This is a genomic window from Rheinheimera nanhaiensis E407-8 (assembly GCF_000296695.1).
GTDB lineage: Bacteria > Pseudomonadota > Gammaproteobacteria > Enterobacterales > Alteromonadaceae > Alishewanella > Alishewanella nanhaiensis.
Window position 1 is genome coordinate 1 of the sequence record NZ_BAFK01000001.1, and the last position, 57,671, is coordinate 57,671.

53 protein-coding genes (1 of these 53 running past the window's edge) are annotated in these 57,671 nt (G+C 50.8%); 27 read left to right on the forward strand and 26 right to left on the reverse strand.

The annotated features are described in order from the left end of the window. On the forward strand, window positions 1-589 hold a 589-nt coding region (locus tag RNAN_RS19195; protein WP_040551332.1), incomplete at its 5' end, for a hypothetical protein. Window positions 590-908: 319 nt separating this feature from the next. Here the strand turns inward: RNAN_RS19195 and RNAN_RS00015 are convergent. Beyond that, a complete protein-coding gene (locus RNAN_RS00015; RefSeq protein ID WP_008217443.1) occupies window positions 909-1,487 on the reverse strand; it encodes a DNA-3-methyladenine glycosylase I in 579 nt (192 codons plus the stop codon). Next, complete coding sequence (locus tag RNAN_RS00020) at window positions 1,487-2,812, reverse strand: amidohydrolase (RefSeq protein ID WP_008217445.1); 1,326 nt, start codon at window positions 2,810-2,812, stop codon at window positions 1,487-1,489. The genes RNAN_RS00015 and RNAN_RS00020 overlap by 1 nt, the downstream gene beginning before the upstream one ends. Before the next feature lie 132 nt (window positions 2,813-2,944). On the opposite strand from RNAN_RS00020, the gene RNAN_RS00025 reads away from it, so the two are divergent. Beyond that, entirely contained in the window at window positions 2,945-3,706 is a 762-nt protein-coding gene (locus RNAN_RS00025; RefSeq protein WP_008217448.1) for an MBL fold metallo-hydrolase, read from the forward strand. Between the two features lie 90 nt (window positions 3,707-3,796). Continuing rightward, the gene (locus RNAN_RS00030; protein WP_008217451.1) at window positions 3,797-5,167 is read left to right on the forward strand and encodes a family 14 glycosylhydrolase; all 1,371 of its coding nucleotides are present in this window, start codon (window positions 3,797-3,799) and stop codon (window positions 5,165-5,167) included. Between the two features lie 25 nt (window positions 5,168-5,192). On the opposite strand, the gene RNAN_RS00035 is transcribed toward RNAN_RS00030, so the two are convergent. From RNAN_RS00035 to RNAN_RS00055, 5 genes are all read right to left on the reverse strand, one after another. Then, window positions 5,193-6,047 (reverse strand): universal stress protein, encoded by an 855-nt coding sequence (locus RNAN_RS00035; RefSeq protein ID WP_008217452.1) that lies wholly within the window; start codon window positions 6,045-6,047, stop codon window positions 5,193-5,195. Between the two features lie 10 nt (window positions 6,048-6,057). Further along, entirely contained in the window at window positions 6,058-7,542 is a 1,485-nt protein-coding gene (locus RNAN_RS00040; RefSeq protein WP_008217453.1) for a SulP family inorganic anion transporter, read from the reverse strand. A 217-nt stretch (window positions 7,543-7,759) separates the two neighbouring features. Beyond that, the gene (locus RNAN_RS00045; protein ID WP_008217454.1) at window positions 7,760-9,295 is read right to left on the reverse strand and encodes a Ppx/GppA phosphatase family protein; all 1,536 of its coding nucleotides are present in this window, start codon (window positions 9,293-9,295) and stop codon (window positions 7,760-7,762) included. Beyond that, the gene (gene ppk1 / locus RNAN_RS00050) at window positions 9,292-11,418 is read right to left on the reverse strand and encodes a polyphosphate kinase 1 (RefSeq protein WP_008217455.1); all 2,127 of its coding nucleotides are present in this window, start codon (window positions 11,416-11,418) and stop codon (window positions 9,292-9,294) included. The genes RNAN_RS00045 and ppk1 overlap by 4 nt, the downstream gene beginning before the upstream one ends. 102 nt (window positions 11,419-11,520) lie before the next feature. Continuing rightward, the gene (locus RNAN_RS00055) at window positions 11,521-12,027 is read right to left on the reverse strand and encodes a glycine cleavage system transcriptional repressor (protein WP_008217456.1); all 507 of its coding nucleotides are present in this window, start codon (window positions 12,025-12,027) and stop codon (window positions 11,521-11,523) included. Between the two features lie 294 nt (window positions 12,028-12,321). Here RNAN_RS00055 and phoU point away from each other — a divergent pair, with 294 nt between their 5' ends. From phoU to RNAN_RS00070, 3 genes are all read left to right on the forward strand, one after another. Beyond that, on the forward strand, window positions 12,322-13,032 hold the full coding sequence (gene phoU / locus RNAN_RS00060) for a phosphate signaling complex protein PhoU (protein ID WP_008217457.1): 711 nt from the start codon (window positions 12,322-12,324) through the stop codon (window positions 13,030-13,032). A gap of 151 nt (window positions 13,033-13,183) precedes the next feature. Next, on the forward strand, window positions 13,184-13,861 hold the full coding sequence (locus RNAN_RS00065) for a TIGR00153 family protein (RefSeq protein ID WP_040551335.1): 678 nt from the start codon (window positions 13,184-13,186) through the stop codon (window positions 13,859-13,861). Between the two features lie 18 nt (window positions 13,862-13,879). Then, complete coding sequence (locus RNAN_RS00070; protein ID WP_008217459.1) at window positions 13,880-15,145, forward strand: inorganic phosphate transporter; 1,266 nt, start codon at window positions 13,880-13,882, stop codon at window positions 15,143-15,145. Window positions 15,146-15,343: 198 nt separating this feature from the next. On the opposite strand, the gene RNAN_RS00075 is transcribed toward RNAN_RS00070, so the two are convergent. The 5 genes from RNAN_RS00075 to RNAN_RS00095 form a co-directional block, all read right to left on the reverse strand. Continuing rightward, on the reverse strand, window positions 15,344-15,820 hold the full coding sequence (locus tag RNAN_RS00075; RefSeq protein ID WP_008217460.1) for a hypothetical protein: 477 nt from the start codon (window positions 15,818-15,820) through the stop codon (window positions 15,344-15,346). Window positions 15,821-15,823: 3 nt separating this feature from the next. After that, the gene (locus tag RNAN_RS18560) at window positions 15,824-17,152 is read right to left on the reverse strand and encodes a hypothetical protein (RefSeq protein WP_008217461.1); all 1,329 of its coding nucleotides are present in this window, start codon (window positions 17,150-17,152) and stop codon (window positions 15,824-15,826) included. Between the two features lie 26 nt (window positions 17,153-17,178). Continuing rightward, window positions 17,179-17,688, reverse strand: a complete 510-nt coding sequence (locus tag RNAN_RS00085) for a hypothetical protein (RefSeq protein ID WP_008217462.1) — start codon at window positions 17,686-17,688, stop codon at window positions 17,179-17,181. 1 nt (window position 17,689) lies between these two features. Then, window positions 17,690-18,010: a hypothetical protein gene (locus RNAN_RS00090; protein WP_008217463.1), complete on the reverse strand. Its 321-nt coding sequence runs from the start codon at window positions 18,008-18,010 to the stop codon at window positions 17,690-17,692. Between the two features lie 260 nt (window positions 18,011-18,270). Then, window positions 18,271-20,535: a S8 family serine peptidase gene (locus tag RNAN_RS00095; protein WP_040551337.1), complete on the reverse strand. Its 2,265-nt coding sequence runs from the start codon at window positions 20,533-20,535 to the stop codon at window positions 18,271-18,273. Window positions 20,536-20,876: 341 nt separating this feature from the next. On the opposite strand from RNAN_RS00095, the gene RNAN_RS00100 reads away from it, so the two are divergent. The 7 genes from RNAN_RS00100 (at window position 20,877) to RNAN_RS00130 (ending at window position 27,961) form a co-directional block, all read left to right on the forward strand. Then, on the forward strand, window positions 20,877-21,785 hold the full coding sequence (locus RNAN_RS00100) for a hydrogen peroxide-inducible genes activator (RefSeq protein WP_008217471.1): 909 nt from the start codon (window positions 20,877-20,879) through the stop codon (window positions 21,783-21,785). Between the two features lie 88 nt (window positions 21,786-21,873). Continuing rightward, window positions 21,874-22,899, forward strand: coding sequence for a tRNA preQ1(34) S-adenosylmethionine ribosyltransferase-isomerase QueA (gene queA / locus RNAN_RS00105; RefSeq protein ID WP_040551389.1), 1,026 nt, complete (start codon window positions 21,874-21,876; stop codon window positions 22,897-22,899). Between the two features lie 276 nt (window positions 22,900-23,175). After that, window positions 23,176-24,318 (forward strand): tRNA guanosine(34) transglycosylase Tgt, encoded by a 1,143-nt coding sequence (gene tgt / locus RNAN_RS00110; RefSeq protein ID WP_008217476.1) that lies wholly within the window; start codon window positions 23,176-23,178, stop codon window positions 24,316-24,318. 20 nt (window positions 24,319-24,338) lie between these two features. Beyond that, the gene (yajC, locus tag RNAN_RS00115; protein WP_008217478.1) at window positions 24,339-24,680 is read left to right on the forward strand and encodes a preprotein translocase subunit YajC; all 342 of its coding nucleotides are present in this window, start codon (window positions 24,339-24,341) and stop codon (window positions 24,678-24,680) included. A gap of 22 nt (window positions 24,681-24,702) precedes the next feature. After that, on the forward strand, window positions 24,703-26,556 hold the full coding sequence (gene secD / locus RNAN_RS00120) for a protein translocase subunit SecD (protein WP_008217480.1): 1,854 nt from the start codon (window positions 24,703-24,705) through the stop codon (window positions 26,554-26,556). Window positions 26,557-26,566: 10 nt separating this feature from the next. Then, entirely contained in the window at window positions 26,567-27,514 is a 948-nt protein-coding gene (gene secF, locus RNAN_RS00125) for a protein translocase subunit SecF (RefSeq protein WP_008217483.1), read from the forward strand. 72 nt (window positions 27,515-27,586) lie between these two features. Continuing rightward, window positions 27,587-27,961: a rhodanese-like domain-containing protein gene (locus RNAN_RS00130; RefSeq protein WP_008217486.1), complete on the forward strand. Its 375-nt coding sequence runs from the start codon at window positions 27,587-27,589 to the stop codon at window positions 27,959-27,961. Between the two features lie 159 nt (window positions 27,962-28,120). Here the strand turns inward: RNAN_RS00130 and suhB are convergent, their stop codons facing one another. Then, on the reverse strand, window positions 28,121-28,924 hold the full coding sequence (gene suhB / locus RNAN_RS00135; RefSeq protein WP_008217487.1) for an inositol-1-monophosphatase: 804 nt from the start codon (window positions 28,922-28,924) through the stop codon (window positions 28,121-28,123). 262 nt (window positions 28,925-29,186) lie between these two features. Between suhB and RNAN_RS00140 the strand changes: the two genes are divergently transcribed. Both RNAN_RS00140 and RNAN_RS00145 read left to right on the forward strand, forming a co-directional pair. Further along, a complete protein-coding gene (locus RNAN_RS00140) occupies window positions 29,187-29,921 on the forward strand; it encodes a complement resistance protein TraT (RefSeq protein WP_008217489.1) in 735 nt (244 codons plus the stop codon). After that, the gene (locus RNAN_RS00145) at window positions 29,922-30,740 is read left to right on the forward strand and encodes a complement resistance protein TraT (protein ID WP_008217491.1); all 819 of its coding nucleotides are present in this window, start codon (window positions 29,922-29,924) and stop codon (window positions 30,738-30,740) included. Between the two features lie 28 nt (window positions 30,741-30,768). Here RNAN_RS00145 and RNAN_RS00150 read toward each other — a convergent pair whose 3' ends face one another. Continuing rightward, the gene (locus RNAN_RS00150; RefSeq protein ID WP_008217493.1) at window positions 30,769-32,034 is read right to left on the reverse strand and encodes a mechanosensitive ion channel family protein; all 1,266 of its coding nucleotides are present in this window, start codon (window positions 32,032-32,034) and stop codon (window positions 30,769-30,771) included. Window positions 32,035-32,115: 81 nt separating this feature from the next. Beyond that, window positions 32,116-32,856, reverse strand: a complete 741-nt coding sequence (locus tag RNAN_RS00155; RefSeq protein WP_008217495.1) for a ferredoxin--NADP reductase — start codon at window positions 32,854-32,856, stop codon at window positions 32,116-32,118. 124 nt (window positions 32,857-32,980) lie between these two features. Between RNAN_RS00155 and RNAN_RS00160 the strand changes: the two genes are divergently transcribed. From RNAN_RS00160 to RNAN_RS19460, 3 genes are all read left to right on the forward strand, one after another. Continuing rightward, window positions 32,981-36,235, forward strand: a complete 3,255-nt coding sequence (locus tag RNAN_RS00160; RefSeq protein WP_008217497.1) for an nSTAND1 domain-containing NTPase — start codon at window positions 32,981-32,983, stop codon at window positions 36,233-36,235. Window positions 36,236-36,246: 11 nt separating this feature from the next. Continuing rightward, entirely contained in the window at window positions 36,247-36,624 is a 378-nt protein-coding gene (locus RNAN_RS00165; protein ID WP_008217499.1) for a DP-EP family protein, read from the forward strand. Between the two features lie 150 nt (window positions 36,625-36,774). Continuing rightward, on the forward strand, window positions 36,775-37,743 hold the full coding sequence (locus tag RNAN_RS19460) for a sensor domain-containing diguanylate cyclase (RefSeq protein ID WP_040551339.1): 969 nt from the start codon (window positions 36,775-36,777) through the stop codon (window positions 37,741-37,743). A gap of 49 nt (window positions 37,744-37,792) precedes the next feature. On the opposite strand, the gene zapD is transcribed toward RNAN_RS19460, so the two are convergent. The 11 genes from zapD to RNAN_RS00225 form a co-directional block, all read right to left on the reverse strand. Beyond that, window positions 37,793-38,539, reverse strand: a complete 747-nt coding sequence (gene zapD / locus RNAN_RS00175; protein WP_008217503.1) for a cell division protein ZapD — start codon at window positions 38,537-38,539, stop codon at window positions 37,793-37,795. A gap of 40 nt (window positions 38,540-38,579) precedes the next feature. Next, window positions 38,580-39,182: a dephospho-CoA kinase gene (gene coaE, locus RNAN_RS00180; RefSeq protein ID WP_040551340.1), complete on the reverse strand. Its 603-nt coding sequence runs from the start codon at window positions 39,180-39,182 to the stop codon at window positions 38,580-38,582. A 4-nt stretch (window positions 39,183-39,186) separates the two neighbouring features. Beyond that, the gene (locus RNAN_RS00185; RefSeq protein ID WP_008217507.1) at window positions 39,187-40,065 is read right to left on the reverse strand and encodes a prepilin peptidase; all 879 of its coding nucleotides are present in this window, start codon (window positions 40,063-40,065) and stop codon (window positions 39,187-39,189) included. Window positions 40,066-40,068: 3 nt separating this feature from the next. Then, a complete protein-coding gene (locus RNAN_RS00190; protein WP_008217510.1) occupies window positions 40,069-41,301 on the reverse strand; it encodes a type II secretion system F family protein in 1,233 nt (410 codons plus the stop codon). A 106-nt stretch (window positions 41,302-41,407) separates the two neighbouring features. Beyond that, window positions 41,408-43,105 (reverse strand): type IV-A pilus assembly ATPase PilB, encoded by a 1,698-nt coding sequence (gene pilB / locus RNAN_RS00195; RefSeq protein ID WP_008217512.1) that lies wholly within the window; start codon window positions 43,103-43,105, stop codon window positions 41,408-41,410. Window positions 43,106-43,387: 282 nt separating this feature from the next. Then, window positions 43,388-43,819, reverse strand: coding sequence for a pilin (locus RNAN_RS19465; protein ID WP_008217516.1), 432 nt, complete (start codon window positions 43,817-43,819; stop codon window positions 43,388-43,390). Between the two features lie 431 nt (window positions 43,820-44,250). Continuing rightward, window positions 44,251-44,724, reverse strand: coding sequence for a hypothetical protein (locus RNAN_RS00205; protein ID WP_008217519.1), 474 nt, complete (start codon window positions 44,722-44,724; stop codon window positions 44,251-44,253). Further along, on the reverse strand, window positions 44,721-45,017 hold the full coding sequence (locus tag RNAN_RS00210; RefSeq protein ID WP_008217521.1) for a hypothetical protein: 297 nt from the start codon (window positions 45,015-45,017) through the stop codon (window positions 44,721-44,723). Before RNAN_RS00210 ends, RNAN_RS00205 begins: the two co-directional genes overlap by 4 nt. Before the next feature lie 117 nt (window positions 45,018-45,134). After that, window positions 45,135-45,809, reverse strand: coding sequence for a DUF1294 domain-containing protein (locus tag RNAN_RS00215; RefSeq protein WP_008217523.1), 675 nt, complete (start codon window positions 45,807-45,809; stop codon window positions 45,135-45,137). Between the two features lie 106 nt (window positions 45,810-45,915). Beyond that, window positions 45,916-46,785, reverse strand: coding sequence for a carboxylating nicotinate-nucleotide diphosphorylase (nadC, locus tag RNAN_RS00220; RefSeq protein WP_008217525.1), 870 nt, complete (start codon window positions 46,783-46,785; stop codon window positions 45,916-45,918). 20 nt (window positions 46,786-46,805) lie between these two features. Next, window positions 46,806-47,336 carry a retropepsin-like aspartic protease family protein gene (locus RNAN_RS00225; RefSeq protein WP_008217528.1) on the reverse strand — a complete coding sequence of 177 codons (531 nt, stop codon included), beginning with the start codon at window positions 47,334-47,336 and terminating at the stop codon, window positions 46,806-46,808. A 68-nt stretch (window positions 47,337-47,404) separates the two neighbouring features. Here RNAN_RS00225 and ampD point away from each other — a divergent pair, with 68 nt between their 5' ends. The 9 genes from ampD to lpdA form a co-directional block, all read left to right on the forward strand. Continuing rightward, entirely contained in the window at window positions 47,405-47,956 is a 552-nt protein-coding gene (ampD, locus tag RNAN_RS00230) for a 1,6-anhydro-N-acetylmuramyl-L-alanine amidase AmpD (protein WP_008217529.1), read from the forward strand. A gap of 98 nt (window positions 47,957-48,054) precedes the next feature. After that, window positions 48,055-48,909 carry a regulatory signaling modulator protein AmpE gene (gene ampE / locus RNAN_RS00235; protein ID WP_008217531.1) on the forward strand — a complete coding sequence of 285 codons (855 nt, stop codon included), beginning with the start codon at window positions 48,055-48,057 and terminating at the stop codon, window positions 48,907-48,909. Window positions 48,910-49,041: 132 nt separating this feature from the next. After that, window positions 49,042-50,001 carry a dienelactone hydrolase family protein gene (locus RNAN_RS00240; protein WP_008217533.1) on the forward strand — a complete coding sequence of 320 codons (960 nt, stop codon included), beginning with the start codon at window positions 49,042-49,044 and terminating at the stop codon, window positions 49,999-50,001. After that, window positions 50,001-50,696, forward strand: a complete 696-nt coding sequence (locus RNAN_RS00245; protein WP_008217536.1) for a response regulator transcription factor — start codon at window positions 50,001-50,003, stop codon at window positions 50,694-50,696. The genes RNAN_RS00240 and RNAN_RS00245 overlap by 1 nt, the downstream gene beginning before the upstream one ends. Next, a complete protein-coding gene (locus RNAN_RS00250; RefSeq protein WP_008217538.1) occupies window positions 50,693-51,937 on the forward strand; it encodes a sensor histidine kinase in 1,245 nt (414 codons plus the stop codon). The genes RNAN_RS00245 and RNAN_RS00250 overlap by 4 nt, the downstream gene beginning before the upstream one ends. 228 nt (window positions 51,938-52,165) lie before the next feature. Then, the gene (gene pdhR / locus RNAN_RS00255; protein ID WP_008217540.1) at window positions 52,166-52,924 is read left to right on the forward strand and encodes a pyruvate dehydrogenase complex transcriptional repressor PdhR; all 759 of its coding nucleotides are present in this window, start codon (window positions 52,166-52,168) and stop codon (window positions 52,922-52,924) included. Window positions 52,925-52,987: 63 nt separating this feature from the next. After that, window positions 52,988-55,654: a pyruvate dehydrogenase (acetyl-transferring), homodimeric type gene (gene aceE, locus RNAN_RS00260; RefSeq protein ID WP_008217542.1), complete on the forward strand. Its 2,667-nt coding sequence runs from the start codon at window positions 52,988-52,990 to the stop codon at window positions 55,652-55,654. 11 nt (window positions 55,655-55,665) lie between these two features. Continuing rightward, complete coding sequence (gene aceF / locus RNAN_RS00265) at window positions 55,666-57,288, forward strand: pyruvate dehydrogenase complex dihydrolipoyllysine-residue acetyltransferase (protein WP_008217544.1); 1,623 nt, start codon at window positions 55,666-55,668, stop codon at window positions 57,286-57,288. A 159-nt stretch (window positions 57,289-57,447) separates the two neighbouring features. Next, a protein-coding gene (gene lpdA, locus RNAN_RS00270) for a dihydrolipoyl dehydrogenase (RefSeq protein ID WP_008217546.1) crosses the window boundary here: on the forward strand, window positions 57,448-57,671 show its beginning. Its footprint extends 1,189 nt past the window's final position; only the first 224 of its 1,413 coding nucleotides appear in the window; its start codon is at window positions 57,448-57,450; its stop codon lies off the right edge, out of view.

The window sequence follows — 57,671 nt, forward strand, 5'->3', positions numbered from 1 at the left end:
TGCTCAAGCCATAGAGCTTGACCCCGGTGTGCTGGCCATTCGTATTTACTGGACTGTATTTGCCAATAGACAAGCTGTTTATGAAATGTATGAGCCGCATGAATATAAAGATAAACTACCTGCACAACAAATTCAGTTATTTTTGGATGACAATATACCAGTGCAGTTGCTGCGGAATGAGGGCACTTTATATAATTATGAATCTTTTGTCCGCTCCGGTTTCCGCTATTTTCCTCATACTGCGCCTTCACAGACTGAGAGTATGTGGCAGCAAACCTATTCTGAGTTTTATAACCGGATCTTTTTAAGCAGTGATATTGAAGATAAGGCGACAACAAGTACCCTCAACCGTTACAAACGAAACATGGTTTCAGGCGTTACCGCTCTAGAACTTGCTGGTGGTTTGTTTAACGCCCCTTTTGCCATCTTCCTGTATATTGGAGATAAACCAGCCAGCGCAGAGATCATGGTTCCACAACAGGATCTGGCAGCACGTTCAACAGAAAACTACGACCCAACACTGTTTTTCCGAGTTCGTGTACCGAACGAGCTGACGCCCGTACTAAACCAACCGTATCGGCAAGAATAGACCATCAGTATGGAACCCCAACCAATACTAACAGCACGCATAACACTGCCAATAGCAGCAGAGCCCGAATTTACCCAACCGATTAGCTGGGGTTAACATTATGCGTTTTGTCTTGCTACTGTTGGTTACGTTAGCCAGCATAAGTTGCTCTAAGCCCGAACCCGCTAACCTTAGTGTCGCTAAGCAGCAAGTTAAACTTGGCGAACACGACCCTAAGCAGTACTCGCTGCTAAATGAGCAAATGGTCTACAACCACCGGATAGCAATAGTGCAAAAAAACAGCGAAAGTAAAACTGCTTACCTAAAGCTTGTTACCGCGCTATAAGGCGGCGACAGCTGGATGGCGGAAGCAATTGACGTGATGATCGTTCACCATGCCGCAGGCCTGCATATGGGCGTAAATAATGGTTGAGCCAACAAACTTAAAGCCGCGCTGTTTTAAGTCTTTGCTAAAAGCATCCGATTCCGGGCTGGTGGCGCGGTAATCTGCCGGGCTGGCAATATGGTTTTGCTGCGGCTTACCGCCAACAAACTGCCATTGGTAGTTGCTAAAGCTACCAAATGCCGCCTGCACTTCTAAAAAGCGCGCAGCATTGTTAATGGCGGCGGCAATTTTTAACCGGTTGCGGATAATGCCGGGGTTTTGCAGTAATTCTGCCGCTTTAGCCTCGTCAAAAGCCGCCACTTTCACCGGGTCAAAGTTGGCAAAAGCAGCGCGATAGCTGTCGCGTTTTTTCAGCACCGTGTACCAACTCAGCCCGGCCTGAGCGGCTTCCAGGGTTAAAAACTCAAATAGTTTATTGTCGTCATATACCGGCACGCCCCATTCGGTGTCATGGTAGGCGACATAGTCAGGTTTGCTTAAGTCGACCCAGTGGCAGCGGCACGGTGTATTCATTATTGTTTCTCTGTCGTTGGCGGATTGGCTAAGTAATCCAGTGCTAAACCGGTAAGAGCCCGCACACCGTTAACTAAGGCATCTTCGTTTACATCAAACATCGGCGAATGGTTTGGCGGTACTTCACTCAGTGGCTTGCCTTCGGGGGAGATACCTAAAAAGAAGAATACGCCTGGAATTTGCTGTTGGTAAAACGAGAAATCTTCCGCGCCGGTTATCGGTTTAATTGGCGCGACACCTTTTTCGCCGGCCGCCCACTTCAGGCTTGGCATGGCCCAGTCGGTCAGCGTCGGGTCGTTCCAGGTAACAGCGGCAAAATTATGTACATGAAAATGTGCCTCGGCGCCGCTGGCTTTGGCAATATGCTCGCTGGTGTGCGCCATGCGGGCGATTAAGTCTTCGCGCATCTCGCTGTCAAAGGTGCGGATGGTGCCCTCTAATTTCACGTCGTCGGGAATAATGTTCCAGCGAATACCGCCATGTACCTGGCCAAACGACACTACCGCCGGTGCTTTGGTAACATCAATTTGCCGCGCTGGGATCAGGTTTATGGCGTTAATCAGCTGGCCGGTAACGTTAATCGGGTCTATACCGCGCCAGGGTGACGAGCCATGTACCTGTTTGCCTTTAACCGTAATTTGAAAGCTGTCAGCCGCGGCCATAATACCTTCAGTTTTTACCTGCAACTGACCAGGTTCGCCCGGCCAAACGTGTAAGCCAAAAATGGCCGACGGGCTGGGGTTGGCAAATAAACCTTCTGCCAACATCATTTTAGCACCGCCTTCTTCGCCGGCCGGTGGGCCTTCTTCAGCCGGCTGAAACACAAACATAATAGTACCGGCAATGTCGGCGCGTTGTTTGGCCAGTACTTCGGCTGCACCCATCAGCATAGCCACATGGGCATCGTGGCCGCAGGCGTGCATTACGCCGGTTTGCTGGCCGTTAAACTCGCTCACTACCTTTGACGCAAACGGCAAGCCGGTTTGCTCGGTCACCGGCAGGGCGTCCATATCAGCGCGCAGCGCTACCACTGGGCCGGGTTTGCCACCTGTTAAAATACCGACCACACCGGTATGGGCGATGCCGGTGCGCACTTCCAGCCCGAGTTTTTCCAGGTGTGCGGCTACTTTAGCCGCGGTGCGCACTTCGCGGTTAGACAGTTCCGGGTGCTGGTGAATATCACGGCGCCAGCTAATCACTTTGGGCATCACCTGTTCAATGTGTTTGCTTAGCTCAGTGCGTGATTCCGCTAAGACGACAGGGCTATGGAATAAGGGGAGGATTGCCAAACCTGTTTTTGTCAAACTTAGTAGTGAACAGCGCATAGTAGCTCCAGATAATGTGCATTGCGTAGTACCATAAGCGCCGGCAGCGAAAATGGCAATTGTTGCTGGATAATTGCCTTAAGCTTGGGTAATGTCAGACCAGTTGCTTACGCATAGGCTTAATACACATTAATGCAGTTACATATTCTCAAAGGCTATATTCAAAACATTTATCTGGTGCAGGAAGATGCGGGTTTATTACTGCTCGATGGCTGCAGCCGGGCGGATATTGCTACCCTATGTGATTACATTGAGCAGCACTTAGCCTTGCCGTTAAGCGCGCTAAAACTGATTATGGTTACCCATATGCACCCCGATCATGCCGGTGGCGCCCATAAACTGCGGCGCTTAACCGGTGCGCAAATTGCCTGCCACCCGAAAGCGCGGCGCTGGTATGCCGGTTTACTCGGGCGCACTGCGCATTTAATTGATGTTAGCCTGACCTGGTGGGTCGCCAACCGGCTGGGTAAGGCAAAAAAACATATCTGGTATAACCCGATTTTAAAGCCTGACCTGCTACTGCTGGACGGGCAATCGCTGCCGGGCTTTGCCGACTGGCAGGTGCTGTACACGCCGGGCCATACTGATCATGACCTTTCACTGCTGCATGTGCCGACAAAGCAGCTGTATATTGCCGATCTGATTGTCTCAGTAAAAAAACGCCTGGTGCCGCCATACCCGGTGTGCCACCCGAACCAGTATAAACAGTCATTAAAGCGGGTCAGTGACCTTGCGCCCAACCAGCTGTATTTTGCCCACCTGCCGCCCCGCGCGGCGGCGAGTATAAACTTTGACGCCATTTTGGCTCAGGCACCTACTTTACCGAAAAATCACTGGCATTCGATGAAAAATCGCATTTTGCACACACTGGGCCGGCAGACCAAGCAACACTGAGGCTATTGCTGCTTTTGTCGTGTTTGAACAACACTTGGTGAAAAGAATACGGTGTAATTGCCATTTACTACTGATAACGGATGGCTAACCATGCGCCTGCTTCTACTGTTACTGCTTTTTGTTTCCTGTTGTCTTCATGCTTTTAGCGCTAATGTGATGGCACCCTTGTTAGTGCAGGACAGAGATACTTTTCGTCAGCAGTTACAGATTGCCAAGCAGATAGGAGTTGAGGGTGTCTCTGTTGATGTTTGGTGGGGGCTGGTTGAAGAGCGCGGCGATCAGCAGTTCAACTGGCAATACTACGACGAAATTTTTGCCGACATTCGCGGCGCGGGCCTCAAAATTATGCCAATTATGGCATTCCATCAATGTGGAGGTAATGTTGGCGATGACTGTGATGTGCCATTGCCTGCGTGGGTTTGGCAACACTTTAGACCACAGGGGCTAACTATAGCTGACCTGCAATACCAAAGCGAGTACGGCAACCGGTCGGCAGAGACGCTGGCGCTTTGGGCTGACCCTTGGGCAATGCCACAATATATAGAGTTTATGAAGGCATTTGTCAGCCAGTACTCCGCCTTAGCTAAAGATATCAGCGAAATTAATATCTCTATGGGGCCGGCGGGTGAGCTGCGGTATCCGTCATATAACAGTCATGATGGCGGCCGCACCGCCTACCCAAGCCGTGGTGGCTTTCAGGCGTATTCTGCTCTGGCAGTAGCGGACTTTCGTACCAGCATGCAACAGCGCTATCAGCACATTGAGCAGTTAAACCTGGCCTGGCAAACGGCTTTTCGCAGTTTTGAACAGCTGGGACCGCCGCCAGATGCCGAAGCCTTTATAAAAAGTGGTGCCCAGTTTAATAGCGTCTACGGCCGCGACTTTATCAACTGGTATCACAGCGCCTTAGTGGCGCATGGCCAGCGTATGCTAGACGCTGCAGCAGTAGCCTTTGATGGCGTTTTTAGCCAGACAGCGCTGGGCTTTAAAATTCCGGGCATTCACTGGCAAATGACGTCTACTGGCAATTTTGCCCGTAGCGCTGAACTTGCCGCAGGGCTGATTGACAGCCAGCAAGAGTACTCGGCGGAGAATGGTTATGGTTATCAGCAGATCGTGGCACTAGCCGCTGAGTTTAGCCGTCGGAAACGCCCGGTAGTATTGCATTTTACTGCGCTTGAAATGGACAATAACGCCGGCGCACCCAGTTACTCGCTGGCAAAAAGCCTGGTGCAGTGGCTGGGGGCAGAAGCTGCGCGCCAGCAGGTCACATTAAAAGGTGAAAACGCACTGGCCGCTGGTGTTACCCACAAACAGGGCTGGGACAATATTGAAGCGGTATTTACCCGTGGCCATTACAGTGGCATTACCGTGCTGCGAATACAGCAGGTTACGAGTGGCGGTGTTGGCCAGCAGCGTTTCGAACAACTGATATCAAGACAAAAAGCCTTACTCCGATAGTCAATTGCCTGCTGCCGGTTGATGACTACCTTAGGATCAGCAAACTGCATTTGGCTTTGCTAATCATCGCCGTGGTGGTGCTGCCGACAATAAACTGGCGGATGCGTGAATGACCGTAGGCGCCCATGACCAGCAGATCAATATTATGCTGCTGCTGATACTGATGCAGCACGGCTTCTGGTTCGCCGCCAACAATGGCGACGGTAGTCATAAAACCGGCATTGCGTAAAATGGCAGCGGCACTTGCAATTAGTGCTTCTGTGGCGTCGGTGGTGGCTCCGGCCATCACCAGGTGCACCGGTAAGCCTTTGCCCAACGGGCTGGCGGCTAACATTTCCAGGCCTTTTAGTGCGGTGGCACTGCCATCATAGGCCAACATAATGCTGTTAGGCTCAGTGTAGCTTTGTTGGGTGAGTAATATCGGCTTGTGCAGGCTGCGGATCACCCGCTCAACATGCAGGCCCATATGGCCATGGGCATCGGCGCTGCTAAAGCCACGTTTGCCCAGTACCAGCAAGCGCGTCTCGTCTGCCAGTTCGGTTAAAGTATCTACCAGCTCACCGTGGCGTAAGCGCTCGTCTACGGCGCTTACGCCGGCCGCCTCAGCGCGCTCTTTGGCGGCATCCAACATAATACGGCCGCGTTGTAATGCCAGTTTGGCGTGCTGGGCATCCAACTCGGCCAGCTGGGCTAATAAGGCTTCCTGGCTGCCCAGACCAATACTGCCGCTAAAGTCGGTATGTACGGTTTTATGGCTGTTATCCAGCACATGTACTACCGACATGGCGACATTAAGTTTTTTCGCTGCCCAAACCGCATAGTCACATACCGCCTGGGCATAGGGTGAGGCGTCAATACACGCCAGTACTTTTCTGCTCATGTTGGATCTCCTAGTGGCCCATCAGTTTTTCTACTGCATCAGGGCGGTTGTGCATAGCAAATTTATCAACTAAGGTGGCGCTGGCGTCATTTAAGCCCAGTAACTGCACATCGGTACCCTCGCGGCGGAATTTCAACACCACTTTATCCAGTGAGCTGATGGCGGTGATATCCCAAAAATGCGCTTTGCTTAAGTCTATCGTCACTTTCTCTACCGCGTCTTTAAAGTCAAAGGCGTTAACAAATTGCTCACTGGAGCTGAAAAACACCTGGCCGACCACGGTGTAGGTTCTTTCGTGGCCATCTTTGGATAAGCTGGAGCCAATATACAAAATTTGCCCGACTTTGTTGGCAAAAAACAACGCACTTAACAGCACGCCAACGAGTACGCCATAGGCCAGATTATGGGTAGCAACTACCACGATCACAGTGGCAATCATTACCACCGATGAGCTTGCCGGATTTTTGCGCAGGTCTTTTACTGAAGACCAGCTAAAGGTGCCAATTGACACCATGATCATCACTGCGACTAACGCTGCCATCGGGATCATGCCAACCCATTGATCTAAAAACACCACCATCAGTAGCAGTAAGCTGCCGGCCAATAGCGCCGATAAGCGGGTGCGACCACCAGATTTCACATTAATCACCGACTGGCCAATCATGGCACAACCGGCCATGCCGCCAATTAAACCCGAGCCAATGTTAGCAATGCCCTGGCCAACACATTCACGGTTTTTATCACTTGAGGTGTCGGTAAAATCATCCACAATAGTGGCGGTCATTAACGACTCTAAAATACCTACAACCGCCAACGCTAGCGCATAAGGGAAGATAATTTGCAGCGTTTCCAGGTTAAGCGGCACATCTGGCCATAAAAATACCGGCAAGCTGTCGGGCAGTTCACCCATATCAGCGACGGTGCGGATATCAAGATTAAAATACACTGCTATAGCCGTTAGCACGATGATACACACCAGCGGTGAGGGGATTTTTTTCGTCACATAAGGAAACAGGTAAATAATCGCCAACCCCAGCGCTGTCATGCCGTACACGGTAACGGTGCCGTAGGTACCGCTTAGTTCAGGCAGTTGCGCCATAAAAATCAGAATCGCCAACGCATTAACAAAGCCGGTCACCACCGAGCGCGACACAAAGCGCATTAAATCGCCCAGTTTAAACAGGCCAAAGATAATCTGGATAACACCGGTGAGTAAGGTGGCTGCCAGCAGGTATTCCAGACCATGCTGTTTTACCAGGGTGATCATTAACAGTGCCATAGCGCCGGTCGCGGCCGAGATCATACCCGGACGGGCACCGGCAAAGGCGATAATCACACAAATAGCAAAAGAGGCATACAAACCCACTTTGGGGTCAACGCCGGCGATAATCGAAAAGGCAATAGCTTCAGGAATAAGGGCTAAGGCTACGACAATAGCAGATAGAACATCGCCTCTAAGGTTAGAGAACCAGTTCTGTTGAATAGCTTTCAACATAAAATATCCAATGAGTTAAAACACAGGGTAAACATAAACAACACAGCATAAATTGCACCTAAAGTTGCGCATCTCGTCGTTCTGCGTTGCCAACTGTCAACTTTACTAGCAATTAATTAAAGTGTTGCGTTGTTACACCGGCCCATCCTCATTGAATATGTGTTGCGTTAAAAAACAGGCGCGAAGTCTACACTAAACAGGCTGCCTTTTGTAGCTTTTAACCCAGAACGCTGTCTGCTAAGCCGGGGCAATCGAGCACAAAGGCGATTTTTTTCAGTGCTTTTTGCTCCAGTTGTAAGTCGGCCGCCAGCAGGCTTTGCTGTGTCAGCCAATCGGCAGGCAGCTGCAACTGCAGGTATTGCACACCGGCGGTGGCGGTCAGTTCCGGTAAAATATCGTCACGCCGCTTTTGGTTTAACAGCACCGCCAGGCGCAGCAGCACCAACAAGCAAACTACTTGTGGCAATTGGTATAGGCTGAACGTAGGTATGTCATCGGCGCGGATTTTACGCCGGTGAAAGCGTACCAGTGTCGCAACCAGCTGTTGTTGCTCCTGGTTAAAACCGGGCAGGTTGGCGTTTTGTAAAATGTAGGCTGAATGTTTTTGTACCCCTGACGAGTTAATGTGCAGGCCCACCTCGTACAAGGTGGCCGCCCAACCCAGCAATAACGCATCTTCATCGCTTAGCTGCCAACTGTTGCGCACCTGGCTAAACAGGGTTAAGGCGGTATGGCTTACCCGCTGAGCCTGCGCCATATCGACATCGTAACGCCGTTGCAGGCTGGCCACGCTGTGCTCGCGGATATCCAGATGCTGCAGCCGGTCGCTCATCTCATACAGCACACCCTCGCGCAGCGCCGCGTCGCAATACACCAGCTGCTCAATTTGCAGCAGGTTAAAGGCGGCAATTAAAATGGCTAAGCCTGAGCAAATCAGCAGCTTTCTATCATCAGTTAAGCCGGGCAAATCCAGCTGATAGCTGTTTTCCTGCGCCACCAGATGATCTTTCAGTGCTAACAAATGCGCGCGTTCAATTGCATTGTTGCTAAAACCCAGGCCCACAATAATATCTCGAATCGTTTTTACTGTGCCCGAGGTGCCTACAGCCTGTTGCCAGCCGGCTGCTTTAAAGCTGCTGATAATAGGCTCCAGCTCTTGCTCGGCTTGCAAAATGGCGCGGTTAAAGCGTTTTTCGCTGATACGGCCCTGCGGGAAATGCTGCATGGCATAACTGACGCAGCCCATATTGCGGCTGCTGAGCCGAAGTGGCTGCACGCCTTCGCCGATGGCAAACTCGGTGCTACCGCCGCCGATGTCTATCACCAGCCGGCGGCCGGAAAAATGCTCAAAATGCGCGACACCCTGATAAATAAAACGCGCTTCTTCCTGGCCGGAAATCACCTCGATAGGAAACGGAAACACCGCTTTGGCGCGGCGTAAAAAGGTAGCGGCATTACGCGCCCGGCGCAGGGTATAGGTTGCGATAACCCGCACCGACTGGGGCGCAAAGGGCTTTAAGGTGTCGGCAAATTGCGCCAACACATTCAGGCCGCGCTCTATCGCTTCTTCGCTTAACACCAACTGATCGTTTAAGCCCTCAGCCAGCTGCACTTTTTGCTTTTCGCGGTGCAGCAGCTGAATATCGCCGGCAATCACCCGGGCAATTACCATATGAAAGGAGTTTGAGCCCAGGTCAACGGCGGCCATATAGGCCTGCGGATGCGTTAAAGGCGATTCGGTGGTGTCGGTCATTCTTCTTGGCTATCAACCTGCTGTCGGCCCTGCATGCGGGCGAAGTAATCGTAGATCTGCTGCTGCGAGCGGATGCTGCGTTTATTGCCGCGTTTTACATAGGCATTGCTTTGTCTGGCATCAATAATACGTGCCTTTACGTTATCCCGCCACTGAATATCCAGCGTGTCCAGCACTTGCTGCTTCAGACGGATATCATAAATAGGTACGCCTACTTCGACCCGCTGGTCGATATTGCGCGTCATCCAGTCAGCAGAAGAAATATACACATCGGTCTCGCCGCCGTTATGAAACACATAGACGCGGGCATGCTCTAAAAAGCGGTCTAGTACCGAAATAATCTTAATATTCTGACTTTTACCGGCAATGCCGGGCATCAGTGAGCACATGCCGCGTACAATTATGCGTATTTTTACCCCGGCCTGGCTGGCGCGGTACAGCAGCTCGACAATTTGCTGATCGACCAGGTTATTTACTTTGAGGAAAATCTCAGCCTTGCGCCCGCTCACGGCAAAGTCTATTTCCCGCTGGATCAGCGCGGTTAGCCGCGAGCGGCTCCAGGTCGGCGAGACAATCAGGTGGTTAAACTGATAAGGCCGGTAGCTGTACTCAATAAATTCAAACACCTGGCCAATTTCGCCGGTAATTTCCTGATGGCAGGTAAACAGGCTCATGTCGGTGTAAATGCGGGCGGTTTTCTCGTTAAAGTTACCGGTACCGATATGGCCATACTGCACCAGTTTGCCTTTTTCCATCCGGCTAATCAGGCACAGTTTCGAGTGAATTTTCAGTGTGGTTAAGCCAAATACCACCTGAATACCGGCCTCGGTCATTTTGCGCGCCCAGTTGATGTTGTTTTCTTCATCAAAGCGGGCTTTAAGCTCAACCACTACAGTGACTTTTTTACCGTTACGCACCGCATCCAATAAAGAGTGGATCACCCGTGAATGTTTTGCTACCCGGTACATGGTCATTTTAATATGAGTCACTTTAGGGTCAAACGACGCCTGGCGCACCCACTCGGTAAAATAGCCAAAGTTATGGTAGGGGTAATACAGCAGAATATCGCCGGCCCGGATGGCATCAAAGCTGGTGGCGTACTGCTCAAATTCCGGGCTGTTAAGCGGCGGCATCGTCGGGAATTCCAGGCTTTGATGGCCGATATTGGGAAAGCCGATAAAGTCTTTAAAGTTACGGTAGCGGCTGCCGGGAATCAGCGAGTCAACCGAACTGGTGCCCAGCTGCTTGCTCAGCACTTTTAGCATTTGCTCCGGCATCGCCGCATCGTACACCAGGCGTACCGGCTCCGATTTTAACCGTTGCCGTATACCCTTGGACATCTTATCAATTAAGCTTTGGTCCAGCGTATCGCTGATATTGTACTCGGCGTCACGGGTTAGTTTTAACGAGTAAGCCTGAATGGCGTCAAACTCGAAAAAACCGCTGAACAAGTCGGCAATACAGTGCACGATCACATCGTCCAGCAGCAAAATTTGCCGCCGGTAATGGCCGTTTTTCTTGCGCGTGTTTAAGTGCAGCGGCAGCTCAATAAAGCGCGACAGCTCATTGGTAGGCACCTGCACTATCGCATATTCGGGTTTGCCGCTGCCGGTCATCTCGACCATCAGGTAGGTGGTGTTATCTTCCAGGGCTTTAGACAGGCTGACTTCATCGCCGGATAAAATCATCGGCGAGATATGTTTTATCACTTCACTGCGAAAGTAACTGCGTACCCAGCTTGATTGCAGCTCGGTTAGCTTAAAGTTGTCGATAAGCTCGATATTGTGCTTGCGCAGCTCCAGCTGAATGTCGAGGTAAATGGCATTAAAACGTGCGCCCAGCTCCAACACCTGCTGCTGAATATCCTGCATCAGATGTTCGGCATCTTCCTGCTCGCTGCTTTGATATTTTTTCAGCAAAATGCGCCGCTTGACATCGGCTACCCGCACACGGAAAAACTCGTCCATGTTGTTGGAGTAAATACCTAAAAAGCGCAGCCGTTCAATCGGCGGGTTACGCTCGTCGGCCGCTTCCTGTAATACCCGGCCGTTAAAGGCCAGCCAGCTTAATTCACGTGGATAAGTGGGAAATTCAGTGCCAACAGTGGTGTTGGGGTGTTCCATGGTCCAGCTCCCTGACTACAACTTAGGGTTACTCTATGGCAATTTTATGACAGCAAGATGAACGCCGCCGCTTAAACCGGGCAAAGCGGCGGCAATAGCGGCTTAAACGCCGGTTTCTACGTCTACCACTATGTCAGTGGCAATGGCTTCCAGTGCTTTTACCACTTCATCCCGGCTGACACTGGCGGGTAACTCTACCGTAGCAACGGCATTAAACAGCGGTACGCCCCAGTTGGGTGCACTTTGCTTGCTGCTTTCAAAATGAATAATGTTGGTGCCTTTGTGTTTAATCACCGATGACAGCTCGCGTACTATGCCGGGCCTGTCGTTACCGGTAATAACAAATTTCAGCTGTTGCTGCTCGTTTAACGCACTGGGGATACCGTGCTGAATTTTAATATCCAGATCGGTCAGCTGCTCCAGCGCTGCAGTAAGCGCTGCTAAGTCCTGCTCGGCGACTTCAATCTGCAAAATGCCGGCAAAGTAACCGGCCAGGTGGCTGAGGTTACTGGCCATCCAGTTACCATTGTGACGGCTTACCACAGTGGCCAGTTGCTCTACCAGGCCAGCTTTATCTTTACCTATTAATGTCAGTACTAACTGCTTCATTTAATTTCTTCCTGTAAAAACCTGAAACAACATCGCGGCGGCTACCCCGGATAGCGCTGAAAAAGCGTAAAAAGCCACCTGAGTGTAGCCGCCAGCCTGCAGTTTTTAAATGTATTGCTAACAATATTTGTAAATTTAACGGCTTAGCCTGCTACGGCCTGAAGGTGTTGGCGAAAAAATCAGTGGCCACCGCTGGTGCAAGGCTGGCAGTGGCGGGCGCTTTCTGCCTATACTTAGCGCATCATCCGGGGTATCAGCATTCGCCCGGTTAACTTACCGCAAACGGAGAGCGCAGTGGATAAGCTCAATTTAAGTAAACATATTTCCAGCTCCTTTAATGATGAAATTGACGAAGTGCTTAACCATGTGATGGCGATGGGTGGCCTGATTGAACAGCAGCTAAACAACGCGCTGATGGCGATTGCCAATGCCGATGTCGAGCTGGCACAGCGGGTCATCGACACCGACTTAAAAGTGAATGACTGGGAGCTGCAAATTGATAAAGAGTGCACCAGCATTATTGTAAAGCGCCAGCCGGCAGCCAGTGATTTACGCCTTATTATGGCCATTATGAAAACCATTGCTGATTTAGAGCGCATCGGCGATGAAACCCGCCGTATTGCAAGGGTCGCGCTGGAGTCGTTTAACAGTGAGCAGCAGGATTTACTGGTTAATCTGGATAATTTAGGCCGCCATGTTGGTCAGATGCTGCACGATGTGCTGGATGCCTTTGCCCGCATGGACGTAGAAACCGCCGTGGCCGTGCATCAGGAAGATAAAAAAGTAGACCGTGAATACGAGGCCATCACCCGTCAGCTGATGACGTACATGATTGAAGATCCACGCTCTATTCCAAAAATTATGAATGTGCTGTGGTCAGCCCGCTCACTGGAGCGCATTGGTGACCGCTGTAAAAACCTGGCTGAATACATCATCTTCTTTGTTAAGGGTAAGGTGGTGCGCCACAGCAGTGCGGAAAAACTGGAGCAAGAAGCACGCAGCTGATTTTTAAGCGGTTTTATCCAAAGGTGGCGACGCCCTGACGATAACACGTGCAGGGCGTTTTCATCTGGGATTCATTTTTCGTTTTTATTGCGCTTTGAATGCCGTTACAATGCGCGCCGACTGAAGTCAAACCAACATACGGGACCAGGCTATGCCAGCAAGTACTTTTTTATCCGTGTTTGCCAAATCACCTATTAAACCGATAGAAGAACATATCCGCAAAGTACATCAGGCCAGCGAATTATTGCTGCCGTTTTTTGATGCGGTCTATCAGCAGGATTGGCAAACTGCGGCCGAGGTGCGTAAAAACATCGTCGCGTTGGAAAAGGAAGCCGACAAATTAAAACGGGAAATCCGCATTAACCTGCCACGTGGCCTGTTTTTGCCGGTAGACCGTACCGACATTCTGGAGCTGGTGTCACAGCAAGACAAAATTGCTAACAAAACCAAAGATATCACCGGCCGTGTGCTGGGCCGTGAACTGTTGATCCCGGCCAGCTTACAAACCGATTTTAAAACCTATGTGCAGCGCTGCATTGACGCTACTGCCCTGGCCAGCGAAGTGATTAACGAGCTGGATGAGTTACTGGAGACCGGCTTTCGCGGCCGCGAAGTCGATCTGGTGATCAAAATGGTCGAGCAGCTGGACGCCATTGAAGGCGACACTGACGATATGCAAATCAAACTGCGCAAGGCCCTGCGCCTGGCTGAAAAAGAGCTAAACCCGATAGACGTGATGTTTTTATACCGCACGCTGGAGTGGATTGGCGATTTGGCCGACGTAGCGCTGAAAGTTGGTTCGCGCCTCGAAATTATGTTAGCCCGCTAAAACAAAAAGGTTTTCCTGATGGATATTATTCAATCATACGGCTTAATTCTCATCGTTGTTGCCGCCGTGTTCGGCTTTCTGATGGCGTACGGTGTCGGTGCCAATGATGTGGCCAACGCTATGGGCACCTCAGTCGGCTCTAAAGCGTTAACTATTAAACAAGCCATCATCATTGCCGCAATATTTGAGTTTGCCGGTGCTTACCTGGCCGGCGGCTCGGTTACCTCGACTATCCGTGGTGGTATTACTGATGCGTCGTTCTTTGTCGATACGCCAGAACTGATGGCCTACGGCATGATAGCCGCATTGCTGGCAGCTGCTACCTGGTTAATAGTAGCGTCGTATTTTGGCTGGCCGGTATCGACTACCCACTCTATTGTCGGCGCTATCATCGGTTTTGCTGCGGTTGGTGTGGGTATGGATGCGGTGCACTGGAACAAAGTCGGCGGTATTGTCGGTAGCTGGGTAGTCACACCTATGCTGGCCGGTGTACTGGCCTATATGTTTTTTATGAGTGCGCAGCGGCTGATTTTTGATACCGATAACCCGCTGGCGAACGCCAAAAAATATGTGCCGTTTTATATGGCCTTTGCTGCCTTTGTCATGACCTTGGTTACCGTGCAAAAAGGCTTGAAACATGTTGGCTTGCATATCAGTACGGCAGAGGGCTACTACATTTCAATTGCTATTGCTGTGGTTATTGGTGTGATCGGTAAAGTGGTTATCGGTAGGTTAAAATTTGACCCGGCCGCCGATAAAAAAATGCAGTTTAATAACGTCGAGCGCATCTTTGGTGTACTGATGATTACCACCGCCTGCTGTATGGCGTTTGCCCACGGCTCTAACGATGTAGCTAATGCGATAGGCCCATTGGCCGCTGTGGTTAGCGTTGTGACCAGTGGTGGCGAGATCAGCAGCAAGGCACAGCTAGCCTGGTGGATCCTGCCATTGGGCGCCATTGGTATCGTTATCGGTTTAGCCACGTTAGGCGCGCGGGTCATTAAAACGGTCGGCACTGCCATTACCCATTTAACCCCCAGCCGTGGTTTTGCTGCCGAATTATCAGCGGCGTCCACCGTGGTTATCGCCTCTGGCGCTGGTTTACCTATCTCTACCACCCAAACGCTGGTGGGTGCGGTATTAGGGGTTGGTTTAGCCCGTGGTATTGCGGCGCTTAATTTGGGCGTAGTGCGTAATATCTTTATTTCCTGGGTTATTACGCTGCCGGTAGGTGCTGGCCTGGCTATTGTGTTCTTCTACATTATGAAGGCGATTTTTGGTTAACAACCAGCCTAATCTGGGTAAATAGCCCGAATTAAAAAGCCCTCAGTGTTGAGGGCTTTTTTGTGTCTCTCCGTTAAGTTCCAGCGTATTTAAGGCTGGTATTCGCTGAAAGTAGCTTTTCTTCTAATTCGGGTTTTATCTTACGCGCCCGGCCAGAATACTGTGGGTTAACTTCAAATGTTAGTTGAGAATAAAAAGTTAGAGCCGGCGCAGTATATCGAGTAAACCACCTTCTTTTAAAAGTCGATCCGACACATGTATTTCCTGAAAGTTTTCTTTAAATTTCAGGTTGTCGCGGCTCGCATTTATGAAAACAAAACCTTTGCTGTGGTCGTCACCAACTGCCATTACTCGGCGCACGGTCAGTTCTTCACCTGCAACTATTTCTGTTACTGAGTTTTTGCCTGACGGTTCTCCACCTTCAGCAGCAGACTTCCACAACCGATTTTCTATCGTATTAACTAACCAAGCAGCTGCAACGCGAGGGAACTCGGTTTGGTACAGCAAGATTCCCGGTTCATCCTGCCTATTTTCATACGGTGAGGGGGATTTCTTTATAAAAACTAGTTCTCCGTCTGAAGCGACAATAAACAGCTTTTCGTTATCAAACAGTAAATAATCAATATTGGCTTTAACTTGGTAGCCGGTCGGTAAATTGTCAGTATGAAGTAACATAGTTCAGCCTTTGAGGGGGGTAGCAGGTAATATGGCTATAGATGACCCTAGCTCATTCACGGTTAGTGGATCTCGTTCGAAGGTAAAAGTTTCTGCAACTCCAAATTGTTGAGGTACGTCATTACCATAGCGGTTCTCACTATTAACTTTTGTTAGACCGTTCCCTGAGAACAACGAGTTAGCACCACATTCAGATTGAATCTTATGCCGTACCATAATTTTGTTGATCTTTTCGTCGTTTGCATCTATCGCCATCAAATGCTCTTTCACTGCATCAGCATTATGCTCACTTTTTCCCGTAGTTGCATAATCAGCCATGAATGCTTCGTATTCTATAGAAAAATCATCATTTAATACTTCAGATACATCACCGAGAGCGCCTAGTTCTCTTGCTGTCAGCTCATTGTTACAGAACTCTGTCATTTTCTCGAAGGTCGGCACAAAACTTTGTCGCTCAGCTTTCGGGGGCAAGTTGTGTGTGTCAATAATGACAAGAGAGTACTCGTTAACAGGTGAATAGTCTTTTATGCCAAGTATGCATGCTAATAGCTCTGGATCAGTATCTGCTGCCTCCGCCATATCAAACGTTGTTGCCCAGTACGGAGCTCTGTCTGAAGGACGTTTGAAGCCGAGAGTGGAAGTTTTAATAACTTCTGCGCTTCTATTAATTAAGCGAACATGAAAGCGATCATTGGCAATATCACCTGCTTTCGCCATTGCTAACAGCTCGGCATCTGAGTATTTCGGCTGGTAGCCGCTTTGCTCAATTTGCTTGCGGCGCTCTGCCAAAATTTGCTGTGCGTGCTCCAGGCTTTCAGGTTCCACTTTCTTGGATGCTACAGGCTTTGCCACTGCACCCTCATGCCCCGCAGCTTTCGCTGCCACTGGAGCCTCTGAGGTTACCCATCCACCTTTGTTCTTAGCCGCTTTGGCGGCGGGTTTGCTGCTGGTATTGCCACTGCTGGCTGGCGCTAAGCCGCCATCGCCGATGCCATTGCCTTCGGGCTGCTTGCCCCAGCCATCGCTCAGTTGCCAGACGTGCATTTCGCCAGCAGCAAATATTTGCAATAAAGCATCACGCAACTGAAAATCAGTAAACTTCGATAAATCAAAAGCCCAAGGTTTGGCGTGTTGATACATTTCAGTCCAAATTTGGCGTAAGTTCCATGATGGTTCTAAGTCGTGCAAAAAATAGCGGCCATATACCTTGTCGTTAACGTCAGAAATGTAGCCTTCACCTAAATCAGCGTAGGCCAATAAGCAACTGCTGCACAGATAGGTTTTACCCCATTTATCTTCAAGAACTACGCCGTTGTATTGCCGGTCTTGCATCCTGCACCTTTGAATATTTATATAGCTTATAAGGCTGCGCCAACCACTTCATTTAGCTCGGCTTTAGATAAAAAGTCTGATTCAATTTTTATGGCGTTACCCGCGTCGTCAAATGCGAATAGGAATGACTGATCCTTACCGATACTGAAATAAATTCTTAACTTGTCACCAGCCCACCCTCCTACATCATGACCGTCTACGAACACGCCTTTGAATGCGGTCAACTCATCTGAGTTACAACTCTCATTAGTCGTAGCGGTAAATAGCACTGCAAAAAACACTTCAGCCTGACAACCAAAGTTCATGCTTTCATCTGGAGTGATATTGGAGAAAGCTAAATACTTCTTGCCTTTTTCCGCACCATAACGAAACAGCAGCAGGTGGTTTTCACCACCTATGGCTGCTACAAGCGAAGCTTTGGGAGGCACTGAAAAAATATGGTTGCTGTAGAGCAATTCTGTTTTAGCAGGACTGGTAGATGCCTGACAGCCAAGCGCGCTGAGTAAAAGCAGTATAGGTATATACGTTATTTTCATTTTACACCCCAGACAGCGCCATCATTATTTTCGTCTTGTAACGAAGCCCAACAACACCTTTGCAAGAGTTATATATTGCAGTATCGCCACTCTGAATACGCTTACCAATTCCTGCAAGTTGTTTCAGCACATACTTTATGCCAGATTTGGCGTAAGTAGGCCTTGGCACTAAATCCATAGAATTTGAACAAACATTCGCCTGCTCAAGTGCTTCATAAGCAACAAGTGCCGCAGCCTCGTTAACCCCTTCAGGCGTTGTTGTATTGCGCCCCCAAAAATAGTTAATCACTGTTGCTACATACTTCTTGTCGTTCACATCCATTGACTTAGTCCTTTTGTTTGCTAAAAAGTAAAATTTGAGTGAATTTTTTCAGCTGTGGTAAGGGTTGTCAACTAACAAAGTGCTGATATTGTTGGTCATTGCAAGGCATTAGAATGGTGCCGTCATTACTTACAGACGAACCTTGTAGGGTAACCTTATGATTAAAATAGATAAACGACACTGCAAAACTGTTGCGGCGGTAAAACTGATGAAAAAAGCCGCAAATTTTTGCGGCTTTAAGCTATTAAGCGATACACAACTTAAGGCTGATACTCACTGACCAGCGTTAAACCGGTTACCGCGCGGTAACCATACACCGACATATGCCAGGTACCGGCTTGCGGGTTTTCTATCACACAGCTTTCTTCATTACCGTTTTTATTCGGCCGGCAATCGTAACTGCCGCTGCTAGGCTGGCTGGCGTATTTTACATACAAGTCAGCATCACCACGGCCGCCGCCGATGGTCACGCTCAGCTGCGCCATGCCCTCGGGCACTTCCAGCGTGTAATGCTGCCAGCTGCGGCGCGCCACACTAATGTTGCTGATGGTCTCGCCACCGGCATCGGGTAAATCGGGTGCCACAAAGCTGCCGGTTAAATTAACGTCAGCAAAGGCGGTATAACCAATTAATTTGACGAAATAAGTGCCTGCCTGGGCCGGATCGATCGGGCAGCTTTCGTTGTTGCCAAACAGATATGGCCGGCAATCCCAGTCAGACGCCGTTGGCTCAGCACCAAACTTGACATACAAGTCGGCATCACCGGTGCCGCCGTTCATTACGAATGACAGGTTGCTGGCGCCCTCTGGTACATTCAGCGTAAACAGCAGCTCATCACCGGCAGCACCGGCCAGCGCTGATACGGTTTCGCCATTTACTAGTTCAGTACCCGTTGGCGGCGGCGGTGGTGGCGTGTCGTCATCGTCACCGGCACAGCCGTATTGCGCCAGGTAATCTACTGCGGCTTTAGCCTGCACCAAACCAAAACCGTAAGAAGTGTCACGACCGGCAGTACCTAAATCTTCCGCGGTGGCGGCCAGCGCGCTGCGGATTTGTGCATTGGTACACTGTGGATAATGGCTCCACACCAATGCTGCGACACCAGCCACATGTGGCGATGCCATAGAGGTCCCGCTCATCAGGCCGTAATTAGACGCACCCGAGAACAGGTAGGCATCATTGCCCAGCTCGTTCATCAGCAGGTTGCCGTCTTCCAGCGACACACTGACGGCGGCAATAGTGGTAGTGGGGTTGTCACCCAGGGTGCCACCAAAGTTACCTGACACATTGTTATAAATAATGGCGCCGACGCCACCCCCGGCCTGACAGGACTCTACTTTTTGTGCGAAGGCGACTTCACCACGCTGAATAACACAGATCTTGCCGTCAACATCGGTACAGGTGGTAACACCCAAACCACAGCTGGCCAGTTCAGCATTAAGGTTTGCCGTGCCGGAGCCGGTCATCGGAATGACATCAAACGACTGGGCACCCACCGCCAGGTTGGCTTCCAGTGCACCGCCTTCAGGATAGGTGCTGCGGACGTTGACGCCCGGGCCTGCCAGTTCAACCTGCGTATTGCGCTGGGAGAAATCGGCCAGCGTCTTAGTGTCGTCTACTGCTGCCACTGACACCACAGAATCATAGGACGCCGGGTAAGACATAGCGGTGTTGCCATCGTTACCGGCTGCAGCAATCAGCAGTACGCCGGCATCAAAGGCCGCTTGCATTGCATTGCGCTCGGTCACGCTGGAGCCGGCACCGCCTAAGCTCATATTAATTACAGTGGCGCCATTTTGTGCACAGGTGTCGACAGCCTGCGCCAGGCTGGACGAATAACCCCAACCATCGTCGTTAAATACTTTGACGATATGCAGCTTAAGGTGGCCATTGGGCATCACCCCAACAATACCCACATCGTTATTCAGCGCCGCTATGGTGCCTGCAACGTGGGTGCCGTGTGGGCCGCCGGCATCAAACCAGTTGCCGGTGCCGATGTCATTGCTGCCGGTGATATTGGCGGCATTAAAATCTTCGTGCGGTAAGCCCAGGCCCGAGTCAATCACACAGACGGTCTGGTTAGAGGCAAACTCGTCGCTGACCTGATCGGCCTGCACCATAGTAAAACCATAGGGAATTTGCTGCATCATCGGAAAACGGGGTAAATCGCGTTCGACATATTCTACTGTTGGGTCGGCTTTTAACCGCGCCAGCATTACCGGGTTTAGCTCGGCCGCCAGTGCATTGCGCTTAGCCAGTAATTTGTGTACCCGTACGCCCTGACGGCTTAAACGCTCGCCGTTGCTGCTAAGGGCAGCCAGAGCTTGCTGTTTGGTGGCTTTACTTTGTTGCAGCGCCTGCTCTTTACTCAGACCGGCTTCTTTATACTTGATGATATAGCGTTGGTTGCTGGCCTGCTCCGCAGCCTGACGCAGGCTGTCGCCTGGTGCTGCAATGGCATTCGCTACGCTGGCGGCCAGCAGGCTAACGCCAGCTAACAGCACGAGATTTTGACTTCTGGACATGTTCACCCTCCAGGTGATTGTTATCGTTATAGTGTGTAATGCCCGGTACTGCGCGGACTGCCTGGCTCGACATCTGGGCTGGTTTGGTTAGAAAATGTAAACAAAAATAGCTTTTATCGCCGCTTATCGCGCAAAGTGGGTATTTATGCTTGCATTTGGTTATCAAACTATAACAAATGTAAATTTTGTTCAAACTTAAAATTACAAATCGGACAAGTGAATAACTAGAGGTAGTGCTGACAAGGCCAGGTAAGCTGAAAAGCCTTGCATCTTCAGGCAGGGCAGCGTACATTTTAAACGTTTATTTAAACGACAATCGCATTTTTTAATCGGAATAAATAATGAAGCGCTTACCCAGTGTTAAACAGTTACAGTATTTACTGGCCTTGCACGAACATCAGCATTTTGGCCGGGCGGCAGAAGCCTGTTATATCGGCCAGTCTACGCTAAGTGCTGCCATTGCTAACCTGGAAGAAACCATGCACGCTCAGTTGCTGGAGCGCGATCATAAAACCTTTATTTTTACCCCGCTGGGCGAAGATGTGGTGCGCCAGGCCCGTTATATTGTTGAGCAGTGTGAAGAGCTGACCGAGTTTGCCAAATGTCAGGGTAAACCCATGGCCGGGCCATTCCGGTTGGGCTGCATTCCGACCATAGCCCCTTTTGTGTTAAGCGAAGTGATGGCAATGTGCCGCCAGCAATACCCTGAGCTGCAGCTTTTGCTGCGTGAAGATACCTCGGACAACTCGCTGCATGCGTTAGCTGAGGGGCGGCTGGATATGGTGCTGCTGGCGCTGCCCTATGAGACCGGTGCCTTTCACACCGAAGTGCTGGCCAAAGATGGCTTTAAGCTGGTGCTGCACAAAGACTGGCTGGACAGAGGCTTTAATCAGGACATTAGCCAGTGGCCGGATGAAAGTATCTTTTTGCTGGAACGCGAGCATTGCTTAACGAACCACGCAGTAAAAGCCTGCGAGCTGGAAGATAGCCGCAAAGTAAACCCGTTTTTTGCCACCAGCCTGCATACGCTAACCCAAATGGTGAACAACAAACTGGGCGTGACTTTTATGCCGCAAATGGCGATTAACAGCGGCCTGCTCGACGGCACTGAACTGGTAGCGCAAGCGCCGGGTAATGCCGCGGCTTACCGCGATATCGGCGTTGCCTGGCGGCCTACCTCAACCAAGGCTCGCAGTTACCGCCTGATGGCAGATTTAATTGCCCAGGTGCTGGCAAACAAATGCCGTTAAGCAGCGCTTTCTGTTAAACTGCGCGCTGTTTTTTCGCCGTGCCCCTCTGGTCGGTAAAGCCAAGGACCTCTCTATGTCAGTAACAAGTATGCAAGTTAAAGACTTTTCATTCGAGCTGCCCGAGCAGCTGATTGCCCGTTTTCCCAAAGCCGAACGTTCATCCAGCCGCCTGCTGGCGATGGATAAACACAGCGGTGAGTTAAGCCATCATATTTTTAAAGATCTCGCCGACTTTTTGCAGCCCGGTGATTTGCTGGTATTTAACAATACCAAGGTGATACCGGCACGTTTATTTGGCCAGAAGGCCTCGGGCGGCAAGGTAGAAGTGCTGGTAGAACGTATGCTGGACAAGCAGCGCTTTTTAGCCCATGTCCGCGCCAGCAAAGCGCCGAAACCGGGCACTGAGCTGCTGCTGGAAGGCAGTGCCAAAGTGGTGATGAACCAGCGGCATGATGAATTGTTTGAGCTGCAGGTTATCGGCGATGAACCGGTACTGGACATGCTGGAGCGCTTAGGCCATATGCCGCTGCCGCCTTATATTGACCGGCCGGATACCGAGGAAGACAAAGCGCGTTACCAAACGGTGTATAACGAAAAACCCGGCGCTGTGGCGGCTCCTACCGCGGGCTTGCATTTTGATCAGCCGCTTTTAGACAAGCTAAAAGCCAAGGGCGTTGAGTTTGCTTATATTACCCTGCACGTCGGCGCCGGCACCTTTCAGCCGGTGCGGGTAGACAATGTGTTAGAGCATAAAATGCACGCTGAATATATCGAGGTGCCACAGCCGGTAGTCGATGCTATCGCCGCCTGTAAGGCACGCGGTAATAAAGTGGTGGCGGTAGGTACTACTTCGGTGCGCTCACTGGAATCTGCCGCGCAGCAGGGCGGCGGTCAGCTTGTTGCCTACAGTGGTGATACGCAAATTTTTATCTACCCTGGTTATCAGTTTAAGGTAATAGACGCCTTAATCACTAACTTCCATTTACCGGAATCGACACTGATTATGCTGGTATCGGCGTTTAGTAGCCGCGAAAACATAATGCATGCTTACAAAACGGCGATTGCTGAGCAATACCGGTTTTATTCGTATGGCGATGCGATGTTTATCCGTTAACGAGATCTTTAGCGTGTCGCAGGGCTTACGGCAGGGAAATGCTAATACGGTGTCGACGAAGCTGGTGCCGGGTGTTCTTATGCAGCAGCGGCAGGGATGCCGCGCAGGCTGAGACAGCACAGGGACGTGCTGTTGAAGGCGGCGAAATAAGAATTTCCCGGCACTGGCTGTTGCACTGAACCCGTCTATGTCTTAGCCGTTTAGTTTATCGGGCGTAAGCTGCTATAATCGCGGCGCAAAAAAGCCAGACTGTTTCTCTGGCGCATGAGGAAAGTAATGAAATTTGAATTAGACACCACAGATGGCAAGGCCCGCCGTGGCCGGCTTATTTTTGACCGCGGCGTGGTAGAAACGCCTGCCTTTATGCCGGTAGGTACCTACGGCACCGTTAAAGGCATGACGCCGGAAGAGCTCGAGGCTACCGGCGCACAAATCTGTTTAGGTAATACCTTTCACCTGATGCTGCGCCCGGGCACCGAGATCATCAAAAAGCATGGCGACCTGCATGACTTTATGCACTGGCATAAGCCGATCCTGACCGACTCGGGCGGTTTTCAGGTCTTTAGCTTGGGTGAGCTGCGCAAAATTACCGAAGAGGGCGTTAAGTTCCGCTCGCCGTTAAATGGTGAGCGCATTATGTTAACGCCGGAGCGCTCAATGGAAGTACAGCGGGATTTAGGCTCCGACATCGTGATGATTTTCGATGAGTGTACGCCGTATCCGGCGACGGAAATGCAGGCAAAAAAATCGATGGAAATGTCGCTGCGCTGGGCCAAACGTAGTAAAGATGCGCATGGTGATAACTCTGCGGCATTGTTTGGCATTATTCAGGGCGGTATGTACCCGCACCTGCGCGATGTGTCGTTAAACGGTCTGGAAGAAATTGGCTTTGACGGCTATGCCATCGGTGGTTTATCGGTTGGCGAGCCCAAAGAAGACATGATCCGCATTTTAGACCACACCACCGATAAAATGCCGGCGCATAAACCGCGGTATTTAATGGGTGTGGGTAAGCCAGAAGATATCGTAGAAGCGGTACGCCGCGGTATCGACATGTTCGACTGCGTGATGCCCACCCGCAATGCCCGTAATGGCCATTTGTTTGTTTCAACCGGCGTGGTCAAAATCCGCAACGCCAAATACAAAGACGATATAGGCCCACTGGACGCAGAATGTGATTGCTACACGTGCAAAAACTATTCGCGGGCTTATTTACACCATTTAGACCGCTGCAATGAAATTCAGGGTGCGCGTTTAAACACCATTCACAACCTGCATCACTACCAGAAACTGATGCAAGGATTGCGTGGCGCCATCGCCGCTGGTACTTTGGAGCAGTTTGTCGCACAATTTTACGCTAAACGCGGTATGGCGGTGCCTGAACTGGCGGCGCCGGCACAGAATAACGAACAACATTAATCACAATTAAGGGGAAATTTATGAGTTTATTTATCAGCAATGCTTATGCGCAGGCCGCACCAGCTGGACAACCACAAGGTGGTGGCTGGGATCTGATCATTATGCTGGTGGCCTTTGGTCTGATTTTCTATTTTCTGATCTACCGGCCACAGGCTAAACGCGTTAAAGAGCACCGCAACCTGATGGCGGCGCTGGCGAAGGGCGATGAAGTATTAACCCAGGGCGGTTTAGTCGGCCGCATCAGCAAAATTGCCGAAGACAAAGACTTCGTGGTACTGGCGCTGAATGACAGCACTGAAGTAACCGTACAAAAAGCGGCTATTAGTGCTGTGTTGCCTAAAGGCACGCTGAAATCGCTGTAATTTTCAGGAAAAGGATAAACAGGTGTTAAATCAAAACCCCGTTTGGCGCTACTTTCTGGTGCTTGGCATGTTATTGCTGGCACTGGTGTATGCGTTGCCAAACCTGTACCCGGAAGATCCGGCGCTGAATATCAGCGCCACCCGGGGCGGTAGCGTAGATGACGCTACCCGGGCCCGACTGGAACAAAGCTTTATCGACGCCAATATTGCTGCTAAATCGGTAGTGCTGGAAAACGGCCAGGTACTGGCCCGCTTTAACAGCACGGAAGATCAGCTGCAGGCGCGCGAAGTTGCTAACCAGCTGTTGGGCATTAACTTTATTACCGCGCTGAACCTGGCACCGGCAACCCCGGACTGGTTAAGCGCTATTGGTGCTTCGCCAATGAAACTGGGCCTGGACTTACGTGGTGGCGTACATTTTTTAATGGCCGTCGACATGAAAGCCGCGCTGGATAAAAACGTTAATGACATGGTGCAAACCTTCCGCGCCGATTTGCGCGAAGACAAAATCCGCTACCGCAGTGTACAGCCCGATTTAGCCAATAGCCGGGTCATTGTCAGTTTGCGTACTGCTGAAGACGTGGCAGCGGCTGAAGCGGCACTTAAAGCGCGCGACCGTGAACTGGTATTTAGCCAGGGCAGCGACGATTTAACATTGCTTGTCGGCATTAGTGAAATTCGCTTAAAAGAAATCCGCGAATATGCACTGGAGCAAAATATCACCATTATCCGTAACCGGGTAAACGAAATTGGTGTGGCTGAGCCGCTGGTGCAGCGCCAGGGCGCAGACCGCATTGTGGTGCAGCTGCCCGGTGTGCAGGATACGGCTCAGGCGAAAGAAATTTTAGGTGCCACTGCCTCGCTGGAGTTTCGCTTAGTCGATGAAGAGGGCGATTTAGCCGCCGCGCTGGAAGGCCGTGTACCGCCTAACGCAGAGCTGTACTACACCCGCGATGGCCGCCCGCTGCTGCTGGAAAAACGGATTATGTTAACCGGTGAGCATATTACTGGCGCTAACTCGGCGTTTGATGAATACAGCCGGCCACAGGTTAGCATTAAGCTGGATGCCAAAGGCGGTAATATGTTATCGGCGGCGACCCGCGATGCTATTGGCCGGCGCATGGCGTCGGTGTTTATTGAATATAAACCCGGTACTGAAATTGGCGCAGATGGCAACCCGATCCTGATTAAGCAGCAAGAAGTGATTAACGATGCCACCATACAGGCCCGTTTAGGCCGTGATTTCCGCATTACCGGTATCAACTCGCCTGGCGAAGCACAAAACCTGGCCACTTTATTACGTGCAGGTGCCTTAATAGCGCCTATTCAGATTATTGAAGAGCGCACCATAGGCCCAAGCCTGGGTAAAGAGAACATTGAGCTTGGTGTAACGGCTATTCAGTGGGGCATGGTCGCCGTGCTGGTGTTTATGGTGATTTACTACAAAGCCTTTGGTGTGGTGGCTAATTTAGCATTGGTGGCTAACCTGGTGCTGATTGTTGGCGTAATGTCGATGATCCCCGGGGCTACCTTAACACTACCGGGTATGGCCGGTATTGTCTTAACAGTAGGTATGGCGGTAGACGCTAACGTACTGATCTTTGAACGTATTCGGGAAGAATTGGCCGAAGGGCGTTCGGTGCAACAGGCTATCCATCAGGGCTATGACCGTGCCTTTGCCACCATTGCCGACTCGAATATCACCACCTTATTGGTGGCGCTGATCCTGTTTGGCATTGGTACCGGCCCGGTGAAAGGCTTTGCCGTGACGCTGGCGATCGGCATTTTAACCTCTATTTTCACGGCGGTAGTGGGTACTCGCTTAGTCGTCAATTTAATTTGGGGTGGCCGCCGTGTGCAGTCACTGCCAATCTAAGGAGTACGGCATGAGAATATTTTACTTTAGCCAGCCGCTGAATTTTATGCGGTTAAAATGGCCGGCCATGGTGTTATCAACCTTGCTGATCCTGGGCTCTTTTGTGTCGTTTTTTACCAAGGGTATTAACTGGGGGCTGGATTTTACCGGCGGTACTGTCATTGAAGTAGGTTTTGCACAGCCGGCCGATTTGCCAGCCGTACGGCAAACGCTGACGGCTGCCGGCTATGGTGATGCCGTAGTGCAGCTATTTGGTACCAGCCGCGATGTGTTAATTCGTATACCGCTGCGTACCGATATCGATCAATCTACCCTGGGGGATAGCATTGTTTCTGTGCTAAACAGCCAGCAGGCTGAGCCGGTTACGGTGCGCCGTATTGAATTCGTTGGCCCAAGCGTTGGGCAAGAGCTCAAAGAAGACGGTGGCCTGGCCATGCTGGTGGCGCTGATTGGTATTTTGCTGTATGTCACCATGCGTTTTGAATGGCGTCTGTCGGTAGGTGCGGTAATGGCGTTGTTTCATGACGTTACCTTAACCATGGGCTTATTCTCAGTGTTACAGCTGGAGTTTGATCTGACGGTACTGGCGGCCATATTGGCGCTAATAGGCTACTCGATAAACGATACCATAGTGGTGTTTGACCGCATTCGTGAGAGCTTTCGCAAATTGCGTGACACCAGTGTCGATGACACCATAAACGATGCCATTACCTCAACGCTAAACCGCACCGTGGTCACCTCGTTAACCACGGTATTGGTATTGGTGGTGCTGTTTTATATGGGCGGCGCCTTAATACATGGCTTCGCCACCGCGCTGCTGTTTGGTATTGCTATTGGTACCTACTCATCGGTGTATGTCGCCAGCTCTATTGCAGAAATTCTCGGCATTAGCCGTGAAGATATGCTACCGCCGCCACCGGTGGAAAAAGAGGGCGAAAATACCGACGCCTTGCTGTAATTGCGCGGTTAAAGATGCTAAAAATGCCAGTCACTGACTGGCATTTTTTTACGCTTATTAAGGATAACTATTATGAGCAAACAACATGCCCCGGGTTTTCTGGCACTGGTAGAGCAGGCCAAAGCGCAGATCAACGAAATTAGCATTGATGAGATGCTGCAGCATAACCAACCCTATGTGCTACTGGATATCCGCGAAGATCACGAATGGCTGGCCGGTCATTTGCCAGAGGCTATGCATCTGGGAAAAGGCATTATTGAGCGCGATATTGAGCAGACGGTAGCAGATAAAAAGCAGAAAATTGTGTTGTACTGCGGTGGAGGTTATCGTTCAGCGCTGTCAGCGCAAACGCTGCAGCAGATGGGCTATCAAAATGTGTTTAGCTTAGCCGGTGGCTACCGTGAGTGGTGCGAGCGTAAGTTACCGGTAGAAGTGCCAAAACCTTAGACAGGTGATTTAGCAGGCGTGATGCGTCACGCCTGCTGCTATAGTCTGGAACCCCGATGCGCAGCCACAGAGTGTCTGAGCAAGCCAGGGATGGCTTGCGAGTTGCTGTGGCGAGCACAGCGGGTGTTGCAGACTATGAAGAAATTAACCAAAACCGATTTAGCGAGACAAGGCTTCAGTTAAATGTGGCCGAATGCCTTTTAACATACCGGCCAGTACTTTCGGGCTGGCCGCGACAATATTACCGCTGCGCATCTGGTTGCTGCCGCCGGTAAAGTCAGACACTAAACCACCGGCTTCACGCACAATAAGCTCGCCGGCAGCAATGTCCCACGGCTTTAAGCCAATTTCAAAGAAGCCGTCAAAGCGGCCAGCGGCCACATAGGCTAAATCCAGCGCGGCAGAGCCGGTACGGCGAATATCGGCAGCATCAGCTAATAAGCTGGTAACCATAGCCGCATGTGCCGGTATATGGGTTTTGTTTTTAAACGGAAAGCCGGTGGCTAAAATAGTGCCGCCCATATCCGGCAGGTTGGTTACCCGGATGCGGGTGCCGTTTAACTGGGCGCCGCGGCCGCGTGAGGCGGTAAATAGCTCACCGCGCAGTGGATCAAAGATCACTGCCTGGTCTAATTTACCCTGATGTTTTAACGCGATAGACACCGCAAAGTGCGGAATGCCTTTAATAAAGTTGGTGGTGCCGTCCAGCGGGTCAATAATCCATTGAAACTCGCTGTCACTATTGCCGTAATCGCCATGCTCTTCGCCGACAATACCGTGGGTCGGGAACGATTTTTTTAACACCTGAACAATGGCTTGTTCAGCTTCTTTGTCTACATTGGTAACAAAGTCGTTGGTGCCTTTTTGCAGTTTCTGAACCATGTCCAGCTGGCCACAGGCGCGTGCGATCACGTTACCGGCGCTGCGGGCAGCGCGAACCGCGATGTTTAACATCGGATGCATAGCAATTACCTTATTTTGAAAAGAGCTGTGTAAATTTCGGTCAAAAGAGCGGCGCGTATTGTAACGGCTACAGCTAAAAAGTAAAGGTAAAACCCGCCCGGGCCGGTGATTTTGTCGCCTGTTCACGTTCTGTTACAAGCGGGTGCCACTGTCAGGTTAGTTTTAGTATAAAATCAGCTTAATTATTCAGAGGCAATTCAGTTTGCCGGTACTAGCTTGGCAGCAGGCCAGCGGTATTTTCACTCTTGATAAAGGACTTACTATGAAAAGCTTAATTGTCAGTGCGCTTATTATCACCACCCTAAGTTTAAGCGGTTGTGGTGCGCTGCATACAGCGGTGGCAAAGCGCAATCTGGATGTGCAAACCAAGATGAGCAGCTCTATTTTTCTCGATCCGGTAGAGCCTGAGCAGCGCACAGTGTTTGTCGATATTCGCAACACCTCAGATAAACCGGAGTTTGACCTTAAACCGCAGGTGATCCAAAGCCTGCAGGCACGTGGTTATCAGGTAATAGATAGCCCGAAACGGGCACATTACTGGTTGCAGGCCAATGTGCTGCAGGTGGGGCGCAGTAATGCCCGTGACACCAATAGTGCGCTGGCAGCCGGCCCTGGTGTTGCCGGTGGCGCAGTAACCGGCTATGCGCTGCACCGTGCTACCGGCGGTAGCTCGGGCGGTGGCGCCGCTATTGGTGCGGCCGTAGGTGGCGCCATTGTTGGCACTGTGGTCGACGCCATGGTTGAAGACGTGTATTACAGCGTGATTACCGACATTCAGATCATGGAGCGCTTTGAGGGGGTCGTCAGTGAAAGCTCGCAACATCAGCTTATTCAGGGCGACAGCGGCAGCACCACCTCCAGTTACCAGCGCGACAGCAATATGCGTAAATACCAAACCCGCATTGTCAGCTTTGCCAACCAGGCCAATTTAAAATGGCCGCAGGCCGAGCCAGAGTTAACCCAGGGCATGGTACGGGCGCTGGCAGGCCTATTCTAAATGCAACGCTGGCTGTTACTTGCTGCGGTGCTGCTGTTAAGTGGTTGCACCGCAGTGCATACCTCTGTGGCGAAACGCAATCTGGACGTGCAAACCCGCATGAGCCAAACGGTATACCTGGACCCGGTAGAGCCAGAGCAGCGCACCATTTATCTGGATATCCGCAACACCACGGCAGAATATCAACTGCCGCTGGCCGACGATGTGCGCAGCTTTATGCTAAGCCGCGGCTATCAGCTGGTAAGTTCGCCATTGCAGGCACAGTATTGGTTACAGGTAAATGTGCGTACGGTATTAAAAGAGCGGCCGGACAAGGTGCTGGCCGACGAATACGGCATGACACCGCAGGAAGTCAGCGAGCTGTTGCACCCGGGTATGGCACCGCCGCCCGAGCCGGAAACACCCGAGCAGCGCGCCGAGCGCTACAGCCGTAATTCGGCGGTGTTTGTTGATACGTCGATTGGCACCAATGTCGATGGCAAAGATATTGCCCGCGCCTTAGTGGTGTTGGCGGCTTTTGCCGGCGCCGAGTATATCGGCAATCAACTGGTGCAGGATAAGTACTACACCATGCTAACCGATATTCAAATCGCCGAGCGCATCAGCCCTGACAGCGGGCAAAAAGTGCAGGAGTACAGCGAACACCAGCTACGGCAGGGCGACAGCGGGGCTTTTGAGCAGCTCTGGCAGCGCGATACCGATATGCGCAAATATCAGGTGCGGGTAGTCAGTTTTGCCAATAAAGCCAACCTGAACTGGCAAGACGCCGAACAACCACTGCATCAGGGCCTGCTGCGCTCACTGGCCGGTATTTTTTAACCGGCCGCTGTTAAGAGACCGGAATTTTTTAACCGGCCACTGCGTGTGTATCACCTTTAATTACGTCACTCAGCGCCCGCACATCCATACCACTGGGGTGCTGGTAAACCCTTAAGCCAAATTCGGGCAATATCGCCAGTAAATGATCAAAAATATCCGACTGGATGCTTTCGTACTTCAGCCAGGCGGTGGTATTGGTAAAACAATACAGCTCCAGCGGCAAGCCGTCGGCGGTAGCAGGCAACTGCCGGGCCATCAGCGTCATGTGCTGGTGAATGCCAGGGTGGCTTTGTAAATAGCGCTCAACGTAGGCGCGAAAAGTGCCAATATTGGTGATGCGCCGGGTGTTTACCGGCTCTTTGCCTTCCTCTGCCAGCTGGGTGTTCCAGTCATCAATTTCCTGCTGTTTACTGGCCAGATAGTCTTTTAACAACTTAAAGCGGCCCAGACGCTTTTTTTGCTCTGCATCTAAAAAGTGCACGCTTTGTTGATCAAGAAAAATGCAGCGCTTAATGCGCCGGCCGCCTGACTCCTGCATACCGCGCCAGTTTTTAAACGGATCGGTCATAAAGCGGCGGGTAGGGATAGTGGTAATGGTTTTATCCCAGTTTTGTATTTTTACCGTATGCAGGGCGATATCAATCACATCGCCATCGGCGTTTAGCTGCGGCATTTCCACCCAGTCGCCTACGCGCAACACATCGTTAGAGGAAATTTGCACACTGGCCACCAGAGATAAAATGGTGTCCTGAAAAATCAGCATCAGCACCGCGGCCATCGCGCCTAAACCTGACAGCAAAATCAGCGGTGAGCGATCAAACAGCGCCGCGATAATCAGGATCAGTGTTACCGCGTAGATAACGATTTTTAATACCTGGATATAGCCTTTAATTGGCCGTATTTTCGCATCGGGCCGCTGTTCGTAAATGGAATTGACGATATCCAACAGGTTGCTCAGCGCCAACGCGATAGTCAGCACCACAAAGGCATTACACACATTGACTATAACGGTAGCCGCGGCCTCCGGCACGCCGCTGACATAACCGATACCGGTAGAAATAATCAGTGCCGGCACCACATTTGACAGCCGCGAGACAAAATTGAATTTTTGCACCACATGTTGCTCATTAATTGGCGTGGCGCGCAGCAGTTTAAAAATACCGCCGATTAAAATGCGTTTTATTACAAAGTTACCCAGCCAGCTAAGGAGTAACAGCAAGGCCAATTCAGTGGGTAATTCTAATTGCGGGTAGTGCTGCAGCGTGTCTTGCAGCGGTTGTATTATTTCATCCACACTCTTTCTCCATCACCAGTGGCGTACAGCGTGGCATAGCTTACCCTGATCCAGGCTGAATGTCGTTGTGCCGACAATAGCTTACCAATATTGCTCTACGGTGATATTACCCGGCGCGCGGCGCAGGTTCTTTTTCAGGCCTAAGCTTTCCAGCGTGGTTTTGGTGTCTTTGATCATATCCGGGTTGCCGCACAGCATCACCTGTGAGCGGTTATTTAATGTTTGCTGGCAAGCGCGTTGCAATTCACCACTGTGGATAAGTTCGGGCAGGCGTTTATTCAGTGCGCCGCTGTGTGCCTCGCGGGTCACAATGGGCTGGTAATGCAGCTGGCCCGGGTATTGGTGCTGATATTGGCCGATTAGATCACGGTATACCAAGTCGCCAATAGTACGCACGCTGTGCACCAGCACGATATGACCAAAGCGCTGCCATAGCTGATGCGTGCCCAGCATCGACAAATAAGGCCCAATGCCGGTGCCGCTGGCGATAAGCCATAAATTGTCACCCTCTGGTACTTCATCCAGCACAAAAAAGCCCGATGCTGGCTGGCTTAGCTCAACACTATCGCCCATTTTAAGTTGCTGCAGCAGTGGTGATAGTTTGCCCTCAGCTACTGTGCTGATTAAGAATTCCTGCTCGCTGCTACCAGGGCTGTTTACCAGCGAATAGGCGCGCTGTAGCCGGCCCTCGTCAGTATTTAACGCCAGCCGGACAAACTGACCGGCGGTAAAGCTAAAGGCGTCGGTTTTCACTTTTAAGCTGAATAAATTGGCATGCCAGTGATGATTGTCGGTTACGGAGCCGCTAAGCCATTGTGCCATAATCAGTTTCCTCTTCGTTTGTTGCCTTAAGCCTAGCAAACAAGCGCTGTTCTACCAGCTTGGGGCTAAACTAACGCCTTAGTGCATGTTATCTTGGGCAACAAAGCCAAAATTACAAGTTATTATGAGCAATACGTTTTTTCTTGCCGACTGGCAGGTAAACCCTAGCGATAATACCCTACGCCAAGGCAAACAGGTTCAGCAGTTAGAGCCCAAGGCGATGGATGTGCTGCTGTTACTGTGCCGTCATGCCGGCGAGGTATTAAGCAGCGATGACATTATTGGTCAGTGCTGGCCTGGCATCGCTACCGGCGATAACCCGCTACATAAAACACTGACCCAACTGCGTAAAGCACTGGGCGACAGTGCCACCACACCGGTTTACATTGAAACCATTCGCAAACGTGGTTACCGCGTTATTGCCAAGGTACGCTATCCGCTGGGGCAAGAACAAAGTGTGGCCGGGCATAGCTGGCAGCAGGGCTCGCCGTTTCCCGGCCTTAAAGCCTACGATGCCAGTTATGCCAGCGTGTTTTTCGGCCGTGGCGCACAAATAGACACCTTGCTTAGCCGCATTGCGCAGCAAATTAAATTTGGCCGTGACTTTTGCTTACTGCTGGGCCCCAGTGGTAGCGGTAAATCGTCGCTGATCAATGCCGGCGTTATGCCTAACTTAATGCAGCCCGGCGGTTTTAATGGCGTAGAGGTACTTTCGTTTACCAGCCTGGATTTAGCCGATGTGGCCAAAGGCCAGTTGCTGCCCAGCCTGGCCAGCAGCTTGCTGGATTGGGAGCTTAATGATGCGCCGGTATTTGCCGGCGACAGCGCCGCCAGCCTGGCAGCGCAATTAGCACAACCAGAGCCGTTATTGCATCGATGTAAAACCTTACTCGGCAGCAAAGGGCGGCACAGCCGGCGCTTTGCCCTTTTTGTTGACCGTTTAGAGGTACTGTTATCGTCACCGCTGTTTAGCGAGCAAGAGCGCACCGGCTTTGTGGCGTTATTAGAACAATTGGCCTGCAGTGGCGCTGTGCTGGTGTTAAGTGCCTGCAGAAACGAGTTCTACCCCGATTTAGTCGACTACCCCAGCTTAATGGCCGGTAAAGCCAAAGGCGCGCATTTTGATTTAGCTGCCCCCGGCCGCGCCGACTTACTGCAAATGATCCGTTTACCGGCACTGGCCGCCGGTTTAAGCTTTGACATCGACCCCGACAGCGCCATGCCACTGGATGAGATCCTGGTGCAAGAGGCCGCCAGCAACCCCGATGCCTTACCGATGTTGCAATACACCTTACAGCAGCTGTACTTGCAGCGTAGCAGTGACAATAAATTGCTGTTAAGTGTGTATCAGGCACTGGGCGGTATTGAAGGCGCTATTGGTAAAAACGCCGAGCAGGCGATTAAAGGCTTAGGCAAAGCCGAGCAAGATTGCCTGCCAAAGGTGTTGTCCTTGCTGGTGACCCTGCGTGAAGATGAGCAAAGCATTACCAGCCGCAGTGCCCGCTTAGCTCAGCTCACCAGCAACGCCGAGCGCACCTTGGTCAATACCATGATTGAGCAGCGGCTGTTTGTGTCTAACCTGCAGCAAGGCGAGCCGTGTTTTAGCATAGCGCACGAAGCGCTGCTTCGGCGCTGGCCGCGCGCTACTGCCTGGATCAGCGAGCATTTTGACAGCTTAAGCGTAAAAAGCCGCTTGCTGCACTTAAGCCAGCGCTGGCGTAGCGAGCAGAAAAACAGTGCTTATTTACTGGCCGAGGGCAAACCGCTGCAAGAGGCGCTGTTGCTGCAGCAAAACACCCTGTTTCAGCTTGATAGCGAAGAGGCCGAGTTTATTCAGGCCTCTCATGCCAAAGCGCGGTTAAAGCGCTGGACGCGCCGCGCCACTGTCAGCTTGCTTTGTGTGCTAACGGTCACCGCCATGACCATGGGTGTGCGCAGTTTTCAGGCCGAGCAACAGGCACAGCAAAAGCGGCTGGCGGCAGAAAATCTGCTCGGTTTTATGGTGGGCGATTTTGCCGACAAACTGCGCAGTATCGGTCGCATGGACTTGCTCGACGGTATCAGCAATAAAGCGCTGGAATACTTTACTGATTACAGCAGCGATGACAGCAGTTTAAGTATTGCCGCCCGCTTGCAGCACGGCCAAACGCTGGAAGCGATGGGCGAGGTGGCCTATTCGCGCGGTAAAACCGACGAAGCGGTAGCGGCGCTGCAAGCTGCCCGGGTGCAACTTGAAGCGGTACTGGCGCAGCAGCCGGATAATTTAGAGCTGCTAAAAACCCTGGGCGCCAATGCGTTTTGGCTGGGGCAGATACAGTACGACGCCAGTAACTGGCAGGCGGTGCAACCAGAGTTTGAGCGTTATTACCAGTACAGTGAGCGAATGTATGAACTGGCACCCGATAACCTCGACGCCATTATGGAGCTGTCCTACGCCACCAATTCGCTGGGCTCGCTGGCGATGCAGCGGCAGCAGTTTGATAAAGCGCGGCAGAATTTTGAGGAATCTCTGCAGTTGAGATTATTAGCACAAGCCAAACAGCCTGATAATAAGCAGTTGCTGGCAGATATCGCCAACACCCGCTCATGGCTGGCTAGTGCAGCTCTGGCGCAAGGTGATATTGCCACAGCTTTAATTGCACACAACGAGATCCAACGCATGTTGGTTACTGCTGGCGAAAACGCTGAACTGTATCTGCTGGAAATGCTGGCAAGTAGCTACCAAATGTCTGCAGACTTATTTGACTTTACGGGACAGACAACGGCAGCTTTAGCTAATGTTAAGTCTGCTGACATAGTCATCCGCAGAGCGTTAGCTCAGGATCCGGACAATAGCCGTTGGCGCAATTTAAAATACTATGTCTTTTATCAATCGCTTAAGTTTTCGCTAGATTTGTCAGAGCATGAAGTTAAGCAAAGTCCGTCGCAGTTAATGAGTCTGCTGAGTAGGGATGGGCTTGATTTATCAGCTACGCGTGAGCAGCAAATGCAAGCCCGGCACTGGTTGACTGCAGCGCAGATACTACTGAAAAAAGGTAATCTACAATCCGCCAAAACCTATGCCGAGCAAGCTTTAATAACGTATGAGCTAGTTGTTGCAAAACATAGCGGTAATTTGCGTAACAGAGCAGGCAAAGCGAATAGTTACCTTGTGCTGGCGAGAATAACAGAAAATAAAGACTTGCCGGCGACACATCAATTTTGCCAACATGCCTTGGATGAACTCGCTGACATCGTGGTTGTAAATAGAGAACCCGATTTTACTGTACCTTATGCTCAAGCACTGGACTGTCAGGGAAAACTTAACAGCGAAAGCGAGCTTATAGCGCAGCTGCAGCAAAGTGGTGTTGTTAATTATCGTTTCAATCCGCAACTATAAGGAAATATGTTATGCCAACTACTCAAGCCGCCAGTTTAATTCAGGTTGTTGTCAATCTGGAAAACGGTGAACCGGTATTCAGTTATCAGACTACCAGCGGCCAACCGCTACCCAACGGTGATATTACCGTTACCGAAGCGGGTACACTCACTTACCAATTGGTCGACAATACCGGCAAAGGTTTAAAGTTTGTTGGTGTTGGTTTTACCACACCTTTTGATGGCATTATTGATGCGATTACCGTGAGCAGCGATGGTCAGTTAGTACAAATGCTGGATATGGACCGCAGTGCCGGCAGTACTAAGTTTCAGTTTGTGCTGACGAACACCGCCAATACCTTGATGGTGCTAAGCCCAGATCCGGAAGTGAAAAACCTGCCACCAAATTAAATCTCTGCTCCAAACTCAGAATTAAAGCCCCGCAAGGGGCTTTTTAGTCTATATAAATCAATAGATTAAATCAGAAGATTACCGAAAGGTTCGCCTGCGTATAAATAGCTAAAGTTGGCAGCAGTTAAATTAGCACTGCGGGAAAGCCAAATGAACACTGCACAGCGCAACAGCCAGATACCAGCCCATGCCTTAAACGATGACAGCCCCTGGCTGGAAGATACGGCCACCAATCCTGGCCTGGATTTGGGCAGTTTTATTCAGTACCTGGCCGAGGCGGTGCTGGTGGTTAGCCCGGATGGCGTAATTGAATGCGCCAACGCCAAAGCTGCACTGCTGCTTAATTGTGTTGGCGCGCCGCTGATTGGCCGTAAGTGGCCGCAGTTTCTGGTGAGCCGCTGCCAGCAGCAATACGAGGGGCTGGTGAATATGGTAGCCAAACGCATTTTATCCCTGCAGGCCGGCCCCAGTGAAATGGCGGTGCGCTGCGCCGATGGCGAAATAAAAGATATTGAGCTGTCAGTGTCGTTTTTACCTGAGCCCGAGGCACATTTGGTGCTGGTGATGCGCGATTTAACCCGCTACAAGGCCGAATGCGAGCAGCTACGGCTGGAAGCCGCTACTGATGCACTGACTGGCCTGGCGAACCGGCGTGGTTTTGACGAGCAGTTGCAAACGCAGTGGCTGCAATGTACACAAGCGCGCCGGCCGCTTAGCGTGATCATTATCGATATCGACTTTTTTAAACAGTTTAACGACCGCTACGGCCATATTCAGGGCGATGCCTGTTTGCGCAAAGTGGCCGGTGCCATAGTGCAGGCCATGCCGGTGGACGGCAAGCTGGCGGCGCGCTATGGCGGTGAAGAGTTTGCGCTTATTTTACCTAACCATAATGAAATCAGTGCATTAAAGGTGGCGCGTGAGGTGCAGCAGGCGGTAAGGCAGTTAAGCTTTAGCGATGCCGGTTTACCCTCAACAGTCAATGTTAGCGTCAGCCAGGGCGTGGCAACTGAAATTAACGGCCAATACCGCACCGCGCTGGCGCTGCTGTGTGCCGCGGATACGGCGCTGTATCGCGCCAAAGCGGATGGCCGCGACTGTGTTAATACCAGCAGTTAACAGCAACACTGAGATGAGTCAGTTAAGAGCAATGTTAAGCGCAGCAGCCTTAACAGCAAGCCAGCTGAAAGTGCACGGTTTTATCGCAGTTGCTGCGGCCGCTTTCATCGCACAGCTGCATAAAACGGATGGCATACCGGTATTTATTGCCGCTTACGGTGGGGTACACGCCATCGGCAGGCGTGTAACGAATACGCAGTAGCTGATGCTGCTCTGTGTTGCTCTGGTAAAAGCCGTTTTCGGCGGCGACTTCACTAAACTGGCCTTTCTCGCGGCAAAAATTCAGCACAAACCCCAGCGCGTTGTGCAGCAACGCAAATTCAGCACACCAACGGTTAACATCTTGCTGGCGCTGCGTAAGCGGCATACTTAGCCAGTATTGTAATTGGGGTACGTCAAAGTAGCAGGTGCCACCGGCCATAGCAAAACGCTGGCGCAGCGGGCTTAAAAACTTATCGTCTTTTAAATTACCGACAAACTTGCCGCTTTTCAACAGCTCTGCCTGCAGCCTTACGGCCTGCTGTAACACCTTACTCAGTTTGTCGTCCGCTACCGACGGGTGATTGGCCCAGGCCACTAAGGCGGCCTCGCAGCGCTCGCAGTCTTTTATCAGGTCTGGCCGAATATCATTTCTGTCCAGCACTTCAATCAGATCAAACAGGATATTAAAAAACGCCAGTTGTTGGGGTTCGCTGTCTAACCGGGTTAGCTCGGCCAACTGGTTTAGCAGGTATTCCAGCTTAAGGTAGGTGCGTAGTTTTTCGTTTAGCGGGTGCTCGTACAATAGCTCGGCCATTGGTGCTGCCATCCTGGTTGTGACAGCACCCAGCCTGATGTCAGTGGCGGGCCAGTTGCAGATATTGCTGATGCAGGCGCTCTACCTGGCTGTCTAATGCTGCAATAGTGCTGTCATTGCTAATAATATCGTCGGCTTGTGCCAGCCGTTCGGTGCGCGAAAGTTGCGCCGCCATAATGGCGCGAATTTGCTGCTCGCTGGCGTTATCCCGCGCCATGGCCCGCGTTAATTGCACTGGCTCGGGTAAGTCAATTACCAACACCCGCTGAACATACTGGTTTAGCTTATTCTCCAGCAGCAGTGGTGCCACCAGCAGCGCATAGGGCGAGCTGAGCGCATTCAGCTGGGCTAACAAGCTTTGGCGTATCGCCGGGTGCAGTAGCTGCTCTAACCAGCTTTTCGCCTCTGGCTGGCTGAAAATCGTGTCGCGCAATTTAGCGCGGTTTAAGCTGCCATCAGCTTGCAAAACACTGCTGCCAAAACGCTGGCTAATGGCATTGTGGCAAGCTGTGCCTGGCATCACCACTTCGCGTGAGACAATGTCGGCATCAACATAGTGTACACCGCGTTTGACAAATAGCTCTGCCACTGTGGTTTTGCCGCAGCCTATGCCGCCGGTCAGGCCCACAATATAGCGCGACAAGCCGTTACAGCCCTAAATAACGCAAGTAGGCGCCGGTTAACTGCTCGCCCCATAGCAGGGCTATCCAGCCGGCAGCGGCAATATAAGGCCCAAACGGGATAGGGGTGGCTTTATCTTTACCCTGAATGCTTAACAGTAAAATACCAATGACTGCGCCAACCACTGACGACAGTAAAATAATCAGCGGCAGCTGTTGCCAACCCAGTAAAGCACCAAAAACGGCCATTAGCTTAAAATCGCCATAACCCATGCCTTCCTTACCGGTAAGCAGCTTAAACAGCCAGTACACGCTCCACAGGCTTAAATAACCGCAAGCGGCGCCGACAATAGCCTGCGCCGGGTTAACCATAGCTGAATCAGTCAGGCTAAACAGCAGCGCCAGCCACAGCAGCGGCAGGGTAAGCTGATCCGGCAGCAGCATTTTATCAATATCAATAAAGGTCAGTGCTATCAGTACCCAGGTTACCAAAATAAGCAGCAATGCCGGCAGGCCAAATCCCAGCTGCCAGGCCACAGTGGCTGATAACAGTGCGGTTAAGGCTTCTATTGCCGGGTAACGCGCACTTATCGATGCTTTGCAGTTACGGCACTTACCACCCAGCATCAGCCAGCTAATTACCGGGATATTGTCATAAGCTTTAATGGCGCTTTGGCATTTAGGGCAGCGCGAACGCGGCACAGCCAGGTTAAACGGCTCAGCTTTAGCTGCATTGGCATCAGGGCTAAAATAGGCCTGATATTCCTGCTGCCATTCACGCTCCATCATAATAGGCAGGCGGTAAATCAGCACATTTAAAAAGCTGCCTACAATCAGGCTAACGATTGTTGCCGCTAAAATAAATAGCGACGGATAATCACTTAAAAAGACTTGAATATCACTCACTGATTATCCAACCACTGCGCCAAGAGAGAAGATAGGTAAGTACATAGCGACGATAAGCCCACCAATTACTACACCAAGGACCGCCATTATTACGGGCTCTAGTAATGCCGTCAGGCCATCGACAGCGTCGTCCACTTCTTGTTCGTAAATGTTAGCAACCTTCGATAGCATGCTGTCAAGTGCTCCTGATTCTTCGCCGATTGATACCATTTGCACTACCATTTCTGGGAATTGGTCAGTTTGTTTCATAGCAAGATTCATCTGATTACCTGAAGAGACTTCCTCTCTGATAAAAAGAATTGCTGTTTTATAAATTTCATTGCCCGAAGCGCCTGCAGCAGACTCAAGAGCCTCTATCAGTGGAACGCCTGCGGCAAAAGTGGTAGATAAGGTTCGGGCAAACCTGGCTACAGCAGACTTGTTAAGAATAACTCCCAGCACCGGCAGTTTTAACAATAATGCATCGGCTGCCGTTCTAAACTTCAAGTTAGAAGAATACATTTTTTTTATGGTGTAAAAAGAAGCAACTAAAATAGCTAGCACAACCCACCAATATTGCTGTAGTCCTTCAGATATGTTGAGTACGAATTGAGTAAAGGCTGGTAATTCAGCCCCAAAGCCGGCGAATATTTCTGCGAACTGAGGCACGACAAATATTAGCAATACAGCGGTAACTATAGAGGCTATCACCATAACAGCGGCAGGATAGAACATCGCCTTTTTTATCTTCGACTTTAGCGCTTCAGATTTTTCTTTGTATATGGCTAGCCTGTCAAAAATTTGATCTAATGAACCAGAAGCTTCACCAGACTTTACCAGGTCGCAATAAAGTTCATCGAAATACTTAGGGTGTTCACGTAAGGTATCAGACAGAGGTAAGCCCGCCTGCACTTTCACCGAAATTTTCTGCATCAAGGTACGCAAATTCTTATTATCTGAACCATTCGCAATCAGGTCGATAGATTGTACCAAAGGTACACCCGCACCCAGCATGGTCGCCATTTGCCGGGTAACAATAGCAATATCCAGTGCAGTGATTTTTTTGCCATCACCAAACAGCGACTTTGGCTTTTTCTTAACGCCAGATGGTGTAATACCCTGCTGACGCAATAAGGCTTTTACCTCAGCAATACTGGTGCCTTTAATTTCACCGTCTACTTTACTACCCCGACGGTTAACGCCTTTATAGGTATAGCTTTCCAGCTCTTTTATTTTAAATTGTTGTGCCTGAGCCATGCTTTTTGTCCTGTTGCTGCGCCTTAGGCGCGATCACTAAAATGCGGTAAACGTTAATATAAAACACTTATCACTAAAAACTCACCACTCACCACTAAGCACTGCTTTAGCCCTTAGTCACCCGGTTTACCTCGGCCAGACTGGTTAACCCAGCCGCGGCTTTTAGTAAGCCCGACTGGCGCAGGTTATTAATGCCCTCGGTTTGCGCCTGGGTGGCAATATCCAGTGAGTTACCGCCCTGCATAATAATATCGGCCATGCGGCCACTTACCGGCATTACCTCATAAATACCGACCCGGCCTTTATAGCCATTGGTGCAGTGCTCACAGCCAATCGGTTTAAACAGTTTAAGGCCAGGTAGCTGCTGGGGGGTATAGCCCTGTTTTAACAGCTCGGCTTCGGGTAGCACCTCGGGCTGTTTGCAGTGGCTACACAACCGCCGAGCCAGGCGCTGGGCAATAATAAGTGATACCGAGCTTGCCACGTTATAAGACGGCACACCCATATTGAGTAAACGGGTTAGCGTTTCCGGTGCCGAGTTAGTGTGCAGAGTCGATAATACCAGGTGGCCGGTTTGTGCCGCTTTAATGGCGATTTCGGCAGTTTCTAAATCCCGTATCTCACCCACCATGACCACATCAGGGTCCTGGCGTAAAAAGGCTTTTAGCGCCGAGGCAAAGGTTAAACCGGCGCGCGGATTTACCTGCACCTGGTTAATACCGGCTAAGTTTATTTCAACCGGATCTTCAGCAGTAGAAATATTGGTTTCGCTGGTATTTAAAATGGCCAAACCGGTATACAGCGATACCGTTTTACCTGAGCCGGTGGGGCCGGTAACCAATATCATGCCCTGCGGCTGGGCTAAGGCATCTAAATAGAGTTTTTTCTGGTTTTCTTCATAACCTAATACATCGATACCCAACATGGCGCTGTCAGAGTCGAGGATCCGCATTACAATTTTCTCACCCCACAAGGTAGGCAGGGTGCTGACACGGAAATCGATGGATTTTTTTGCCGACAGCTTAAGTTTAATGCGGCCATCCTGCGGTACGCGCTTTTCGGCGATATCCAGCCGCGACATAACCTTTAACCGCGCTGATAAGCGGGTAGACAAGGCAACCGGCGGGCTGGCCATTTCATGCAAAATGCCGTCGATACGAAAGCGGATGCGGTATGTTTTCTCATAAGGTTCAAAGTGTAAGTCAGAGGCGCCTTTGCGTATCGCGTCCAGCAGCATTTTATTAATAAAGGCAATAATCGGCTGGTCTTCTTTGTCTACCTGTACGCCAGCACCGTCTTCTTCCTCTTCCTGGGCTATGCCCATAGAGCCCAAATCCCAGTCGCTGTCAGTAAAGTCGCCGCCCAGGCTGCTGTCAAACAGCTTATCAATCAGTTTATGCAGCTTGTCGTATTCAACCACCACCACTTCGGCATTTAAGCCGGTGTTAAACTCAAAATCTTCAATGGTTTGGATATTGGTCGGGTCGACTACCGCCAAATACATATTGCGGCCACGCTTACCCAGCGGCAGCATATCGGTTTTACGGATCAGTTTTTCGTTGCGTAAATCTTCTGGCACATAGTCCAGCGAGAAGTGATCCAGGTCCATACAAATGGCCTGGCTAATGCCGGCTGCAGCATGTGCCAATTTTTCTGCCGTTATCAGCTTTTCAGTGATTAACAGCTCGGGCAGGTTTTTGAATTGGCCGCCTTTATCGGTCACGGCTTTAGTAGCGACATCGCCATTAATAGTGCCAAGCTGCACCAGGCGTTTAAATAAAGTTGAGGTAGTAGTTACGGCCATTCAGCGCAAACATCCTGATTTTGCTAATAAGACTTAGATAAAGTTAACTGATTATGCCACTAAACGCGTGTTATTCAAGTTTATAGCTTCGTTAATATCCAAGTGCCAAGGTCAGCGAAAGTAGTGGATTAATTAATACTTACTCTTCGAAGCTTGCTGTAATTAAAAACAATTCACTACTACGAGCTATCAGAGTCATATAAGGCACAGAAAGAGTGGGGCTAAAGCTGTACAAATAAAAAGCCAGCATTACTGCTGGCTTTAGCATCTCAAATTATTCAATTAAACTTCTGTACAACCACGTGGAGTAGCTGAAGCTAACCAACCAGCTGGGCGGTTACCAATTTCGCAAGTCCACACGCCTGTAGCAGCTGCGCGACGTAAAGTTACCACTGCACCATCCACTGATGGATTGCCCTGTACTGTGCCTGCAATAAAGTCTGCACCCAGATCATGAGTAGAACAGGCTTGAGCACTTGGAACGTTAACGTCTGCCAGAGCGGTAGCACCAGTGGCAGGAGTAATAGCAGTACCTTGGCTAATTAAGAACTCAAAACCAGCTTCGCCATTTTTAATTTCTTTATAGCAAGACGTTACCGCACCACCAGCAGTGTATGACTGGTACTGTGGAATTGCTACTGCAGCTAAAATACCGATAATCGCGATAACGATTAACAGTTCAATTAAGGTAAAACCTTGTTGTACGCGTTTCATAATTTACTTCTCCTGATGTTTTAATAGCCGCTGGGGCTACACGTTATTTTGGTCATTTTTAGACAGGGCGCAAGCTAAATGTTACAAAATTTATCAGTAAAGCTTAAGTGTTTGTATGGAATGGTAATTTAGATTTTTAGTGGGCTGGCAAGCTAAGTATTATTTAGTACAAAAGTACTAGTTTTATTGCTCTAACTTAATTGCTGCTAAAGCAAGATTGCTATTGGTCGTGCTAAGCAGGCCGTTTAACGCGCTAAAAAGCGTGTTTTTAGCGGTGACAGCGGCAAATGTTAATGCTGGCTTTTTAAGCGGGTGGTAGAAAATGTCAGCAGGTTGTATAGCGGGTTGTCGAATATTGTGGTGGGTTATATATCGACCTTTGGTTTTGCAATTCTCATCTCTTTTGTCAAAGGTGGTGGTGTTGGCAGGGTTCAGATTAAATCCCGTTCAATAAGCGCTTTGCTTAGCTGATCTGCAAATTGTGTTAGTAGCGGTATAAAACCGTGGGCGCTGTTTAGTGCTTCAGCCAATATGGCAGGGTCTTCGATATATTCGTGCACCATTTTATTGCGCAGTTGTCTGGCTACCAGCCAGTTTTCTGCAGATTGTAGCCAGCCATATTTTTCAGCTTTATTCAGGTTATCCAGTACCGGGCCGGTTTTCTCACCCAGCGCCGCCAGCACGGCAGGTAATAATTTATCGCCGATATTGTCTTGCAAGCGGCCAAACCGACTGGCGAAGGCGTCTAATTGTTCTGATAAAGCGATGTTGGTGTCCAAATTAGCCAAAAACTGTGAATCGATAGTTTGACTGAATAAACGATGGCTGGTTTGCTGCAGATACCGGCTCTCTTTGGCAATTACCCGCACTAAAAACTGTAGTCGTAGCTTTATATCGTCTGTCATAGGCGGATACCTTTAGCGGCAATATCGTGTATCGGCGTTTTTGCCACATTAGGCGCGCTAATAATCACATCAATTTTTTGTAGTCCCAATGCCAGCATTAGCTTAGCTTCTAGCTTCGCGCTTGCAATTACTGGCTGCGCTATGGGTTGCTGCAGTTCTACCAGCAAGTCGATATCACCACCGCGTTTAGTGTCATGCATTCTGGAACCAAATAGCTTTACCACGGCATCAGTACCAAAAATTTCTTTGGTTAGCTGTGTGATGGTATTCGTTTGCTGAGTGGTTAAACGCATTCGTTCTCTTTATTGGCGAGTAATTTGATCTAAAGTGTAGCAAAGCAATGTAATGAAACACAGTTCTATAATTTAGCGCGCCCCAATTAACCTGCGGCTAACTAACCAGCCGCCAATTTAACCAGCAAGAAGTGCCATACGGGCTAAAAATGCCTGGCCCCAGGGTGATACTAACCAAGCTACCAACAGGGTATTGCCAATAATTACAAAGCCAAATTCTCGCCTGAACGAGATTTTACTGCGCTTGTGCGCCAGTTGCTGCTGGGCGATATAAGCACCGGGCCAGCCGCCGATGAGGGCAAACAGTTGCAGGCTTTCTTCCGCCAGCCGGTTACCGTGGCGGGCAATGGCAGCCTCTTTATCTATTTTATACAGCCAGTAAGTCATTAAGCTGGCTTCAACATATAACAGCGGCAGCACATAAAGTAACTTGCCAAATAGCAGCGACAGGAGCACTGCAAGGAAAAACGCCAGCCGGAAAAACAGAGCAAACTGGCTGGCTTGCTCGATATCGGCGCTGCTACTAACTGGACGGCCACTAAGTGAGCTGTGTTTGGGTAGTGAACGCGGCGCAGCGGCTGGCTCAGTGGCAAAGCGCCAGGGTGCGGCAATGGCGCGGCCTTTTTTGTCGGTGCCTAAACTAAATTGCAGTTGATCACCTTGTTGCGGGCGGCCTTGGCTGCCGGCAAAGTCGCGGATATGAAAAAACAGTTTTTGCGCATTCTGCTGACACAAAACAAAGCCAAAGCCTTTATCGTCACGCCAGAACACTACGGTACCGGTTAATTGCATCGGGTTATCCTGCTGGCTGGTCTCGCTCCTTGAGACCAGCCTACTGTAGCAGAAGTTTAGTGTATCCTGGTCGAATCAGCCGGCAACTTTGTTATTTAATGTAACCTCAGTTGCTGATCGTTAACCGCATCGATAAATCTATCGCCTGAACATGTTTGGTCAGCGCGCCGCTGGAAATATAATCAACACCGCTGGCGGCCAGCTCAGTTAGCCGCTCGCTGGTAATATTGCCCGACACTTCCAGTTTGGCTTTGCCGCCGTTCATGGTTACTGCCTGCTTAATATCTGCCAGGCTAAAGTTATCCAGCATAATAATGTCGGCGCCGGCAGTAAGCGCCTGGCTAAGCTCATCCAGGTTTTCAGTTTCAACCTCTACCGGCTTGCCGGGAAAGTTGTGCCGGGCACTAGCGACTGCCTTGGCAATAGAGCCCGCGGCGGCGATATGGTTTTCTTTAATTAAGAACGCATCATACAGGCCGATGCGGTGGTTTTTGCCACCGCCTACCGTGACCGCGTATTTTTGCGCAAAGCGCAGGCCGGGGATGGTTTTGCGGGTATCCAATAAACGGGTATTACTGCCGGCCAAAAAGGTTACATAATGCGCGGTGGTGGTAGCAGTGGCGCTTAATAGCTGCAGAAAGTTCAGCGCTGTGCGCTCGCCGGTAAGTAACAACCTTGCCGGGCCGCTAAGGCTGCAAAGCAGGGTATTGGCGCTGACCTTATCGCCATCTTTTACCTGCCAGTTAACTGTCACCATGTCGCCTAACTGGCGGAATACTTCTTCAACAAAGGCGGTACCACAGACAACACAGTCTTCGCGGGTAATAATGGTGGCGCTGGCGTGCTGCGTGGCAGGAATTAAGGAGGCGGTAATGTCGCCTTGTTCCAGCGATAAAAAGCCGAGATCCTCGGCCAGGGCGGCGGCGACGGCGCGTTGTAGTTCTTGTTGCTGTAGGGTACTGTGGCTAGTGGTCATAGGTCAGTTCGATCGCAGTATTAATGTTGGATCAGCGTTAGCTGATTACCTTGTTGGTGAAATTCTAACTGTTTCAGCGCGCTCATGCCCAGCAATATCTCGCTGCCGGCCCCGCTATTGTTTAAGCCGGGCACTATGCTGGCCGGAATATTGTTTAGCACTATATCACCCAGTTGCAGTGTATCTATGCGGCTGGCGTAAGCGGTGGTGATACCGTTGGCAGTGCTAACTTGCATAGCGCGGCCAACCGGCAAGCCCAGTTTTTCTGCCGTGGCTTGCGCTATGGCTACAGTAGTGGCGCCGGTGTCGAGCATAAAATCGACCGGCTGGTTATTCACCAGTGCTGTGCCGACATAATGGCCGGCTTTATTGCGGATAAGCACGGTACGGGTTTCGCCGCGGCTGCCCTGCACACTGTTAAGCTGCTGGTTGGGGTTAAGCTGTTTATCAATGGTGTCGTCAAAAAACAAAAACAGCATCACCATTACAATAAGCCAGGCAATAATGGCGAAGGTCTTACCATAAGACTTTGTCGGTTCTGGTGCTTGCATTCGTCAGCTCGGCCAAGGACAATAGCGCCATAGCTTACTAACCAGATTGGTTAAAGGCAAAATTTCTGATGAAGCCGTGCTCGCTTGCGATAACGCAGCGCCCCAGTCCACACTGTGATGATCGCCCGCCAGGTGAGACCATCAGCCTGTTGGTGATCCATAATATCAGCCTGCCTGCCGGCGAATTTGCCGCCAAAGCCGCACACAGCTTTGTTGATGCACTGTTTATGGGCAGCCTGGATTGCACAGCACACCCCAGTTTTAGTGGCCTGCAGGGCGTTAGAGTGTCGGCGCACTGCGTAATATGGCGCGACGGCAGCGTATTTCAATATGTGCCTTTTGCCAAACGTGCCTGGCATGCCGGCGTCAGCCAGTTTGCCGGCCGCGAGCGCTGCAACGACTTTTCTATCGGTATTGAGTTAGAAGGCACCGACAATTTGCCTTATACTGAGCAGCAATATCAAAGCCTTATTGAGCTGACAAAAATGATCTGTCAGCAGTATCCGGCTATCACGCCACAGCGTATTACAGGCCACAGTGATATTGCGCCGGGGCGTAAAACTGACCCCGGAGCCGCCTTTGACTGGGCGCGCTATCGCAGTGCCATTGCAACGCTATGATAAAACGCGTGCAACTAGGCTGTAGTGTTGAAAGTGGTACTGTCAAAAGTAACCAGGTTAAAGCGGAATAAAAAAGCGCGAACAAGGGAGTTTTAGGTATGACCTTAATCAGTATGTTACTGGCATTAATTATTGAGCGCTTAGCCGTGCGCAGCGACGCCTGGCAGGCCAGCCGCTATTGCCGCAGTTATGTGCGCTTTACTGCCGGCTCTAAACTGAGTGTCCTGTCAGCACACAGCCTGGGGCAATACCTGTGGCTGGCGTTGCCGGGTGCCGTAGTTGCGCTGCTGCTGTGCTGGGTAGACAGCCATTTACTGACCTTTTTAGTTAATACGCTGTTGCTGCTGGTGGGTATCGGCTGTTGGCACTATCGTCAGCTGTACAAGCAGTATTTAAACGCCATGGACAGAGGCGATGAAGAGGCTGGTTTTATTGCTATGCAGCAAATCCGCACCCAGCTGGGCAGCGCCAGCGAGCAGTACAGCTATGGCCAGTTGTTACTTTGGCTCAATTTCCGTTACTACGCCGCTGTGGTGTTCTGGTTTTTATTGTTGGGTGCCTTTGGTGTTATTACTTATGTACTGGTGCGGCATTTGCAGGAGGCGGTTGACGAAAAAGACGCAGCCGATTACGCCGCGGTGCTGGGCAGTGACAGCAAAGTGGACTGTGTAGCCCATTGGGCGCTGTGGTTTCCGGCGCGGTTATTTGGCCTGGGTTTTGCGCTGGTGGGGCATTTCTCCCGCGCCTCTAACGCACTACTGAGTTACTTTTTAGACTTTACCGCCAGCAACGAGCAGGTGGTAATTGAAGTGGCGACCGCCGCCGAGCAAATTCCGGCCGAGAGCATTAATACGCTGGACGATACCAGCTATATGGTGCAGCTGGCTAAACGCAATATGCTGTTTTTCTTAGCCTTTACCGCCATTTTAACGCTTAGTGGCTGGCTGGGGTAAACCAGACTGTCAGATTAAAGGCGCCATCAGGGCGCCTTTTTTTATTGGCAATATTTTACTTCACACCAGTTTCACAGCCGCTATGGCACCCTTGGGTTGTACGTTAAATACAATCTAAAACAGGTGCTCACCATGAACAAAACCCGAGTGAACAAAATTGTAGTAAGTAAAGCTACCGTGAAAAAGACGCTACTCACTATTGGCGCTGTTATTACGCTAGTAGCCGCCGGCTGGTATGTATTATTTGGCTTAAAACCCTACAGTGTTAGCGCAAGTGAGATAACGCAGCGTTATGCTTACACCTTGTCGCAACCGGTGGACCTAACATTGCAGCGCGATAACGCCGATGATCAAAGCAATGGCTACCACTTTAACTACACCAGCTTTGACGGTGCCAAAGTGAATGGCTATCTGCGTTTACCTAAGCGCTCTGAAGACAACACCACAGCGGTACCGGTGCTGATAGGTGCCCATGCTATGGGGCGCTCATACCAGCGCTGGTGGCTGCCCAGTTACAAAGCGCGGGATACCCGGGAAAACACCGATCAGATTACTGCCATGGCACTGGCAAAGGGCTATGCTGTGGTCACTATTGATGCCCGTAACCACGGTGAACGTAAAAATCCGGATCTGGGGATTGCTGAGCTGCTACATAATCTGCACTGGTGGGGCGAGCGCGAACCCTACGAGGCCATGCTGATAGACACGGTGCGCGACCATAGAGTGCTGCTGGATTGGCTTACAACACAACCGCAGTTTGATGCGACAAGGATTGATGTCACCGGCTACAGTATGGGCGCGCATGTCAGTTTATTGCTGGCCGCAGTAGATAACAGAGTAAATCGGGTCGCGGCTATGGTGCCGCCGCATATCAACAATTACACAGCCATAGTGGCACCACTGAATATGCTCACTGGTTTACACGATAACCCGGTGCTATTGTTTAGCGCGAATGATGATGAATATGCCAGTAAAAAGCAGAATAAAGCCTTATTTGATGCCTTACCTCATAGCGACAAACAGCACCATGTGTTTGACGGCGGCCATGTGCTGCCAGCAAGCTATGTTCAGCATTTCGAGACCTGGTTGTAATGACAGCGGCAGCTAAACTTACGGTATTAGTAATTGAAGATAATCAGGCGATACAGGCGAATATCGCCGATTATTTTGCCATGCAGGGGGCTGGGGTGGATTTTGCCCTTAATGGCCGTCATGGCGCTGAGCTGGCACTGGCACACTATTACGATGTCATCGTACTGGATTTAACGCTGCCACAGTTAGACGGGCTGGATGTCTGCAGTTTGCTGCGGCAACAGGCCAACCGGCATATCCCAGTGTTAATGCTTACGGCACGTGACAGCCTGCAGCATAAGCTGGACGGCTTTGCCGCCGGGGCCGATGACTATTTGGTAAAGCCATTTGATTTAGCCGAATTATGGGCCCGCGTGCAGGTGCTAGCCAAGCGTCACCTGCAACACCATCACACGCTGACGCTGGGCAATATCCGGCTAAACCGGCATCTGCATCAGGTGCATTGCGATAGCAAACTGCTGGCGCTAAAGCCAATTGGCTTTAAGCTGCTGAGTATACTACTAGAAACCCACCCACGGCCGGTCAGCCGCACTGAGCTGTGCAGCAAGATTTGGGGTGATGAACCTACCGAATCAGACGCGCTGCGATCGCACTTGTATCAGTTACGCAAAACCCTGCAACAGCATGGGGCGTCAGTAAGTATTGAAACCCAACTGGGTGTGGGTTTTGCACTTAAAGCCGAGTCTGCCATATGACAGTGCTATCACTGCAGCGGCGTATTTTGCTCACCTTTATCGCTAGCTCGGCGTTGGTAGGGCTACTGTTTGGCGCCAGCGCCATTATTTTTGCTTACCATACTGAAGATCAGCTGTTTGCTTCGTTACTGCAAGCCGAAGCAGCTTATGCTGAGCAGCAGTTAGCGGCGGGCAGCACTGTACAGCCACGCCTGCCGTTTATCCGCTATGCCAGTGATATTGCCGCGCTGCCAAAGCCGATCCAAGCCAAGTTACAACAAGCGCCCGAGCGGCGCGAATTTGCGCTTGAGCAGGGCCAGCACTACCATCTGATGCCGTTGTCGCGCGGCTTTTTACTGGCCGATGTAACCGATCAGCTGATTGTCAGAGCAATACGGCCACAGCTGGCAGAGTTTTTACTGCTGCTGCTCGCTGTTGTGCTACTAAGTGCTGCCGGCTTTGCCTATGTGCTGGCCAGGCGGGTACTTAAACCCTTAAACACGCTGACGCAGCAGGTTGACAGCACGGCCCTGCAACCCGACAAGGCAGTAAGCGGTTTTGCCGACGATTTTGCCGCTGACGAAATTGGCCGTTTAGCCCAGGCGCTGCAGGCGGCCTGGCAGCGGGTGGCTGAATTTATCAGCCGCGAGCAGCAATTTACCCAGGACGTATCACACGAGCTGCGTACCCCGCTTACTGTGATGCAAGGCGCCCTGACCTTACTGCAGCATGGCCCGTTAAGCGCGCAACAACAGCAATATGTGCAGCGCCTGCAACTTGCCCAGCAGCAAATAAACCAGACCATAGACACCCTGGTGTTGTTGGCACGGGAGCAGTTGCCAGCCGCCGTGCCGGTAAAACTGTTACCTGTGGTAGAACAAAGTGTGTTGCAGCAGCAGGCTAAGTTAGCCGGCAAAGCCATTCGGTTGGAGCTGGATATTGCGCCCTCGGCACAGCTGATAATGGATCCAATGTCGCTGCTGATGCTACTAAATAACCTGATAGGCAATGCCTTTGACTATACCGCTGCAGGCGTTATTCGCATTAGCTTTGCCGGGCAGGTGCTGTCAGTACAGGATAGCGGGGCTGGGATAGATGAGCAGCTGCAATCGCAGGTATTTAACAGCGGTATTAAAGGTGCCAACAGCACCGGCATGGGCATTGGTTTGTCGCTGGTAAAACGTTTGTGTGATAAATGGCAAATTGCTTATCAGCTACAAAGTGATAACTCGGGCACCTGTATCCGGTTAACTTTCCCCTAAAATATTCTGGTCAGACCAATTGATTGGCTGTTTTCCTGTCGTGCACTTTCCAGAGTTATTACTCTAACTATTTTCCGCTTTTGCCTTTGCATAGATTCTCTGCTTTATTTACTTGTTATGCAGAAACTGCTACCGTATCGCCACTAAAAATAAATTGGTAATACCAATTTACACGCGGCCTGTAAAACGAATAAAAACAGCGCGTACCAACAGGAAAAACAATACTGCATGGCAGATTTCACCATTAAACCGGCTAAGCTTTCAGACCGCATTGTCGAGCAACTGGAAAACATGTTGCTGGAAGGCAGTTTTGCGCCGGGGCAAAAGCTGCCACCCGAGCGGGATTTAGCGCTAATGTTTGCCGTATCGCGGCCGTCACTGCGCGAGGCTATTCAAAAGCTGGAAGCCAAGGGCCTGGTGAGCCGGCGCCAGGGCGGCGGCACTTACGTTTGCGATAACCTGGCGGTGGGCTTAACCGATCCGCTGTTTGAGCTGATTGGCCGCCACCCGGAGTCACAGTTTGACTTGCTGGAGTTTCGCCACGCGTTAGAAGGCATTTGCGCATACTACGCGGCGCTACGTGGCACCGCAGCCGATTTTGCTCAGATTAAAAAGCATTACGATGCCATTTGCTCGGCGCAGCAACTAAATGATGTAGAGCAGGAAGCCAAAGCGGTAGGCAGTTTTTACCTGGCAGTGGCGGAGGCGTCACACAATGTGGTGTTGCTGCATTTAGTGCGTGGCTTAACGCCGCTGGTCGAGCAGAATATCCGGGTAAACCTGGAAACCCTGAAGCAAAAAGACGGCATAGGCGCCAAGTTAAATGCGCACCGGCAAACACTAATGCAGGCAGTGATTAACGGCAAGCCCGAGCAGGCGCGCCAGGCCAGTAATGATCATTTGGCCTTTATTGAAGAAGCCATGCTGGATGTGGGTAAAGAGCGCTCGCGTATTGAACGCTCGTTACGTCGCAGCCAGCAGGGTTAATTATTTTACTAACGCAGCGGCGCAACCATAGCGCTGGCGTGCACAACCAAAGGAAACTTCGATATGTCTGAAGTCAGTAAAGTTGACATCGACGCTCTGGAAACCAAAGAGTGGCTTGAAGCGCTGGAATCGGTAGTTCGCACACAAGGGGTAGAGCGGGCACAGTTCCTGCTGGAAAAAGTGCTGGAAGAAGCCCGGTTAGAAGGCGTAGACATGCCAACCGGTGTCACCACCAACTACATCAACACCATTCCACCGCAGCAAGAGCCGGCTTACCCGGGCGATGTGAACCTGGAGCGACGTATCCGTTCGGTGATCCGCTGGAACGCTATTATGATCGTGCTGCGTGGCTCGAAAAAAGAGCTGGATTTAGGCGGCCACATGGCGTCGTACCAGTCTTCTGCCGCCTTTTATGAAACCTGCTTTAACCACTTCTTCCGTGCGCCGAATGAAAAAGACGGCGGCGATTTAGTGTATTACCAGGGCCATATTTCACCGGGCATTTACGCCCGTGCCTTTGTTGAAGGCCGCTTAACTGCCGAGCAGCTCGACAGCTTCCGCCAGGAAGTCGATGGCAAGGGCTTATCGAGCTACCCGCACCCGAAATTAATGCCTGAGTTCTGGCAGTTCCCGACCGTATCTATGGGCCTGGGTCCTATCACCGCCATTTATCAGGCGCGTTTCTTAAAGTACTTAAACGGTCGCGGTTTAAAAGACACCAGCGCACAGCGCGTTTACGCCTTTTTGGGCGATGGCGAGATGGACGAGCCGGAATCACGCGGTGCGATAAGCTTTGCCGCGCGCGAGAAGCTGGGCAATCTGTGCTTTTTAATTAACTGTAACCTGCAGCGCCTCGATGGCCCGGTTATGGGTAACGGCAAGATCATTCAGGAATTAGAAGGCCTGTTCCGCGGCGCCGGCTGGAACGTGATCAAGGTAGTATGGGGCCGTGGCTGGGATAAGCTGCTGGCCAAAGACACTACCGGCAAGCTGCTGCAGCTGATGAACGAAACCGTAGACGGTGATTACCAGACCTACAAAGCCAACGACGGTGCCTATGTGCGTAAGCACTTCTTTGGCCGTTATCCGGAAACCGCGGCACTGGTTGCCGATATGACTGACGAAGAAATTTTTGCGTTAAAACGCGGTGGCCATGAGCCGTCAAAACTGTTTGCTGCCTTTAAAGCGGCACAGGCCTGCACCGATAAGCCAACGGTTATCCTGGCGAAAACGGTAAAAGGTTACGGTATGGGTGAAGCGGCGGAAGGTAAGAATATCGCGCACCAGGTAAAGAAAATGGACATGACGCATGTGCTGCAACTGCGCAAGCGTTTAGGCCTGGAAGATTATATCAGCGAAGAGCAGGTAAACGAGCTGCCGTATATCAAGCTGCCGGAAGGCTCGCCCGAGCTGGAATACCTGCATGCCCGGCGTAAAGCGCTGCACGGTTACACACCGGTACGTCTGCCTAACTTTACCAAAGCGCTGACCTTACCAGAGCTAAGTGCCTTTGACGGCCTGCTGGAAGAGCAAAAGCGTGAAATCTCCACCACTATGGCCTATGTGCGGGCGCTGAATATCCTGCTGAAAGATCAGCATATCGGTAAGCAAATAGTGCCGATTATTGCCGACGAAGCCCGTACCTTTGGTATGGAAGGTTTATTCCGCCAAATCGGTATTTATAACCCGGGCGGCCAGAACTATACGCCGGAAGACCGTTCAGTCGTCAGTTACTATAAAGAAGACACCGGTGGCCAGGTATTGCAGGAAGGCATTAACGAGTTAGGTGCGATGTCGTCCTGGGTGGCGGCGGCAACCTCATACAGCACCAACGATTTGCCGATGATCCCGTTTTACATTTACTACTCGATGTTTGGTTTCCAGCGCGTGGGCGATATGGCCTGGCTGGCCGGCGATCAGCAAGCGCGTGGTTTCTTATTAGGCGCCACCGCAGGCCGCACCACGCTAAACGGCGAAGGTTTACAGCACGAAGATGGCCACAGCCATATTCTGGCCGGCACGGTGCCGAACTGTATCTCGTACGACCCAACTTATGCCTATGAGCTGGCGGTAATTCTGCAAGACGGTATCCGCCGCATGTACGGCCCGGAGCAGGAAAACATTTATTACTACATCACGGTAATGAATGAAAACTACCACCACCCGGCGATGCCAAAAGGCGCCGAAGAAGGTATTCGGAAGGGTATTTATAAGCTGGAGAGCTTAAACGGCGACCGTGGCAAGGTACAGCTGCTGGGTTCAGGCACCATTTTAAATGAAGTGCGTAAAGCCGCTGACATTTTAAGCAAAGATTATGGTGTGGCGTCAGATGTGTACTCAGTTACCTCGTTTAACGAGCTGGCGCGTGATGGCCAGGACGTTGAGCGCTTTAACATGCTTAACCCGGATGCCAAAGCGAAAACGCCATACATCGCCAGCGTAATGGGTACAGCGCCGGCTATTGCCGCCACCGACTACATGAAAAACTATGCGGATCAGGTTCGCGCCTTTATTCCTGCGGTGTCGTACAAGGTGCTGGGTACCGACGGTTTTGGCCGCTCGGACAGCCGTGAAAACCTGCGCCGTCACTTTGAAGTAAACGCCCACTATATAGTGGTGGCGGCGCTGACTGAGCTGGTGAAGCAAGGCGAGTTGAAAAAATCGGTAGTCAGCGATGCGATTAAGAAATTTGGCATCGATACCGGCAAAATCAACCCGCTGTACGCATAAGAGGATTATTCATGACTATTGAAATTCATGTTCCGGATATTGGTGCAGATGAAGTTGAAGTTACCGAAATTCTGGTAAAGGTGGGCGACAAGGTTGCCGCCGATCAGTCACTGTTAAGTGTTGAAGGCGATAAAGCGTCGATGGAAGTGCCTGCGGCTGAGGCCGGTGTGGTAAAAAGCATCAACGTTAAAGTAGGCGACAAGGTAAAAACCGGCAGCCTGATCATGACTTTTGCAGGCGAAGGCGCCGCAGCGGCAAAAGAAGAAGCCAAAGCCGAAGCTAAAGCTGAGCCAAAAGCCGATGCAGCACCGGCGAAAAAAGCCAGCGGTTCTGCAGTGCAGGAGGTAAAGGTACCGGACATTGGCGGTGATGCGGTAGAAGTAACCGAGATTATGGTTAAAGTTGGCGACACCGTTGCTGCCGACCAGTCACTGCTGAGCGTTGAAGGTGATAAAGCCAGTATGGAAGTGCCGGCACCTTTTGCCGGTAAGGTAAAAGAAATCAAAATCAGTGTCGGTGACAAGGTCTCTACCGGCAGCCTGATTATGCTGTTTGAAACCGAGGGCGGTGATGAGACAGCGCCAGCATCTGAAGCTAAAGCTGAAACAGCAAAAACCGAAGCCAAAGCTGAACCCAAAGCAGAGGCCGCACCGGCAGCCTCAGCGCCATCTGCCAGCAGCGATGGCTTTGTCGAAAACAGTGCCTATGCGCATGCGTCACCGGTTATCCGTCGTTTGGCGCGCGAATTTGGTATTAACCTGGCCAAGGTGAACGGCACAGGCCGTAAAGGCCGGGTGGTGAAAGAAGACGTACAAAACTACGTGAAGCAGCTGGTAAAACAGGTTGAAAGTGGCGCTGGTGCCGCATCTGGTGCCGGCAATAGCATGGGCTTTGACTTAATCGCCTGGCCAAAAGTCGACTTTGCCAAATTTGGCGAAGTGGAAGCCAAGCCGCTGTCACGTATTCAGAAGTTGTCCGGCGCTAACCTGCACCGTAACTGGGTGCGCATTCCGCATGTTACCCAGTTCGATGAAGCTGATATCACTGGCCTGGAAGAGTTCCGCAAAGAGCAAAACGCGCTGGCAGATAAGAAAAAGATGGGTGTTAAGTACACGCCGCTGGTGTTTATCATGAAAGCGGTAGCCAAGGCGCTGGAAGAATTCCCCACCTTTAATAGCTCACTGTCGGAAGATGGCGCCAGTTTAATTCTGAAGAAATACGTGCATTTAGGCATAGCGGTCGATACGCCCAATGGTCTGGTAGTGCCGGTAGTGAAAGACGTGAACAAAAAAGGCATTATCGAGCTGTCGCGCGAGCTGCAGGATATCTCGGCCAAGGCGCGCGAAGGTAAGCTTACCGCCAGCGATATGCAGGGCGGCTGCTTTACTATTTCCAGCTTAGGTGGCATTGGCGGTACGGCCTTTACGCCTATCGTGAACGCGCCGGAAGTGGCCATTTTGGGCGTGTCAAAATCGGACATTAAACCCAAATGGAACGGTAAAGAGTTTGAGCCTAAGCTGATGCTGCCACTGAGTGTATCTTACGATCACCGCGTGATAGACGGCGCGCTGGCAGCGCGCTTTACTGCCACCCTGGCCAGCTATTTAGCCGATATTCGCCAGATCATTATGTAAAGTGCAGCCTTACGGCAGAGAAAACTGCCGTAAGGCGAAAATCTTAGGTTACACAGCGGCGGCTGTGATGTTAAAATTCCGCCACTTTTTTCGCCTGATAGCCGTACCCTACATACAGTTATCAATGAACCGAACTGACCCGATATAAAAGGTAATACGATGAGCAACGACATTAAAACCCAAGTAGTGGTGCTGGGCGCAGGCCCTGGCGGTTACTCTGCAGCCTTCCGTGCAGCAGATTTAGGTTTAGAAGTTACCCTGGTTGAAGCCCGCAGCACCTTAGGTGGCGTGTGCTTAAACGTAGGTTGTATTCCGTCTAAAGCCTTATTACACGTTGCTAAAGTGATTGACGATGCTAAAGAGATGGCATCACACGGTGTGAC

What these genes read in the sequence shown, in the direction of transcription:
- zapD (WP_008217503.1), bottom strand. Translation starts at nt 38,539, where the DNA reads ATGGCCGAGCTATTGTACGAGCACCCGCTAAACGAAAAACTACGCACC.
- RNAN_RS00250 (WP_008217538.1), top strand. Translation starts at nt 50,693, where the DNA reads ATGACAGTGCTATCACTGCAGCGGCGTATTTTGCTCACCTTTATCGCT.
- RNAN_RS00210 (WP_008217521.1), bottom strand. Translation starts at nt 45,017, where the DNA reads ATGCGTTTAACCACTCAGCAAACGAATACCATCACACAGCTAACCAAA.
- secF (WP_008217483.1), top strand. Translation starts at nt 26,567, where the DNA reads ATGAGAATATTTTACTTTAGCCAGCCGCTGAATTTTATGCGGTTAAAA.
- RNAN_RS00130 (WP_008217486.1), top strand. Translation starts at nt 27,587, where the DNA reads ATGAGCAAACAACATGCCCCGGGTTTTCTGGCACTGGTAGAGCAGGCC.
- queA (WP_040551389.1), top strand. Translation starts at nt 21,874, where the DNA reads ATGCAAGTTAAAGACTTTTCATTCGAGCTGCCCGAGCAGCTGATTGCC.
- RNAN_RS00140 (WP_008217489.1), top strand. Translation starts at nt 29,187, where the DNA reads ATGAAAAGCTTAATTGTCAGTGCGCTTATTATCACCACCCTAAGTTTA.
- aceF (WP_008217544.1), top strand. Translation starts at nt 55,666, where the DNA reads ATGACTATTGAAATTCATGTTCCGGATATTGGTGCAGATGAAGTTGAA.
- RNAN_RS00090 (WP_008217463.1), bottom strand. Translation starts at nt 18,010, where the DNA reads ATGGATGTGAACGACAAGAAGTATGTAGCAACAGTGATTAACTATTTT.
- RNAN_RS00030 (WP_008217451.1), top strand. Translation starts at nt 3,797, where the DNA reads ATGCGCCTGCTTCTACTGTTACTGCTTTTTGTTTCCTGTTGTCTTCAT.
- RNAN_RS00055 (WP_008217456.1), bottom strand. Translation starts at nt 12,027, where the DNA reads ATGAAGCAGTTAGTACTGACATTAATAGGTAAAGATAAAGCTGGCCTG.
- RNAN_RS00160 (WP_008217497.1), top strand. Translation starts at nt 32,981, where the DNA reads ATGAGCAATACGTTTTTTCTTGCCGACTGGCAGGTAAACCCTAGCGAT.
- RNAN_RS00015 (WP_008217443.1), bottom strand. Translation starts at nt 1,487, where the DNA reads ATGAATACACCGTGCCGCTGCCACTGGGTCGACTTAAGCAAACCTGAC.
- RNAN_RS00040 (WP_008217453.1), bottom strand. Translation starts at nt 7,542, where the DNA reads ATGTTGAAAGCTATTCAACAGAACTGGTTCTCTAACCTTAGAGGCGAT.
- RNAN_RS19465 (WP_008217516.1), bottom strand. Translation starts at nt 43,819, where the DNA reads ATGAAACGCGTACAACAAGGTTTTACCTTAATTGAACTGTTAATCGTT.
- RNAN_RS18560 (WP_008217461.1), bottom strand. Translation starts at nt 17,152, where the DNA reads ATGCAAGACCGGCAATACAACGGCGTAGTTCTTGAAGATAAATGGGGT.
- RNAN_RS00070 (WP_008217459.1), top strand. Translation starts at nt 13,880, where the DNA reads ATGGATATTATTCAATCATACGGCTTAATTCTCATCGTTGTTGCCGCC.
- pilB (WP_008217512.1), bottom strand. Translation starts at nt 43,105, where the DNA reads ATGGCCGTAACTACTACCTCAACTTTATTTAAACGCCTGGTGCAGCTT.
- nadC (WP_008217525.1), bottom strand. Translation starts at nt 46,785, where the DNA reads ATGACCACTAGCCACAGTACCCTACAGCAACAAGAACTACAACGCGCC.
- RNAN_RS00075 (WP_008217460.1), bottom strand. Translation starts at nt 15,820, where the DNA reads ATGTTACTTCATACTGACAATTTACCGACCGGCTACCAAGTTAAAGCC.
- RNAN_RS00155 (WP_008217495.1), bottom strand. Translation starts at nt 32,856, where the DNA reads ATGGCACAATGGCTTAGCGGCTCCGTAACCGACAATCATCACTGGCAT.
- ampD (WP_008217529.1), top strand. Translation starts at nt 47,405, where the DNA reads ATGAAGCCGTGCTCGCTTGCGATAACGCAGCGCCCCAGTCCACACTGT.
- yajC (WP_008217478.1), top strand. Translation starts at nt 24,339, where the DNA reads ATGAGTTTATTTATCAGCAATGCTTATGCGCAGGCCGCACCAGCTGGA.
- RNAN_RS00020 (WP_008217445.1), bottom strand. Translation starts at nt 2,812, where the DNA reads ATGCGCTGTTCACTACTAAGTTTGACAAAAACAGGTTTGGCAATCCTC.
- RNAN_RS00215 (WP_008217523.1), bottom strand. Translation starts at nt 45,809, where the DNA reads ATGCAATTAACCGGTACCGTAGTGTTCTGGCGTGACGATAAAGGCTTT.
- RNAN_RS19460 (WP_040551339.1), top strand. Translation starts at nt 36,775, where the DNA reads ATGAACACTGCACAGCGCAACAGCCAGATACCAGCCCATGCCTTAAAC.
- RNAN_RS00165 (WP_008217499.1), top strand. Translation starts at nt 36,247, where the DNA reads ATGCCAACTACTCAAGCCGCCAGTTTAATTCAGGTTGTTGTCAATCTG.
- RNAN_RS00045 (WP_008217454.1), bottom strand. Translation starts at nt 9,295, where the DNA reads ATGACCGACACCACCGAATCGCCTTTAACGCATCCGCAGGCCTATATG.
- RNAN_RS00240 (WP_008217533.1), top strand. Translation starts at nt 49,042, where the DNA reads ATGAACAAAACCCGAGTGAACAAAATTGTAGTAAGTAAAGCTACCGTG.
- pdhR (WP_008217540.1), top strand. Translation starts at nt 52,166, where the DNA reads ATGGCAGATTTCACCATTAAACCGGCTAAGCTTTCAGACCGCATTGTC.
- RNAN_RS00225 (WP_008217528.1), bottom strand. Translation starts at nt 47,336, where the DNA reads ATGCAAGCACCAGAACCGACAAAGTCTTATGGTAAGACCTTCGCCATT.
- tgt (WP_008217476.1), top strand. Translation starts at nt 23,176, where the DNA reads ATGAAATTTGAATTAGACACCACAGATGGCAAGGCCCGCCGTGGCCGG.
- RNAN_RS00025 (WP_008217448.1), top strand. Translation starts at nt 2,945, where the DNA reads ATGCAGTTACATATTCTCAAAGGCTATATTCAAAACATTTATCTGGTG.
- RNAN_RS00100 (WP_008217471.1), top strand. Translation starts at nt 20,877, where the DNA reads ATGAAGCGCTTACCCAGTGTTAAACAGTTACAGTATTTACTGGCCTTG.
- RNAN_RS00190 (WP_008217510.1), bottom strand. Translation starts at nt 41,301, where the DNA reads ATGGCTCAGGCACAACAATTTAAAATAAAAGAGCTGGAAAGCTATACC.
- RNAN_RS00145 (WP_008217491.1), top strand. Translation starts at nt 29,922, where the DNA reads ATGCAACGCTGGCTGTTACTTGCTGCGGTGCTGCTGTTAAGTGGTTGC.
- RNAN_RS00095 (WP_040551337.1), bottom strand. Translation starts at nt 20,535, where the DNA reads ATGTCCAGAAGTCAAAATCTCGTGCTGTTAGCTGGCGTTAGCCTGCTG.
- ppk1 (WP_008217455.1), bottom strand. Translation starts at nt 11,418, where the DNA reads ATGGAACACCCCAACACCACTGTTGGCACTGAATTTCCCACTTATCCA.
- RNAN_RS00245 (WP_008217536.1), top strand. Translation starts at nt 50,001, where the DNA reads ATGACAGCGGCAGCTAAACTTACGGTATTAGTAATTGAAGATAATCAG.
- RNAN_RS00065 (WP_040551335.1), top strand. Translation starts at nt 13,184, where the DNA reads ATGCCAGCAAGTACTTTTTTATCCGTGTTTGCCAAATCACCTATTAAA.
- RNAN_RS00035 (WP_008217452.1), bottom strand. Translation starts at nt 6,047, where the DNA reads ATGAGCAGAAAAGTACTGGCGTGTATTGACGCCTCACCCTATGCCCAG.
- ampE (WP_008217531.1), top strand. Translation starts at nt 48,055, where the DNA reads ATGACCTTAATCAGTATGTTACTGGCATTAATTATTGAGCGCTTAGCC.
- aceE (WP_008217542.1), top strand. Translation starts at nt 52,988, where the DNA reads ATGTCTGAAGTCAGTAAAGTTGACATCGACGCTCTGGAAACCAAAGAG.
- suhB (WP_008217487.1), bottom strand. Translation starts at nt 28,924, where the DNA reads ATGCATCCGATGTTAAACATCGCGGTTCGCGCTGCCCGCAGCGCCGGT.
- RNAN_RS00085 (WP_008217462.1), bottom strand. Translation starts at nt 17,688, where the DNA reads ATGAAAATAACGTATATACCTATACTGCTTTTACTCAGCGCGCTTGGC.
- RNAN_RS00205 (WP_008217519.1), bottom strand. Translation starts at nt 44,724, where the DNA reads ATGACAGACGATATAAAGCTACGACTACAGTTTTTAGTGCGGGTAATT.